40 protein-coding genes are annotated in these 44,546 nt (G+C 77.2%); 15 read left to right on the top strand and 25 right to left on the bottom strand.

Annotation, left to right across the window (positions count from 1 at the left end; genetic code table 11):
• Nucleotides 1-33: 33 nt before the first annotated feature.
• From V9U69_RS11885 to V9U69_RS11870, 4 genes are all read right to left on the bottom strand, one after another.
• On the bottom strand, nt 34-876 hold the full coding sequence (locus V9U69_RS11885; protein ID WP_337062029.1) for an HpcH/HpaI aldolase/citrate lyase family protein: 843 nt from the start codon (nt 874-876) through the stop codon (nt 34-36).
• Between the two features lie 282 nt (nt 877-1,158).
• Nucleotides 1,159-2,364: a glycosyltransferase gene (locus tag V9U69_RS11880; protein WP_337062028.1), complete on the bottom strand. Its 1,206-nt coding sequence runs from the start codon at nt 2,362-2,364 to the stop codon at nt 1,159-1,161.
• 122 nt (nt 2,365-2,486) lie between these two features.
• On the bottom strand, nt 2,487-3,623 hold the full coding sequence (locus tag V9U69_RS11875) for a Gfo/Idh/MocA family protein (protein WP_337062027.1): 1,137 nt from the start codon (nt 3,621-3,623) through the stop codon (nt 2,487-2,489).
• Nucleotides 3,620-4,579, bottom strand: a complete 960-nt coding sequence (locus V9U69_RS11870) for a PmoA family protein (RefSeq protein WP_337062026.1) — start codon at nt 4,577-4,579, stop codon at nt 3,620-3,622. The genes V9U69_RS11875 and V9U69_RS11870 overlap by 4 nt, the downstream gene beginning before the upstream one ends.
• A gap of 120 nt (nt 4,580-4,699) precedes the next feature.
• Between V9U69_RS11870 and V9U69_RS11865 the strand changes: the two genes are divergently transcribed.
• Entirely contained in the window at nt 4,700-5,899 is a 1,200-nt protein-coding gene (locus V9U69_RS11865) for a hypothetical protein (protein WP_337062025.1), read from the top strand.
• A 22-nt stretch (nt 5,900-5,921) separates the two neighbouring features.
• Here the strand turns inward: V9U69_RS11865 and V9U69_RS11860 are convergent, their stop codons facing one another.
• The 3 genes from V9U69_RS11860 to V9U69_RS11850 all read right to left on the bottom strand — a co-directional run bounded on the left by V9U69_RS11860 (nt 5,922) and on the right by V9U69_RS11850 (nt 9,954).
• The gene (locus tag V9U69_RS11860; protein ID WP_337062024.1) at nt 5,922-7,247 is read right to left on the bottom strand and encodes an alpha-amylase family glycosyl hydrolase; all 1,326 of its coding nucleotides are present in this window, start codon (nt 7,245-7,247) and stop codon (nt 5,922-5,924) included.
• Nucleotides 7,248-7,372: 125 nt separating this feature from the next.
• Nucleotides 7,373-9,412 (bottom strand): MDR family MFS transporter, encoded by a 2,040-nt coding sequence (locus tag V9U69_RS11855; RefSeq protein WP_337062023.1) that lies wholly within the window; start codon nt 9,410-9,412, stop codon nt 7,373-7,375.
• Nucleotides 9,409-9,954 (bottom strand): MarR family winged helix-turn-helix transcriptional regulator, encoded by a 546-nt coding sequence (locus V9U69_RS11850; protein ID WP_337062022.1) that lies wholly within the window; start codon nt 9,952-9,954, stop codon nt 9,409-9,411. The genes V9U69_RS11855 and V9U69_RS11850 overlap by 4 nt, the downstream gene beginning before the upstream one ends.
• Nucleotides 9,955-10,325: 371 nt before the next feature.
• Between V9U69_RS11850 and V9U69_RS11845 the strand changes: the two genes are divergently transcribed.
• Together V9U69_RS11845 and V9U69_RS11840 are read left to right on the top strand one after the other, a co-directional pair.
• Nucleotides 10,326-10,745 (top strand): ATP-binding protein, encoded by a 420-nt coding sequence (locus V9U69_RS11845; RefSeq protein WP_337062021.1) that lies wholly within the window; start codon nt 10,326-10,328, stop codon nt 10,743-10,745.
• 51 nt (nt 10,746-10,796) lie between these two features.
• The gene (locus tag V9U69_RS11840; protein WP_337062020.1) at nt 10,797-12,881 is read left to right on the top strand and encodes a bifunctional copper resistance protein CopD/cytochrome c oxidase assembly protein; all 2,085 of its coding nucleotides are present in this window, start codon (nt 10,797-10,799) and stop codon (nt 12,879-12,881) included.
• A 16-nt stretch (nt 12,882-12,897) separates the two neighbouring features.
• On the opposite strand, the gene V9U69_RS11835 is transcribed toward V9U69_RS11840, so the two are convergent.
• Nucleotides 12,898-13,296: an OsmC family protein gene (locus V9U69_RS11835; RefSeq protein WP_337062019.1), complete on the bottom strand. Its 399-nt coding sequence runs from the start codon at nt 13,294-13,296 to the stop codon at nt 12,898-12,900.
• Between the two features lie 150 nt (nt 13,297-13,446).
• Between V9U69_RS11835 and V9U69_RS11830 the strand changes: the two genes are divergently transcribed.
• Complete coding sequence (locus V9U69_RS11830) at nt 13,447-14,829, top strand: ATP-dependent 6-phosphofructokinase (RefSeq protein WP_337062018.1); 1,383 nt, start codon at nt 13,447-13,449, stop codon at nt 14,827-14,829.
• Between the two features lie 126 nt (nt 14,830-14,955).
• Complete coding sequence (locus tag V9U69_RS11825; RefSeq protein ID WP_337062017.1) at nt 14,956-17,049, top strand: calcineurin-like phosphoesterase family protein; 2,094 nt, start codon at nt 14,956-14,958, stop codon at nt 17,047-17,049.
• 149 nt (nt 17,050-17,198) lie between these two features.
• Here V9U69_RS11825 and V9U69_RS11820 read toward each other — a convergent pair whose 3' ends face one another.
• Both V9U69_RS11820 and V9U69_RS11815 read right to left on the bottom strand, forming a co-directional pair.
• The gene (locus tag V9U69_RS11820) at nt 17,199-17,786 is read right to left on the bottom strand and encodes a hypothetical protein (protein WP_337062016.1); all 588 of its coding nucleotides are present in this window, start codon (nt 17,784-17,786) and stop codon (nt 17,199-17,201) included.
• Nucleotides 17,787-17,851: 65 nt separating this feature from the next.
• Entirely contained in the window at nt 17,852-18,784 is a 933-nt protein-coding gene (locus V9U69_RS11815) for a DMT family transporter (RefSeq protein WP_337062015.1), read from the bottom strand.
• A 29-nt stretch (nt 18,785-18,813) separates the two neighbouring features.
• Between V9U69_RS11815 and V9U69_RS11810 the strand changes: the two genes are divergently transcribed.
• From V9U69_RS11810 to V9U69_RS11800, 3 genes are all read left to right on the top strand, one after another.
• Nucleotides 18,814-19,461: a TetR/AcrR family transcriptional regulator gene (locus V9U69_RS11810; RefSeq protein WP_442907743.1), complete on the top strand. Its 648-nt coding sequence runs from the start codon at nt 18,814-18,816 to the stop codon at nt 19,459-19,461.
• Nucleotides 19,458-19,739: a hypothetical protein gene (locus V9U69_RS11805; protein WP_337062013.1), complete on the top strand. Its 282-nt coding sequence runs from the start codon at nt 19,458-19,460 to the stop codon at nt 19,737-19,739. The genes V9U69_RS11810 and V9U69_RS11805 overlap by 4 nt, the downstream gene beginning before the upstream one ends.
• Nucleotides 19,740-19,837: 98 nt before the next feature.
• A complete protein-coding gene (locus V9U69_RS11800) occupies nt 19,838-21,967 on the top strand; it encodes a SpoIIE family protein phosphatase (protein ID WP_337062012.1) in 2,130 nt (709 codons plus the stop codon).
• 89 nt (nt 21,968-22,056) lie between these two features.
• On the opposite strand, the gene V9U69_RS11795 is transcribed toward V9U69_RS11800, so the two are convergent.
• Together V9U69_RS11795 and V9U69_RS11790 are read right to left on the bottom strand one after the other, a co-directional pair.
• On the bottom strand, nt 22,057-22,986 hold the full coding sequence (locus V9U69_RS11795) for a hypothetical protein (RefSeq protein WP_337062011.1): 930 nt from the start codon (nt 22,984-22,986) through the stop codon (nt 22,057-22,059).
• Nucleotides 22,979-23,473 carry a SigE family RNA polymerase sigma factor gene (locus tag V9U69_RS11790; RefSeq protein ID WP_337062010.1) on the bottom strand — a complete coding sequence of 165 codons (495 nt, stop codon included), beginning with the start codon at nt 23,471-23,473 and terminating at the stop codon, nt 22,979-22,981. Before V9U69_RS11790 ends, V9U69_RS11795 begins: the two co-directional genes overlap by 8 nt.
• Before the next feature lie 194 nt (nt 23,474-23,667).
• On the opposite strand from V9U69_RS11790, the gene V9U69_RS11785 reads away from it, so the two are divergent.
• Nucleotides 23,668-23,964, top strand: coding sequence for an antibiotic biosynthesis monooxygenase family protein (locus V9U69_RS11785; protein WP_337062009.1), 297 nt, complete (start codon nt 23,668-23,670; stop codon nt 23,962-23,964).
• 58 nt (nt 23,965-24,022) lie between these two features.
• Here V9U69_RS11785 and V9U69_RS11780 read toward each other — a convergent pair whose 3' ends face one another.
• From V9U69_RS11780 to V9U69_RS11770, 3 genes are all read right to left on the bottom strand, one after another.
• Nucleotides 24,023-25,213 carry an FAD-dependent monooxygenase gene (locus V9U69_RS11780; RefSeq protein ID WP_337062008.1) on the bottom strand — a complete coding sequence of 397 codons (1,191 nt, stop codon included), beginning with the start codon at nt 25,211-25,213 and terminating at the stop codon, nt 24,023-24,025.
• Complete coding sequence (locus V9U69_RS11775) at nt 25,210-25,782, bottom strand: TetR/AcrR family transcriptional regulator (RefSeq protein ID WP_337062007.1); 573 nt, start codon at nt 25,780-25,782, stop codon at nt 25,210-25,212. Before V9U69_RS11775 ends, V9U69_RS11780 begins: the two co-directional genes overlap by 4 nt.
• A gap of 70 nt (nt 25,783-25,852) precedes the next feature.
• Entirely contained in the window at nt 25,853-27,058 is a 1,206-nt protein-coding gene (locus V9U69_RS11770; RefSeq protein ID WP_337062006.1) for a glycosyltransferase 87 family protein, read from the bottom strand.
• A 231-nt stretch (nt 27,059-27,289) separates the two neighbouring features.
• On the opposite strand from V9U69_RS11770, the gene V9U69_RS11765 reads away from it, so the two are divergent.
• The gene (locus V9U69_RS11765) at nt 27,290-27,889 is read left to right on the top strand and encodes a hypothetical protein (protein ID WP_337062005.1); all 600 of its coding nucleotides are present in this window, start codon (nt 27,290-27,292) and stop codon (nt 27,887-27,889) included.
• A 213-nt stretch (nt 27,890-28,102) separates the two neighbouring features.
• On the top strand, nt 28,103-28,669 hold the full coding sequence (locus tag V9U69_RS11760) for a hypothetical protein (protein WP_337062004.1): 567 nt from the start codon (nt 28,103-28,105) through the stop codon (nt 28,667-28,669).
• A 30-nt stretch (nt 28,670-28,699) separates the two neighbouring features.
• Here the strand turns inward: V9U69_RS11760 and V9U69_RS11755 are convergent, their stop codons facing one another.
• The 6 genes from V9U69_RS11755 to V9U69_RS11730 all read right to left on the bottom strand — a co-directional run bounded on the left by V9U69_RS11755 (nt 28,700) and on the right by V9U69_RS11730 (nt 36,921).
• On the bottom strand, nt 28,700-29,974 hold the full coding sequence (locus V9U69_RS11755) for a vWA domain-containing protein (RefSeq protein ID WP_337062003.1): 1,275 nt from the start codon (nt 29,972-29,974) through the stop codon (nt 28,700-28,702).
• A gap of 92 nt (nt 29,975-30,066) precedes the next feature.
• Nucleotides 30,067-31,203, bottom strand: coding sequence for an AAA family ATPase (locus V9U69_RS11750; protein WP_337062002.1), 1,137 nt, complete (start codon nt 31,201-31,203; stop codon nt 30,067-30,069).
• 47 nt (nt 31,204-31,250) lie between these two features.
• The gene (locus V9U69_RS11745; RefSeq protein ID WP_337062001.1) at nt 31,251-31,895 is read right to left on the bottom strand and encodes a hypothetical protein; all 645 of its coding nucleotides are present in this window, start codon (nt 31,893-31,895) and stop codon (nt 31,251-31,253) included.
• A 52-nt stretch (nt 31,896-31,947) separates the two neighbouring features.
• Complete coding sequence (locus tag V9U69_RS11740) at nt 31,948-33,867, bottom strand: HD-GYP domain-containing protein (protein ID WP_337062000.1); 1,920 nt, start codon at nt 33,865-33,867, stop codon at nt 31,948-31,950.
• 128 nt (nt 33,868-33,995) lie between these two features.
• The gene (locus tag V9U69_RS11735; protein WP_442907744.1) at nt 33,996-35,111 is read right to left on the bottom strand and encodes a TerD family protein; all 1,116 of its coding nucleotides are present in this window, start codon (nt 35,109-35,111) and stop codon (nt 33,996-33,998) included.
• 55 nt (nt 35,112-35,166) lie between these two features.
• On the bottom strand, nt 35,167-36,921 hold the full coding sequence (locus V9U69_RS11730; protein ID WP_337061998.1) for a DNA polymerase: 1,755 nt from the start codon (nt 36,919-36,921) through the stop codon (nt 35,167-35,169).
• 127 nt (nt 36,922-37,048) lie between these two features.
• On the opposite strand from V9U69_RS11730, the gene V9U69_RS11725 reads away from it, so the two are divergent.
• From V9U69_RS11725 to V9U69_RS11715, 3 genes are all read left to right on the top strand, one after another.
• A complete protein-coding gene (locus tag V9U69_RS11725) occupies nt 37,049-38,662 on the top strand; it encodes a methyl-accepting chemotaxis protein (RefSeq protein ID WP_337061997.1) in 1,614 nt (537 codons plus the stop codon).
• Between the two features lie 143 nt (nt 38,663-38,805).
• Nucleotides 38,806-40,407: a gluconokinase gene (locus tag V9U69_RS11720; protein ID WP_337061996.1), complete on the top strand. Its 1,602-nt coding sequence runs from the start codon at nt 38,806-38,808 to the stop codon at nt 40,405-40,407.
• A 92-nt stretch (nt 40,408-40,499) separates the two neighbouring features.
• Nucleotides 40,500-40,748, top strand: coding sequence for a VOC family protein (locus V9U69_RS11715; RefSeq protein WP_337061995.1), 249 nt, complete (start codon nt 40,500-40,502; stop codon nt 40,746-40,748).
• A gap of 76 nt (nt 40,749-40,824) precedes the next feature.
• Here the strand turns inward: V9U69_RS11715 and V9U69_RS11710 are convergent, their stop codons facing one another.
• Entirely contained in the window at nt 40,825-41,352 is a 528-nt protein-coding gene (locus V9U69_RS11710; RefSeq protein ID WP_337061994.1) for an AMIN-like domain-containing (lipo)protein, read from the bottom strand.
• A gap of 119 nt (nt 41,353-41,471) precedes the next feature.
• Between V9U69_RS11710 and V9U69_RS11705 the strand changes: the two genes are divergently transcribed.
• The gene (locus V9U69_RS11705) at nt 41,472-42,101 is read left to right on the top strand and encodes an AAA family ATPase (protein WP_337061993.1); all 630 of its coding nucleotides are present in this window, start codon (nt 41,472-41,474) and stop codon (nt 42,099-42,101) included.
• A gap of 12 nt (nt 42,102-42,113) precedes the next feature.
• Here V9U69_RS11705 and V9U69_RS11700 read toward each other — a convergent pair whose 3' ends face one another.
• Genes V9U69_RS11700 through V9U69_RS11690 form a run of 3 tightly spaced genes read right to left on the bottom strand, consistent with a single transcriptional unit; the run spans nt 42,114 to nt 44,394 of the window.
• Nucleotides 42,114-43,040, bottom strand: a complete 927-nt coding sequence (locus V9U69_RS11700) for an AraC family transcriptional regulator (RefSeq protein WP_337061992.1) — start codon at nt 43,038-43,040, stop codon at nt 42,114-42,116.
• Nucleotides 43,041-43,099: 59 nt separating this feature from the next.
• Nucleotides 43,100-43,576, bottom strand: coding sequence for an anthrone oxygenase family protein (locus V9U69_RS11695; RefSeq protein WP_337061991.1), 477 nt, complete (start codon nt 43,574-43,576; stop codon nt 43,100-43,102).
• Nucleotides 43,573-44,394, bottom strand: a complete 822-nt coding sequence (locus V9U69_RS11690) for an NAD(P)H-binding protein (RefSeq protein ID WP_337061990.1) — start codon at nt 44,392-44,394, stop codon at nt 43,573-43,575. The genes V9U69_RS11695 and V9U69_RS11690 overlap by 4 nt, the downstream gene beginning before the upstream one ends.
• Between the last annotated feature and the right edge of the window lie 152 nt (nt 44,395-44,546).

Below are 44,546 nucleotides of genomic sequence, written 5' to 3'. Positions count from 1 at the left end.
GGCGGGCGGCCGTGGGCCCCCCCGCCCCGCGCGTCACAGCGGCTGGATGCCGAACGCCTCGGCGAGCTCGAGGATGCGCCGGGCGCGGCCCAGGCGCGGCAGGTCGGAACCGTCGCGGACCACGCCGCCGCTGGCCTCGAACCCCTCCACGACGTCCTGCGCCCAGGTGGCGTCGGTGGCGGTGGGGCTCATCACCTCGTTGATGACGGGCGCCTGGTCGGAGTCGAGGCACAGCTTGCCCATCATGCCCAGCGACACCGCCACCGAGGAGTTCTCCCGCAGCTCCGGCAGGCCACCACCGACGGTGGGGCCGTCCACCGGCCCGGGCAGGCCGCCGATGCGGCTGGCGACGACGAGGCGGCTGCGCGGGTACGCCATGGCCAGGTCGTCGGCGCTGGCGCCGGTGTCGCGGCGGTAGTCGCCGGAACCGAACGCGAGGCGGAACGCGCCGCGAGCGCACGCGATGGAACGGGCCTCCTCGATGCCGAGGGCGGACTCCACGAGCGCCACCACGGGCGTCTGGCCACCCAGGGCCTCGAACGTGTCGGTGACCTGCTCACCGGCCTCCGTCTTCGCCAGCACCACGCCCAGCAGGTTCGGGGTGCCGCGCAGCTGCTCGACGTCGTCGCGCCAGTGGGGGGTGGTGACGTCGTTGATGCGCACGAAGGCGCGCCCGCCGGCGCGCAGCCACGCGACGACGTCCTGGCGGGCGGCGTCCTTGCGGCTGGGGTCGACGGCGTCCTCCACGTCGAGCACCACCTGGTCGGTGCGGGAGCGGGCCGCGGCGTCGAACAGCTCCGGGCGGGCGGCGTTGACCAGCAGCCACGTGCGCGCGTACCGCGGCTCCACCACGTGGGCCGCCCTGTCGGTGCTCATGTCCGTCTCCTCACCCGGCCGGGGCCGGTTCCCGATGGCCGGCCCCACCGCCGGCGCCGGCACCGCACCGACCGTAGCGGCCGTCGCGGCACGCCAGCGCAGCCCCGGGGCGCGGGCGGGCGTGACGTCGCGCACGGTGGCGCCTCAGCCGACGAGGGCGTCGCCCGGGTCCGGGCGCCGGTGCACCGCGGAGCGCCCGTGCCGCTCGGAGTCCAGCAGAGCGACCGCGCGCCGGGGTCGGCGCTCGGCCTCGGCGCGGGTGCCGCCGGGGCGCGGGACGGGTCAGCTGCCGCGCGCCACGCGCTCGAGCACGCGCAGCGCCTCCTCGGCGCCCCGGTCGCCGCGCACGGCGCCCGCGAGGTCCCGGGCCGCGGGGGCGCGGTGCAGCGCCTGCGCCACGGCAGCGGTCAGCCGGCCGGCGTCGAGCCGGCGGGGCCGCAACGGCGCCGCCGCCACCCCGCGCCGCTGCAGCAGCGCACCCCAGAACGGCTGGTCCGCGGTGAACGGGACGACGACCGACGGCACGCCGGCCCGGGCGACCGCGTGGACGGTCCCCGCACCGCCGTGGTGCACGGCGACCTCGGCCCGCGGCAGGACGGCGTCGTGGGGGACGGAGGGGACGGCGAGGACGTCCGCGCCGCGCTCCTCCGGCGGTGGCTCCAGCCCGCCCCACCCCGTCACCAGCAGCGCCCGCAACCCGTGGGCACGGGCGGCCGCGACGACCGCGCGCGCCCGTCGCACCGGGTCGCCCGCGGCCATCGACCCGAAACCCGCGTACAGGAAGGGGCCCGCCTCGACGAACCCGCGGACCGTCGGGTCGAGCTGCGCCGCCGGGCCGGGCGAGGTCCAGGCGCCGGTCAGCGCCACGTGCGCCGGCCAGTCCACCGGCCGGGGCAGCAGGTGCGGGCTGATCGGCACGAGCGACGCGGCCGCCGGGGACGGCGCCCGCCCCGCGCCCGCGGCACCCAGCGCGGTGCACGCCTCGGACACCTCCCGGGCGAACAGCCGCGCGGCCGCGGACGCCGCGCGGTAGGTGAGCGGGTTCAGCGGCCCCAGGTCCCGGCCCGTCGTCCCCGGCATCGGGAAGGCGCGCGTGGGCGTGAGCGTCGGCACGGTCTCGACGACGACGTGCGGGACGCCGGTCGCGTCCGCGGCGCGGGGGGCGGTGAGCACCTTGGGGTGGTGCACCACCACGTCCGGGCGGTGCTCGAGCACCGCCCGCACCGCGGACGACAGCACCCGCCGCATCGCCGGCCGCACCGCGGTGCGCATCGCGCGGGCCGCGGCGATCGGGGAGACGCCCTGCTCGGCCACGAGCCGGGAGAAGTCGGCGCCGAGGCCGAACGCACCCGCGTCGGCCAGCCCGCCGACCGCCTCGTCGGGCACGCCCAGGGCCACCTCGGCGCCCGAGCGCAGGACGTGCCGCGCCAGCGCGGCGAAGGGCTCGACGTCGCCGCGGGTGCCGGCGGTGAGCAGCAGGAGCTTCACGGGTCCCTCCGGGAGCCGTCGCGGTCGGCGCCGGACGGCCGTCCGGCGCGGCCGAGGAGCTTCCCGCTGCACCACCGCTCAGCGCGAGCGGGTTCGATCGGCGCGGGAAGGGTTCGAGCCGGTCACCGCGTCCAGGGCAGCCTGAGCTCGCTGAACGTGGCGCGCTCGCGCAGCGCGGCCGCCACCGCCTCCTCCACGCCGGTCAGCCGGCGCCCCTCGTCGCCCCCGGGCAGCGCCAGGCGCTCGAAGAACCCCTCGGCCACCGGCCTCGGTGCCGGCCCGGTGACCACGGCCTCCAGCACGCGCGTGAAACCCCCCGAGTCCGCCAGCGGCGAGAGCAGCGGCGTCCCGTGCGCGCGGGCTGCCAGCAGGTCCGCGAGCAGGTCGGTGCGCTCGTGCCGGGTCACCAGCGGCGGGTGGCCCGGCACCTCCTCCACGACCGTGTCGAGCGTGTAGCACAGGGTGATCCGGCCGGCGGTGCCCTCCACCACCACGAAGGGCTCACCGCGCTCGGCGGCGCACAGCGTCACCGCCACGATCAGGTCCCGCCCGCCCGCCAGGTGGACGCGGGCCGCGGAGGTGTCGTCGGCCTCGATGTCGTGGACGTGGAACAGGTCCGTCTCCACGGCCGTGACGTCCTCGGCCCGCTGGGCGCCGGCCACGGCCAGCGCGGTGGCCACCGCGTGCGCCAGCGGGTTGGTCAGGGCCCCGTCGGCGACGACGCGCCCGTCGAGGTGGCGGTGCCCCGCCCACCGGGCGCGCTGGTAGTAGGCGCGGGTGCGGACCCAGCAGCCGGCCGCCGAGTACCCGGTGACCTCGCCGACGCGGCCGTCGGCGACGCGGCGGCGCACGTGCTCCACGGCGGCCGAGCCCAGGCTCTGGAAACCCACCTGGCACAGCCGGCCCGTGGTCTGCACGGTGTCGCTCAGCTCGGTGAACTCCGCGGCGGTCGCGGTGGGGGGCTTCTCCAGCAGCACGTCCGCACCGGCGCGCACCGCGGCCGTGGCCAGCGCGGTGTGCGTGTGGATGGGGGTGCTCAGCACGACCACGTCCGGGGCGCCCTCGTGCAGCAGTTCGCCGAGGTCGGGGTGCCGGCGCGTGCCGGCCGGCAGTTCCGGCAGGTCGTCCAGGCGCGGGTCGGCGACGGCGGCCAGCCGCAGCCGCCCCGCCGCGTGGGCGTCCAGGGCGCGCTGCAGGTGGCTGCGGCCGTGGCCGTTGACGCCGACCACGGCGACCCGCGGCAGGGGCGTGCCGCTCACGCGTCCACCCCCGTGGCCAGCAGGCCGAGCGCGGCGGCGCGCACGGTCCCCGGTGCGGGGGTGGGCCCGTCGGCGACCAGGACGCTGAGCCGGATCCGCACGGGCTCGTCGGGGGAGACCTCACGCCGTGCGTCGAACGCCAGGGCGGGGCCGAAACCCGTGTACTCCTCGGTGCGCACGAACCACGGCAGCACCTCGCCGTGCTGCACGGCCAGCAACCACGCGCCGGGCGCGCTCACGGCCAGCCACGGCGAGCGCGACCCGTGGGCGAGCGCGGTCCCGGCGCCGTCGGCGACGAGGGTTTCCGCACCCTGGAACGGGGCCCGCCAGAACCACCCGCCGTAGAACGCGCCGGGGCGCCCGTTCGTGGCGGGGCTGCCGATGGTCACCGGGTGCCGGGCGTGCAGCACGGAGGTCCAGTCCAGGCGCCAGCCGCCGGGGGCGGCGACCGCCCGCAGCCGCCGCTCCTCGCGGAACTGCTCGCCACCGGTGCGGTCGCACCAGGAGACGACCTGCCGCAGGGCGCCGGCGCCGTCGCCGTCCTGCTCGACGACCTGCTGCGCGCCGTGGTTCTCGAGCAGCGTGGAACCCCTCCCGCGCACGTGCGTGCGCCCGCCCCAGTGGCTGGTGCCGTCCACGTCGGGCACGGCGATCCCCACGCCGCGGTGGTGGCGGTGGTCGACGGGGGCGCTGTCGGTCACCGGGGTCCCGGCGAGGGTGCGCACCGGGTGCAGGTGGGGGCGGGGGGAATCCACCGGTGCCATCGCGCTGCCGTCCTCGACGGTGACGACGACCGCTCCGGCGACGGTGAGCACGGCCCGCGCGGGCGCGGCGGGCGGGGCGGGCGGGGCGAGGTCGGTGGGGGCGCCGGCCGTGACGACGCGTCCCGCGGGGCGGGACCGGGCCGGGCCGGGGACGAGGGTGCGGGACCGGGTGACGTCATCGTCGAGCGGCATGTCCAGAGCGTAGGGGAAAACGATTACCGAGGGGAGTTCCCCGTCACCGGCACCGTGGGTACGGTGCCGGGACGGGGTTCCCGCCGGGCAGCGGCGGTCGCGAGGACGAGGGGGGCCGCGGTGCGGTTCGACACCACGGCGGGGCGGGACGCCGGTGCGCCCGCGCCCGCCGCCACGGGGCGCCTGGGCGCCTTCGACGGCCTCGTCGAGCTGCTGGAGGGTTCCTGGCCCCTGTTCGGCGCCGACGAGCCCACCGGCGAGGAGGTCTCCCGGCGGCTGCGCGCCGCGGTCGGGCTGCCCGGTGACGTCCCCGAGCCGGACGTGCGGGTGGAGGGCACCTGGACCCGCGACGGGCTGGCGGGCACCGAGCTGAGCTGGGACGCCGGTTTCGGCCCCCGCACGGCCGGGCGCCTGCTGCGACCCGCCGGCGAGCGCGGGCCGCTGCCCGGCGCCCTGGCCCTGCACTGCCACGGCGGCCTGAAGCGGTTCGGCCTGGACAAGCTCGCCGACGGCGCGGACGGGCGCCCGGCGCACCCGCGGCTGCGGGCCGTGCGCGAGGAGCTGTACGACGGGCGCGCCCTCGCCGAGGACCTGGCCCGCACGGGGCGGGCGGTGCTGGTGCACGACGGCTTCGGCTGGGGCAGCCGGCGGTTGCCGGTGGAGGCGATGCCCGAGCGCAGCGAGCAGGTGGCGCAGCGGGAGCTGGCCGCGCGCCGCGCCGCCGGGGAGGACGTCGACGACGAGGCCGTCGCCTACGACGTGCACGCCGGGCCCGCCGAGGACGCCGTGGCCAAGGCGCTGGGGGTGCTGGGCACCTCCTGGGCCGGGCTGCTGGCCCGCGAGGACCTGCTGGCGGCCCGGGTGCTCGCCGCGCACCCGGGTACCGCGCCCGGCGGCGTGGCGCTGCTGGGCCTGTCCGGCGGCGGTGCGCGCGCGGCGGTGGCGGCGGCGCTGGGCGCCCCGGCCGCCGCGCTCGTCGTCGTCTGCATGACCACCGCGCTGCGGGAGGCGCTCCCGCAGCACCTGCACCGGCACGCGTGGGCGCTGATGACGCCGGGGCTGGGGCGGGTGGGGGACTGGCCGGACGTGGTCGCCGCCCGCGCCCCGCTGCCGCTGCTGGTGCAGTCCGGCCTGCGCGACCCCCTGTTCCCCGAGGCGGGGGTGCGCCGCGCGGTGCAGCGCATCGCCGCCCGCTACGCCGCCGCCGGTGCGCCGGGCGCGTTCACCGGTTCCCTGCACGAGACCGGGCACCGCTTCGACGCGGCCATGCAGCGCGAGGCGTTCGCGTGGCTGGACCGCGTGCACCCCGCGGAGGGCTGAACCGGCCCACCCGGCGGGCCGGTCAGCCGGCCAGCACCGCCCAGCCGTGCGGCGCCAGCAGCACCCGCTCCTCACCCGCCGCACCGCGCACCCGCCCGGCGCCGGCCAGGACCTCGCCCGCCCCCGGCGCGGGCACCTCCCCGCCGGTGCCGGAGACGTCCAGCGCCACCAGCAGGCGGCCGTCGCCGTGCGCGGCGCGCGAGACGTACACCAGGCGCTCGTTCTCCACGTGCACCACCTCGGTGCGCGCCTCGTGCAGCCAGCGGTGCCGGCGGCGCAGGCCGATGAGCTCCTGGTGCAGGTGGAAGGTGGGCAGCCCCAGCGGGGACAGGTCCGCCGGGGTGGGGGGCAGGGGCGGGCGCACCGCGTCGTCGCCGCCGGCGCGCTCCTCCTTCACACCCCGGAAGGCGTGCTCGTCGCCGGCGTACACGGCCGGGGTGCCGCCCACCGTCATCAGGACCACCAGCGCGTGCGCCAGGTGGCGCTCGTCGTGCAGGCGGCTGGCGATGCGCGTGACGTCGTGGTTGCCGACGAACGTGAACGGCGCGAACGTCTCCAGGAAGCCGTCGTGGCGGCCCAGCGTCCACGCCAGCTCGTGCAGGTTCGCCTCGTTCAGCGAGCTCCAGACCGCCTTCCACAGCTCGTACTGGGTGACGGAGTCCGTGCCGGAGGCCGCCACGGTGCCCGCGTAGTCGCCGTGGATGACCTCGCCGACGACGTAGGCGTCGGGGAAGCGTTCGCGCACCCGGGCCAGCACCGGCGCCCAGCGCTGCGGCGGCACCGCGTAGGCGGCGTCCAGGCGCCAGCCGTCCGCACCGCGGGCCAGCCAGTGCGTCATGACGTCCACGACGAGGTCGGCCACCTCGGGGTTCGCGTGCTCCAGGGCGACGAGGTCGCCGTGGCCCTCGAAGTCGTCGTGCTCCGGCACCGTCCCGGGCCCGGCGCCGTCGGGCCAGCGCAGCCGGAACCAGCCGGCCGTGGGCGCCGCCGGCCCCTCGCGCAGGACCCGCTGGAAGGCGGGGTGCTCGCGGCCGACGTGGTTGAAGACCCCGTCCAGGAGCAGGCGCAGCCCGCGCTCGCGGCAGGCGGCGACGAGGCGGTCGAAGTCCTCGTCCGTGCCCAGGCGGGGGTCGATCCGGAAGTGGTCGACGGTGTCGTAGCCGTGCGTGGAGGAGGCGAAGACGGGCCCGAGCAGCAGGCCGTTGGCGCCGAGGTCGCGCACGTGGTCCAGCCACGGCAGCAGCCGCAGCAGGCGCGGGCGCGGTCCCGCGTCGGGGCGGGGGAAGGCGCCCGTCGCCCCCAGCGGGTAGACGTGCCACCAGATCGCGTCCCGCACCCAGTCGGGCACCCGTGCTCCTCCCGCCGTCCTCGCGCTGCTGTCGCGCCCATGCTGGCAGCGGCGGCCCCGGCACGCGCGACGGCCCCGGAGCGGGTCGCTCCGGGGCCGTCGCGGGGGTTCGGCTCTGCGCCAGGTCAGCTCCGCGCGGGGGGCCCGGCCTGCGCGCCCAGCCGGTCGGGCCCGGGTGCCGTCGCGCCGGCGGGCCCGTCCGCCGGTGCGGGCACGACGTGCCCGGCGTGCCGGCCGCGCGGCGCGGCCGCGTCCTCCCCGAGCGCGGCCTCGATGGACGCCTCGTCCAGGCCCAGGTCGCGCAGCCGCTCCACGGCCGCGTCCAGCGCGGCCTCCCGGCGGGCCGTCTCGGCGGCCAGCTCCTCGACCGCGCGCTGGGCGGCCTTGGCCTGCTGCACCTCGGCGCGCACGCGCTCGGTCAGCTCGCCGGCGGACGCGGCGTCGGCGGGCACGCCCGTCAGCTGGGCCGGGTGGTCGCGCACCTGCGCCGGGTGGACCGCGGCGGCCGCGGCCTGCACCGGTGCGGCGGTGGCGTCGCCGGCGCCGGGAGCGCCGTGGGTGCGCCCGCCGCGCAGCGGCAGGGCGGGCAGGAAGAGGACCGTGACGAACCCGGCGACCATGACGAGGGCGGCCACCAGGTAGATCAGGCTGGTGGAGTCGGTGAACCCCACCTTGAAGGGGTGGGCCACGGCCGCCGGCAGGGTGCCCAGCACCGAGGTGTCGTCGCTGGCGCGCGCGAGGACCTGCTGCAGGCCGGCCTGGTCCAGGCCCGCCTCGCGCAGCCCCGCGGTGAACGAGGGCTCGTCCGCCGCCGCCCGGTAGGCGTCCGAGACGTTGCCGCCCAGGGTGGAGAACAGGATGGACAGGAACACCGCGGTGCCCAGGGTGCCGCCCATCTGCCGGAAGAACGTCACCGAGGAGGTGGCGACGCCGATCTCGCGGGGGCTGGCGGCGTTCTGCACGGCCAGGATGATCGGCTGCATGTTGCCGCCCAGGCCCCAGCCCATGACCAGCATGACGAGCATCGTCTGCCACACCGGGGTGTCGGCGTTGACGCGGCTGAAGAGGAACAGCGCCAGCACCATCAGGCCGGTGCCGACGACCGGCAGCGGCTTGTAGCGGCCGGTGCGGGCGATGAACTGCCCGGCGAACGCGCTGGCGGACATGATGCCGAGCACCAGCGGGAGCATCTGCAGGCCGCCGACGGTGGGCGAGGAGCCCTTGACGACCTGCAGGTACTGCGGCAGCACCGCCATCGCGCCGAACATGCCCATGCCGAGGATGAGGCTGGCGAGGCTGCCGACGACGAAGGTGCGCCCGCGGAACACGCGCAGCGGCAGCAGCGCCTCCTCGCCGTAGGCGCGCTCGACGAGCACGAACGCGACCAGGCCGGCCACCCCCAGGGCGTAGCAGAGCAGCGCCCCACCCGAGCCCCAGCCCCACTCGCGGCCCTGCTCGGCGACGACGAGCAGCGGCACCAGGCACAGCACGAGCGCGAGCGCCCCGGGCCAGTCGATGCGGTGGTGGGTGGTGCGCCGGGGCAGCTTGAGGTTGCGCACGACCACGGCGAGGGCGAGGGCGCCCAGCGGGACGTTGATCCAGAAGATCCAGCGCCAGCCGGCGAGGCCGAGGAGGGACTCCTGCCCGGCGAAGAACCCGCCGGCGACGGGGCCGAGGACGCTGGAGGTGCCGAACACGGCCATGAACCAGGCCTGGTACTTGGCGCGCTCCCGGGCCGGGACGACGTCGGCGATGATCGTCAGCGCCAGCGACATGAGGCCGCCGGCGCCCAGGCCCTGCACGGCGCGCCAGGCGGCCAGCTCGTACATCGAGGTGGAGATCCCGCACAGCGCGGAGCCGACGACGAAGATGCCGATGGCGGCGATGAAGAACGGCCGGCGGCCGTACATGTCGGAGAGCTTGCCGTACAGCGGCGTGGAGATCGTCGAGGTGATGAGGAACGCCGTGGTGGCCCACGCCTGCAGGGAGAACCCGTCGAGGTCGTCGGCGATGGTGCGGATCGACGTGGCGACGATCGTCTGGTCCAGGGCGCCGAGGAACATGCCCAGCAGCAGGCCGGACAGGATGGCCATGATCTGCCGGTGGGTCAGCGCGGGCGCCTCGGTGGGAGCGGCCGGGTCGGCCCCGGCGGTGGTGCTGCTCATGCGGTCTCCTGCTCGGGGCGGGTGGTGGCTGCGGTGGGGGCGGGGGCTGTGCCGGTGTCGTCGTCGCGGCCGCGCTCGAGGCCGTCGGCGAAGCGGGTCAGCAGCGAGACGAAGGTGCCGAGGTCGTGCTCGTCCCAGCCGGTGACGGCGCGGGCCAGCCGCTCGCGCCGGCGCTGCAGGGTGACGGCGACGACCTCGCGGCCGGGTCCGGTGACGGCCAGGCGGCAGGCGCGGCCGTCGTCGGGGTCGCGGTGGCGCTCGAGCAGGCCGCGCCGGACGAGCTCGGCGGTCTGCCGGCTGACCGTGGAGGGGTCGGTGCCGAGCCGTTCGGCGAGCGCGCCGACGCGCTGGGCGCCGTGGTGCTCGACGGTCAGGAGCACGGCGTGCACGGCGCGCTCGGCGTCGTCGTCGGCGCGGGCGTCCTGCGCCTTCAGGGCGTGCAGGGTGCGCACGGTGCGGGTGACCTCCTCGGCCAGGGCGGGCAGGAGGAGGTCGCGGCGGTCCCCGGGCGGGTGCGCGGGGGCGGGTTCGTGGTGGGGCACGGTGCTCCGGGCGGGTGCGGTCGTGGTGCGGGAGGGGCGTTCCCGTGGTGGGGTCGGTGCGGGAGGGGGCGTCGCGGGGCGCCTGACCGGTGTGTCGGGTGGTGGCGGAGGCGGCGGCGGTGTAACGGGGCGGGGCCCGGCGGCGAAGTACCCGTGGCGTCCCGGTCCGCTGAGGAATCGTTGACTGCCGCACGCAACCTATCGGGACGAATCTAGCAGCCGCTGGTGGCTACGGGGGAGCGCAGGTGCCGGACAGGATCGACGGGTGGGCGCCCGGTCGCGCTCACCTCGCGGACGGTGTCCGCGCTGCGCCGTTCGGGGGACGGTGCGCTACCGTTCCTCGTGACCCTAGGTATCGGGAGAGTCACTCTGTGTCGTTCCAGGACTGGTCCTGCGTGACCACCCTCGCCCCGGAGCCGGCCTCCTCGCGCGCCGCCCGCCACGTCGTCGCCGACTGGTGCATCGCCCAGGGCCTCATCGGCGAGGTCGTCGACACCCTGCTGCTGCTGACCGCCGAGGTCGTCACCAACGCCGTCGTGCACGGCCGCAGCGAGGTCGTCCTGCAGCTGGGCCGGCACGGCTCGCGGGTGCGCGTCGGCGTCACCGACGAGAACACCCGCCTGCCGCTGCGCCGCGAGTCCGACCCCGACGCCCTCGACGGGCGCGGCATGGCCCTCGTCGAGGCGCTCGCCGACGCCCACGGCGTCGAGGTCCAGCCCTTCGGCAAGGTCGTCTGGTTCGACGTCGCCACCCACCTGGCCCCGGTCCGCTCCGCGCGCGCCAGCGCCTGAGCGACCGCCCGCCGCGAGGAGCTGTCGGCGCGGCGACCTACCCTGGAGGACGTGGCAGACACCCGCCCGTCCGACAGCGCGACCCGTCCGCCCACCCCGCGCGGCGGCCCCCGGGCGGTGCCCGCGGTCCCCGGTGCGGCCGGTGCCGTGCTCACCGCGCTCGCCTCCCTCGGCGCCGCCTGCGCCGCGCTGCTCGTGGCGCTCGCGGCCGGCGGCGGGCTGGTCCCCTCCGTCCTCGGAGACCCCGGCGCCTTCGTGCGCTACGGACTGCCGCTGGCCCGCACCGTCCACGACCTGTCCGCGGCCCTGGCCGTCGGCGGCCTCGTCGTCGCCACCGTCGTGCTGCCGCACCCCTCGGCGGCCTGGACGCGCGCCGTGCGCGCCGCCGGCGTCGGTGCCGGCGCCTGGACGGTCTCGGCGCTGGCCGTGCTGGTGCTGACCGCCATGGACGTCCTCGGTGCCGCCCCCGGCGCCGCCGGCTTCGGCGCCCAGTTCGCCCAGTTCGCCCAGGAGATCGACCTCGGCCGCGCGCTGCTGGTCACCACCGTCCTGGCCGCCGTCGTCGCCACCGTCGCCGCGGCCGCGACCACCCCCACCGGCGCCGCCTGGGGCGCCGCGCTGGCGCTCGTCGCGCTCGTGCCCCTGTCGCTGTCCGGGCACGCCTCCGGGTCCGCCTCCCACGAGACCGCCGTCAGCTCCCTGGGCCTGCACCTGGTGGGGGTCACCGTCTGGGTGGGCGGCCTGGCCGCCGTGCTGCTCGTGGCCCCGCTCACCGGCCGCCGCCGGGCCGCGGCCGGTGAGCGGGCCGTGGACCTGCCCGTCGTCGCCGCCCGCTACTCCGCGCTGGCCCTGTGGTGCTTCGCGGCCGTCGCGCTGTCCGGGGTGGTCAACGCCTGGGTGCGCCTGGGGGGTTTCTCGGGCCTGGCCACCGCCTACGGCGCCCTCGTGCTCGCCAAGACCGCCGCCCTGGTCCTGCTCGGCGTCGTCGGCGCGTGGCACCGCCGCCGCACCCTGCCGCTGCTGAGCGGCGCCCCGCGGGCCTTCCGCCGCCTCGCCGCCGGCGAGCTCGTCCTCATGGCCGCCGCCACGGGCCTGGGCGTCGCCCTCAGCCGCAGCCCCACCCCGGTCCCCGAGACCGACCCCTCCGCCGACCCCGTCGACCTTCTGCTGGGCGAGAGCGCCCCGCCGCCGTTCACGGTCGCCCGCTGGTTCACCGAGGTCTCGCCGGACCTGCTGTGGCTGCTCGTCGGCGGCGGCGCGCTCGTCGGCTACCTGCTCGGCGTGCACCGGCTGCGCCGCCGCGGCGACCGGTGGAGCGCCGCCCGCACGACGTGGTGGGTGCTGGGCTGCCTGGCGCTGCTGTTCGTCACCAGCGGCGGCCCGGCCGCCTACGGCCGGATCTCCTTCAGCTCCCACATGCTCCAGCACATGCTGCTGACGATGGCCGTGCCGCCGCTGCTGGTGCTCGGTGCCCCCGTGACGCTGGCGCTGCGGACCCTGCCCGTGCGCCGCGACGGCTCGCGGGGCGCCCGCGAGTGGCTCCTGGAGCTGCTGCACTCGCGCTACCTGGCGCTCGTGGGGCACCCGCTGGTCGCCGCCGTCCTCTTCGCCGGCAGCATCATCGTCTTCTACTACTCGCCGCTGTTCGAGCTGGCGCTGCGCACCCACGTGGGGCACGAGCTGATGATGGTGCACTTCCTGGGCACCGGGTACCTGTTCTGCTCGGTGCTCATCGGCGTCGACCCCGGTGCGCACCGCCCGGCCCACCCGCTGCGGCTGATGCTGCTGCTGGCGACCATGGGCTTCCACGCCTTCTTCGGCGTCGCGCTCATGCAGAGCACGCAGCTGCTGGCCGGTGAGTGGTTCGCGCAGGTGGCCCCCGCCGGCACCGACCTGCTGGCCGACCAGCACCGGGGCGGGGACATCGCCTGGGGCATCGGCGAGTTCCCCACCGCCGCGCTGGTCCTCGGCGTGGCCATCGCCTGGTCCCGCTCGGACACGCGGGAGGGCCGCCGCCGCGACCGCGCCGCGGACCGCGACGGCGGCCGCGAGCTCGCCGACTACAACGCGATGCTCGCGCGCCTGGCCGAGCACGACGGGGAGCCCGGGCGGCCCGGGCACCCCGGGGAGCGCTGAGCCGCCCGGCGCCGGCTCAGGCCAGCTGCACGTCCAGCGCGGAGGCGTCCAGCGTCTTGGTGAACGGGCAGATCGACAGCGCCTGCTCCAGCACCGCCGAGGCGTCCGCGCCCGCGTCCGGCAGCGTCACGCGCAGCGCGTAGCGGGCGGTGTAGCCCGGCTCGTCGTTCGCGAGGGTGACGCGGGTCTCCACCTGCGCCCCCTCGGTGCTGCCGCCCGTGCTGGTGGCGGCGATGCGCAGCGAGTCCAGCAGGCAGCTGCCCAGGGCGGCGGCCATGAGCTGCTCGGGGTTGGTGCCCTCGCCGGGACCGTCCAGCGTCCTCGGCTCGGTGACGTCCAGGGACAGGGCCCCGTCGTCGGAGCGGGCCGAGCCCGGGGTGGCGGTGACGACGGCCGTGTACAGGTCGTTGGTCATGCTCCGACGCTAGGGGGCCGCGGCGCGGCGCGCTCGGCGATCACCGGCGGCCCGGCGCGGCACCCCGGCGCGCCGGGGCGCGCACGCCCCCGCGATGATGGGTGGGCCGGACCGCGCGGACCCCTCAGCCTGGAAGGACCAGCGACGCCCATGGACAACGCAGCCGTGCCCGACTTCACGGTCGAGACCCTCGGTCCCTGCACGGTCGACTCACCGCTCGCCCCCCGGCTGCAGGCCCGCCGCACCACGCACCACTACATCGACGAGAACGACCGGGTGCTCTTCGACGACACCCTGTCCAAGGTGGCGCGGCGCGTGGAGGGCCAGGAGGACCTCGACGGCCTGGCGGACCTGCCGAGCCTGGAGCCCACCGGCCCCCGCAAGAAGATCTTCTTCGACCCGTCGAAGACGCGGGTCGGCATCGTCACCTGCGGCGGGCTGTGCCCGGGCATCAACAACGTCATCCGCGGGCTCGTCTCGGAGCTGACGAACCACTACGGCGTGCGGCGCATCTACGGCTTCAAGAACGGCTACCAGGGCTTCGTGCCCAGCTACGGGCACGACGTGGTGGACCTGACGCCGGAGGCCGTGGAGGGCATCGACGCCGAGGGCGGCACCATCCTGGGCAGCTCGCGCGGGCAGCAGGACGCCGCCGAGGTCGTGGACTGCCTGGAGCGCATGGGCATCTCGGTGCTCTTCGTCATCGGCGGCGACGGCACCCTGCGCGGGGCGCAGAAGATCTGCGCGGAGGTCGCCGAGCGCGGGCTGAAGGTCGCCGTGGTCGGCATCCCGAAGACCATCGACAACGACATCCCGTTCATCGACCAGAGCTTCGGGTTCCAGTCCGCGTTCAGCGAGGCGACCCGCTCGATCCGCTCGGCGAAGGTCGAGGCGCGCACCGCCCCGAACGGCGTGAGCGTCGTCAAGCTCATGGGGCGCCACTCCGGCTTCATCGCCTGCTACGCGGCGCTGGCGCAGAACGACGCCGACTTCGTCCTCATCCCCGAGGTGCCGTTCGTGCTGGACGGTCCGGGGGGTTTCCTGGAGCTGCTGCGGGCCAAGGTCGCCACCCAGGGGCACGCCCTGGTGGTGGCCGCCGAGGGAGCCGGCCAGGAGCTGTTCGACGCCGACGACCAGGTCGACGCCTCCGGCAACAAGAGGCTGCAGGACGTGGGGCGGCTGCTGCGCCAGGCCATCGCGGACGACTTCGCCGCGCACGGGCTGGAGCTGAACCTGCGCTACATCGACCCCAGCTACGTCATCCGCTCCGTGCCGGCGAACCCGTACGACAGCGTGTACTGCATCCGCCTGGCGCACGCGGCCGCGCACGCGGCGATGGCCGGGCGCACGAACATGGTGGTGGGCCGCTGGCGCCGCCGGTTCGTGCACATCCCGATCCGCCTGGCGGTCTCGGCGCGCAACCAGGTCGACCCGCACGGCGACCTGTGGTGGTCGGTGCTGGAGGCCACGGGGCAGCCGTGGTCGTTCGGCGGGGCGCCGGCGGAGCGGGTCACGGTGTTCGGCGGTCAGTGACGTTCTCCTGACCTTCCGTCACGTGTCACCGGGAGGTCACAGAGTTCGCACAGGGTGGGGTGCGCCCCCGGTCGCGCCAGGAGCGCCGGGTGTCGACGAGAGCCGACGAAAGGCCACCCCACCGCCATGAGCAGCACCTCCCCCCTGCCCGGAACCCCGTCCCGCCGGCGCCGCACCCTCGCCGCCGCCGCTGTCGCGCTGGTCGGCGCCGGCGCCCTCACCGCCTCGCTGGAGACCTCCTCCTCGGCCGCCCCCGCGCAGCCCGCGCCCGCCGCCCCCGAGCGGTACGTGGGCTCCGTCGAGGTCGTCCGCGACGCCGGTGCCGCCCGGACCCTCAGCAGCGACGCTGACACCCTGCGCGGCACCGTGTTCGAGGACTCCGACCGCGACGGCCGCAGCGACGGCGAGGAGGGCGTGGCCGGCGTCACCGTCTCCAACGGCCGCGACGTCGTCCGCACCGACGAGCAGGGCCGCTACGAGCTGCCCGCGTTCGACGGCATGACCGCGTTCGTCACCCAGCCGGCCGGCTGGCAGGTCCCCGTCGACGAGGACGGCGTCGCCCAGTTCCACTACCACCACCTGCCCGCCGGTTCCCCGGAACTGCGCTTCGGCGGCCTGGCCCCCACCGGCCCGCTGCCGTCGGCGGTGAATTTCCCGATCGTTCGCGGCGACGAGCAGGCGCAGGACGCGCAGACCCGCTGCGCGATCCTCGCCGACGTGCAGACCTACAGCGGCCGCGAGCTGGGTTTCGCCCGCGACGGCCTGGTGGCCGACCTCGTGGGCCTGCAGCGCGGCGAGCAGGAGCAGCGCCTGGCCGAGTGCGGTGCGCTCATGCTCGGCGACGTCGCCGGCGACGACCTGGGCCTGTACCCGCGCATCAAGGACGTGCTCGGCGCCTCCGGCCTGCCGCTGCGGTTCGTGCCGGGCAACCACGACATCGACTTCGACTCCACCGACCCCGCGCACTCCTTCGACACCTTCAAGCGCGAGCTCGGCCCCACCACGTACTCCTACGACGTGGCCGACGTCCACTACGTCGTGATGAACAACGTGAAGTACCCCTGCGGGCCCGCGGAGAACGCGGACGGCACCCGCCCGCACTGCGCCGACCCCGAGGGCTCGCCCACCTACTCCGGCGTCCTCGGCGAGGAGCAGCTGGCCTGGCTGGAGGCGGACCTGGCCACGGTCCCGCAGGACAAGCTCGTCGTCCTGGCCACCCACATCCCGATGGTGTCCTTCGCCGACGCCACCTCGACGAAGCACCAGACCGCCGACGTGCTGAAGGTGTACGAGCTGCTCGAGGGCCGTCCCGCCCTGTCGGTGTCCGGGCACACCCACTCCACCGAGCGGATGCTCACCGGTGACAGCTACGCCGGGTGGGAAGAGGCCGTGGGCGTCACGGAACTGCCGTTCCCGCACGTCGTCGCCGGCGCCCCCAGCGGCGACTGGTACTCCGGCGACCTCGGCGTCGAGGGCCGCCCCATGGCGCTGCAGCGCGACGGCGCCCGCCCCGGGTTCCTCACGCTCGACGTCGACGGCAGCGAGTTCACCGACACCTTCCACGTCATCGGCGAGGGCGCGCAGGAGCAGATGGCGCTGTCGCTGAACTCCCCGCGCTGGCGCGACTGGTTCACGAAGCTCGTGGACTTCGCCGAGACGCGCGAGGAGGGCGAGTGGGACGCGGTGCCCCCGGTGAACGTCAACGACCTGGGTGACCCGGGCGTGGTCACCCCCGGCGACCTGGCGCAGGACACGTTCCTGACCGCGAACGTCTGGTACGGCTCCAGCGACACCGAGGTGTCCGTCTCCATCGACGGCGGTGCGCCGCAGCCGGCCACCCGCACCCAGCAGGCCGAGGGCGAGGCGCCGAACACCGGTGCCCGCTTCGCCGACCCGGCCGCCGCCACCCGCCAGCTGCAGGTGGCCCGCTTCGGCTTCGAGAGCACCTCGGGGAACGAGTACGCGCAGGGCTTCGAGCTGTACGCGGGCGCCGAGTACGGCCCGGGCCCGGCGCAGCCGGGCAACAACCTCGCCGACCGCGCCACGCACATCTGGCAGTTCCGGCTGCCGGCCGGCCTGGCCGAGGGCGTGCACACCGCCGAGGTGACCGCCACCGACGTCGCGGGCCGCGAGTACACCGACACCCACACGTTCGAGGTCCGCGCGGAACTGCCGCGCCAGGACTTCCGCGAGGACGTGTTCGAGGAGACCGAGGACTGATCCCCTCGGGAGCGCGCGGCGCCCCGCACCCCCGGAAGGGGGTGCGGGGCGCCGTCGCGTCCTCCCCCTCGGGCGGAAACCGTTGTTTCCGCCCCGGGAAGGGCGCCCCTCAGGGCGGAGACACTGGTTTCCGCGAGGAGGGGGTGGGGTCAGGAGACGGGGTTCAGGCGGGCGATGACGCCCTTGGCGGTCTGGCCGAAGCGGTACGACTGCGTCAGGTAGGCGTTGCAGAAGATGTTGCCGCCGGCGAACAGCGGCACCGCGAACTGCGCCACGCGCTGCCGGCCCTGCCACTTCGCCAGGTCCGCCGGGGTGTTCGGGGTGGGCAGGGTGGCGTCCTTGACGCTGACGGGTTCACCGCGCTGCTCCGCCGCGTCCGCCGCCTGGGCGATCTTGCGCCCGGCGAAGGCCGCGTACGCGGTGGCGACCGCACCGCCGAGGACGAGGCCGACCTTCAGGGCGCCGACGCTGCCGTAGCCCTTCTGCGCCGCGACGCGGTGCCCGCTGGCCGCGGTGAGCGTGGAGCCGGTGACCAGGACGGTGGCGATGCCGCCCCACTGCGCCGGCTGGAAGCGGCGCCACGCGGAGGCGGCGACGGCGATGCGGTCGGTGCCGGCGGTCAGCTCGCTGCCCGACTTGTTGACGCCGGCGACGCCCATGACGGACCCGCCGAACCACAGGGCCGAGGCCAGGTCGTGCACGGCCTGGGTGACGTACCGGTTGTCGCTGCTGCTCACGGGGGGACCTCCACGGTGCTCGTCGATCGGTGCTGGTACCCCTTCCCTTCCCCGTTCCGCGGGCGCTACACGCGCGGGTGCACCGCGGCCAGCCACGTGGCGGCCAGCGCCAGGGTCAGGCCCGCGACGGTCAGCACCGTCACCGGTTCGCCGAACAGCGCCGCCCCCCACGCCGTCGTCACCGGCGGCACCAGGAACATGAGGCTGTTGACGGTCGTCACCCCCACGCGCTCCAGCAGGAGCCAGTACAGGCCGTAGCCGCCGAAGGTGGGCAGCACGATCAGCCACGCGGTGGCCACCCAGAAGCGGGGCTCGGCGGGGACCGTGGCCGCGCCCCCGGCGAGCGCGAGGGCGGTGAAGACGACCGCCGAGGTGGTGCAGTGGATCGTCAGGTTCCGCAGCGGGCGCGGGGCCGAGGGGTCGCGGCGCTCGAGGAACGTCGCGGCGACGAGGCACAGCATCCCGATCGGGGGGACGGCGTACGCCCACGCGGGGGCGTCGGTGCGCGGGGAGGTCGCGTCGGCCCAGGTGACGAGCAGGACCCCGCCGAGGCCGAGGGTCAGGCCCAGCCACTGGCGCCCGGTGACGGCCGCTCCCAGCAGCGGGCCGGCGAGGGCGGCGACGACCAGCGGCTGCACCCCGTCGATGAGAGCGGTCGTGCCGGTGCTCACGCCGAGCCCGATGGCCCAGTAGACGGTCAGCAGGTAGCCGGACTGCGAGAGGGCGCCGATGCCGACCTGGCGCAGCAGCTGCGGGCGGGTGAGCCGTGCGGACGGGTCGGGGCGCCGCCGACCCGCCCGGTGCCTGAGCCCGGTGAACAGCAGCAGCCCGGCGGCCAGGGGCAGCAGCCGCCACATCAGCACCGTGCGCACGTCGGCGTCCTGCGCGCCCAGCTTGGCGCCGACGAACCCGGACGACCAGCAGGCGACGAACAGCGCGCAGAGGACGGCGAGGGCGGTCCGCCCCCTCCAGTGAGGTACACCGATCGGTATATCCATGGAGCCACGGTAACCCGATCGGTATACTCGTGCCCGTGGACACCGAGATCGACTGGACCCCGGGGGCGCGATCGGTCCTGGACGCCGCCTCCGAGCTCTTCTACGCGCGCGGTCTGCACGCCGTCGGGGTCGAGGCGATCGCCGAGCGGGCCGGGGTGACGAAGAAGACGCTCTACGACCGCTTCGGCAGCAAGGACCGGCTGGTCGTGGAGTACCTCGCCGCCCGAGACCGGCGCTGGCGCGCCCTGCTCACCGAGCGGATCGAGGCGGCCGGCCCCGGAGCCGAGGAGCGGCTGACGGCCCTGTTCGCCGCCTCGCACGAGTGGTCGCGGGCCGAGGGTTCCCGCGGGTGCGCCATGGTCAACGCCCACGCCGAGCTCGACGACCCCGCGCACCCCGCCCGCGCGCTCGTCGTGGAGCAGAAGCGGTGGATGCTCGGCCTCTTCGAGGAGATCGCCGAGCGCGCCGGGGCCCCCGCACCGCGCAGCACGGCGAAGGCGGTGGCCCTGCTGCACGAGGGCGCGCTGGTGTCCTGCGGCACGGGCGCCTTCGAGGGCGTCTTCGAGGCCGCGCAGGAGGCGGCGCTCCTCCTGGTCGGCGCCGCCCGCCCCCGGCCGCTACCGTCGTCGGACGGTCGAGACGGGGCCGGTGCGGGACGGGACGGAGGTGCGCGGTGAAGGTCGCGGCCAGCGGGACGTACGACCCCGGTGAGGGCAGCCGGCTGCCCGAGGGCGAGGTGCACGCCTGGGAACCGGGGCAGAACCAGACGGTGTGCGGGGTGCCGCTGCGCCGGGCGGGGCTGGCGCGCTTCCCGCACGTGGACTTCTCCGACACCGACCCGGTGACCGGCGGCAGCGCCGACGCCGTGCGGTGGGTGTGCCCGAAGTGCGTGGCGGCCACCACCCCGCGCCGCGAGCGCGGCCGGCGCTGGCAGCGCACGGACCCTCGGCCCTGACGGCGCCGGGGGCCGGGCCGGGCCGTGGTTCCCCCGACCCGGTGGCGTGGGGGAAACTGGGCGGGTGGGCGAGCGGCGCCCGGGATCGAGGGAACCGGGTGTCCAACCGTGTCGAAGTGCCCTCCGGGGCCGAGGGCGAGGCCCGCGACGCGGCCAGCGTCCCCAGCCCGCTGCCGCTGCCGCCGGACGTCAGGCGCGTCGCCGACGCCGACGCGCGGCGCGAGCTGCTGGAGCTGGCCATCGCCGCCGCCGGGGTCGGCACGTTCGACTGGGACCTCGTCGACGGCGTCCTGCAGTGGGACGAGCGGCTGCTGGAGCTGTTCGGCTACGCACCGGACGGTTTCGCGCGGACCATCGAGGCGTTCAACGAGCGCCTGCACCCGGAGGACCTGCCGCGCGTCAGCGCCGACCTGCGGGCGGCCGTCGAGACGTGCGGGCCGTTCTCCGCGGAGTACCGGATCGTGCTGCCCGGCGGGGACCTGCGCTGGGTCGGTGCCCGCGGCCGCGCCCTGAGCGACGAGCACGGCGTGGCGGTGCGCCTGCTCGGGGCGGCGTGGGACGTCACCGCCCACCGCGAGGCCGAGGCGCGGGTGAGCCGGGTGCTGGAGTCGATGTCCACCGCGTTCTTCTCGCTGGACACCTCCTGGCGGTTCACGTACGTCAACGCCGAGGCCGAGCGGGTGCTGGGCCGCGAGCGGCACGAGCTCCTCGGGGGGGTCGTGTGGGACCTCTTCCCCGCCGCCCCGGGCAGCGACTTCGAGGTGAACTACCGCCGCGCGATGGACAGCGGCGAGACCGTCACGTTCGACGCGCACTACCCCGAGCCGCTGAACGCCTGGTACGAGGTGCGCGCCTGGCGCACCGGCGAGGGCCTGGCGGTGTACTTCCTCGACGTCACCGAACGCCGCCGCGCCCAGCAGCAGTCCGAGCGGGCCGCGCGCCGCACGGAACTGCTCGGGCGCATCACCGCCGAGCTGACCGGCACGCTGGACAACGACGAGGCGGCCCGGCGCCTGGCGCGGCTGGTGGTGCCGGTGCTGGCGGACTGGGCGATCGTCACCCTCGTCGACGACACGCACCAGGCGGGCACCCGCCGCGGGCTGCGCGACGCCGCCGCCTGGCACCGCGACCCCGCGCTGCAGCAGGTGCTCGAGGAGTACGCGCACGCCCGCATGGGGGTGCTCACCGACGACACGGTGGTGGTGCGGGCGATGACCAGCGGCCGGCCGCAGTCCCTGCCCTCCGGCGCCACCGCCGCCGTGCAGGCGATGCTGCCGCCCGGCCCGGTGCGCGAGAAGCTGGGGCTGCTGGCCCCGGAGTCGGTGGTGGTGCTGCCGCTGACCGGGCGGGAGGGACCGGTGGGGATGCTCTCGCTGGCCAACGGCGCCGGGCGCGGCGACTTCAGCGCCGACGACCTGGTCACCGTCGAGCACGTCGGTGCCCGCGCCGGCATCGTGCTGGACAACGCGCGCCTGTACCGCCAGCAGCGCGAGCTGGCCGAGGGCCTGCAGCGGTCCCTGCTGACCGCCCTGCCCGAGCCGGAGCACCTGCAGGTGGTGGCGCGCTACCAGCCGGCGGCGCAGGCCGCGCAGGTCGGCGGGGACTGGTACGACGCGTTCCTGCAGCCCGACGGCGCCACGGTGCTCGTCATCGGGGACGTCGTCGGCCACGACACGCAGGCCGCCGCCGCCATGAGCCAGGTGCGCACCCTGGTGCGCGGGATCGCCGCGGCCGGCGGGGGAGCGCCCGCCGAGGTGCTGCGCACCGTCGACCGGGTCGTGCACACGCTGCGGGTGGACACCACCGCCACCGCCGTCGTGGCGCGCCTGGAGCACGACGGGACGCTGCCGCCGGGCGCCACGCGGGTGCGCTGGTCCAGCGCCGGCCACCCGCCGCCGATGGTCATCACCCCCGGCGGGCGGGTGCGGGCGCTGAGCGGTGAGCACGCCGACCTGCTGCTCGGGGTGCTGCCGGACGCCCCCCGCGAGGAGTTCTCGGCGGTGCTGGAGCGCGGCAGCACCGTCCTGATGTACACCGACGGCCTCGTGGAGCGGCGCGGGCAGTCCCTCGACGAGGGGCTGGACCTGCTGCGGCGCACCCTGGCCGAGCTGGCCGCGCAGGGCGGTGGGCTGGACGCGCTGTGCGACGGGCTGCTGGCCCGGATGCTGCCGGGGCAGCAGGAGGACGACGTCGCGGTCGTCGCGGTGCACCTGCACCCGCGGGACTGACCGGGGCCGGCACCCCCTCCGCACCCCGTGGCGATCACGCGGAGGTGAACGCTCAACCGCGCACGATCACCACGAGGTGAGGGGTGGGGTCAGGAACCCGCCGCGCTGAGGCCGCTGCCGCGCAGGTCGGCGACGGCGGCGGTCAGCATCCGCGCCACGTCCGCGTCGCCCTCCGGGCCGGGGTTGCTCACCGTGACGCCCACGACGAGGTCACCGACGCGGGCGGCACCGGCGGTGACGGGGATCCCGTTGGTCTCCCAGCGCGCGGCCCACGTCTCGTCGGCGCCGGGGACGTCGACGGTGCCGGGGGTGAGGTCGTCGTCGAAGCCGCAGGCGCGGGAGTCGTTCGCGACGAGGTGGGCGAACGCCTCCGGGCCGGTGCCGGGCGCCCAGCCGGTGACGACGGCCTCCACGGACGTCTGGTCCAGCCGGTTGGAGTTCTCCTCGGCCCACATCCACTGCCGGCCGGCGATCTGCGGAGGGTCGATCTGCGCGCCGCTGCACCCCTGACCGGCGACGGTGGGCAGGTTCGCGTACTGCCCGACGTCCGACAGCAGCACCTGCCCGGCGGGCAGGGCCGCGACGAGCCCGGGCAGGTCCGGGACGTCGTAGGCGACGGCGTTCGGGTCCGCGGGCGCGGACGTCGGCAGCGGGGGCGCGGGCACGGTCGGCGCGGTCGCGGGAGTTCCCGCGGGAGTTCCTGGGGGAGCAGCGGTGGGGGTGCTGGAGGGGCTCGCGGTGGGATCCGCCGGTGCGGTGGTGGGCCCCGGCTCCGTCGCGGTGGTGCTCGCCGCCGGCCGGGTGCGCACCGCGCCGTCCGGCAGCGCCTGCACGGTCAGCGGCACGGCGGCCAGCGCCGCCAGGGTCGCCACCGCCCAGGTGGCGCGGCGGCGCCGGTGCCGGCGGCGGATGCGGGTGCGGGTGCCGGCGGCCAGCGCCCGCTCGTCCACCGCACCGGTGCGCACGTCCCGCTCCAGCGCGCGGCGCAGCAGGTCCTCCACGTCGTGGTGCTCAGGCACGGTCGGTCCCCTCCTCGGCGATGAGCCGGCGCAGCGTCGCCAGGCCCCGGTGGGCGTTGCTGCGCACGGTGCCGGTCGAGCAGTCGAGCAGGTCGGCGATCTCCTCGTCCGGCATCCCCTCGTACAGGCGCAGCACGAGGGTGACGCGCTGGCGGTCCGGCAGCCGCCGCAGCAGCGCCAGGCAGCGCTGCCGCTCGGCGTGCTCGCCGGAGGCGTCGGCGACGGCGAGGTCGGGCAGGTCGGCGGGGTCGCTGACCTGCTCGCGCCGCCAGGGCCGGCGGCGCAGCGAGGTGACGGCGTTGACGACCATCCGGTTCAGGTACGCGGAGGGGTCGTCGACGGCCTCGATGCGCGACCACTTCAGCACGCACGTGGCCAGGACGTCCTGCACGACGTCCTCGGCCTGGTGGGGGTCGCGCAGCAGGGCGCGCGCCAGGCGCACCAGCTGCGGGCCCTTCCACGCCACCAGGGACTCCAGGTCCCACACCCCCGCTCCCCGGCCGGCGGTGGGGTCCCCTCCGTCCCCACCGCGACCGGCGCGGTCCCCCGGCCGCTGGTGCCGCGCTGGTGCCGCGCGGGTGCTGTCGTCGGAGGGAGCCACACCCGGACGACGCGGCTCGCGGCCGTGGCGTTGCACCGGTCGCCGGACTTCCCCGGCCGGGCGTCTGGGAGGGTTCCCCCGTGGTCCTGGAACACGCGCTGCTGGACGTCCGCCCCGGTGAGGAGGACGCCTTCGAGGAGGCGTTCGCCCGCGCGAAGGGCGTCATCGCCGCGTCGGGCGGCTTCCGCGGGCTGCGCCTGTCGCGCTGCGCCGAACGCCCCGGCACGTACCTGCTGCTCGTGGAGTGGGACACCCTCGAGGACCACACCGAGGGCTTCCGCGGCTCGGCGCCGTACCGGGAGTGGAAGGCGCTGCTGCACCGCTTCTACGACCCGTTCCCCGTGGTGGAGCACTTCACCGAGGTCGCCCGGGCCTGAGCGGCGCCGGTGCGACGGGGCAGGCGGGTGCGCCGCCCCGCCGCGGGTGCTGCGGCGCTCAGGGCACGGACCGCCCGGCCCGCAGGTCCGCCACGAGGGACGACGGCCCGCCGGTCAGGGAGCTCGCCACCAGGCGGTCGACCAGCGGCAGCCGCAGCAGGGTGAGGGCCACCCGGCGCAGGAGCACGTCGCGCCGGGTGGCGGGCACGAACCAGCGCGCGCTGCGGTGCGCGGCCTCCTGGCGGTCGAGCACCAGGGGGCGCAGCGCCGCCTCGTACGCGGCGAGGGCCCCCTCGGCGGTGGGGCGGCGGCGCAGCTGCTCGGCGAGCAGGTACGCGCCGGCCACGGCGAGCGAGGCGCCCTGGCCGGCCAGCAGGGACACCGCGTGGGCGGCGTCGCCCACCAGCACCACCCGGCCCCGGGTCCACCCCGGGGCGACGACCTGGGCCACCTCGTCGTGGTGGACCTGCTCGGGCGGCGGGCAGGCGGCCAGGGCGCGCGGCACCACCCAGCCGAGGGAGGCGTGCTCGCGGCGCACGGCGGCGCGGGCGTCGGCGGGCGGCGCCGTCTCGCGGGTGCGGTGCAGGGCGAGCACCGCGACCCGGCCGTCGCGCAGCCCGTACAGGCCGACGGTGCGCTGCGCGGTGTCCGTCAGGCACACCCGCGCGCCCACGGCCTCGCGCAGCACCGGGTCCTGCACGGTGAACGTCGCCACGCGGAACGGCAGGGGGCGCACGTACCGCTCGGCGGGCCCGAACACCAGGGACCGCACGGTGGAGCGCACGCCGTCGCACCCGGCGAGCAGGTCGGCCTCGATCCGCTCACCGCCGGAGAGGGTGACCGCGACGCCGCCGGGACGGTCCTCCACGGCGGTGACGGTGGTGCCGAAGCGGACGTCGACGCCCGCGGGCAGGTCCTCGCGCAGCACCCGTTCCAGGTCGGGGCGGGCGAGGCTGACGAGGCGGCCGCCGGCGGCCGCGGCCGCCCGCGCGACGCTCAGCCGGGCGCGGGGGCGGCCCGAGGCGTCCACGAGGTCGACCTCCTCGAACGAGTACCCGGCGGCCAGGAGGCGGGGCAGCACCCCCATCGCCTCGGCGGCGTCGTATCCGGGGCCGAAGAAGTCCAGCACGTACCCGCCGGTGCGGGGCCCGGGTGCGCGTTCCAGCAGCACGACGTCCGCACCGGCGCGGGTCAGCCGCCCGGCGAGGGTCAGCCCCGCCACGCCGGCGCCGCAGACGACCACTCTCACCGCGCACCCCCGGGCCCGAGGAGCCTGCGCACCGCGGCGGTCAGCTCGCCGGCGCCCGGGCCGGGGGTGAGGGCGCGGTGCAGCAGCAGGCCGTCGACCGCGGCGACCAGCACCGCGGCGGTCGCGTCCGCCTCGGGCGCGGCGTGCGCGGTGAGGCGGGCGGCGACCAGGCCGCGCAGGTCCACGACCACGTCGCCCAGGGCCCGGCGCAGCTCCTCGTCCCGGGTGGCCGCCAGGTAGGCCTCGAGGAGCAGCACGGACACCGGGTCGGTGCCGTCGTGGGCGTCGAGGACGCCCAGCAGCGCGGCGGCGACGTCGTCGGCGTGGCGCGTCCCGGCGAGCGCGCGCCCGACCTGGTCGGCCACCGAGCGCGCCGCGTCCACGGCCGCCTCGGCGCGCAGCTCCTGCACGGAGGGGAAGTGGTAGTGCACCAGGCCGGGGGCGACCCCGGCCCGTTCCGCGAGCGCCCGGGTGCTCACCGCCGCCCAGCCCCGCTCGGCGACGAGGTGCGCCGCAGCGTCCAGCAGGCGGCGGCGCACCTGCCTGCCCCGTTCCACCGACGTCACCACGGCGCCTCCCCTGGTCGTTCGCCCAGGGCGACCGTACTGGGCGGGCGACCAGGGAGTCCAGAGGTGGCGGTCAGGCGGGTTCGGCTCGGTGGCGCCCGCCACCGAGGTCCCCGCCCCGGCCGAGCGACGGGGACCGACGGGGGCCGAGGGCTTCCGCGCACAGCACCAGCAGGACGACCAGCAGCGCGGTCCCCGCCTGGAACCCGTAACCGAACGGTTCCCGGACCGGGGCCAGGCGGGGGACGAGGAGGACGGCGAGGGGCACCGAGCACCACAGGACGGTGCGGCGGTGCCGGGACGCCGTCGCGCCGTCGACGGCGCTCACGAACAGCGGGACGAGGAGCACCGCGTAGTGGTCCCACGCCAGCGGGGCCCCCACGACGCTCGTGAGCACCAGGAGCGTCCCCGCCTGGACGGTCCGCTGCGCTCCCACGTCGCGACGCGACCACCGGGCGGCGACCGCGGCGGCGCCGAGCAGCAGCACGAGGGCCCGGGCCAGGAGGATCCACCCGGGGCCGACGTCACCGTTGCGCAGGACGCCGGCGACCGACACCTCCATCCACGGGCTGACCGGCTCGGGCGAGCCGTGCGCCAGCCGCTCCAGCACGACCGGGACCAGGCCGGAACCGCCCGGCGCGACGGCGAGCCCGACGGCGGAGGTGACCGCGGGGACGCCCACCGCCCAGGCCGCGGCCCGCCACGAGCGGGCGAGCACGGCGAGGACGACCAGGGCCAGGAGGATCGGCTTGACCGCGAGGGTGAGGCCCAGCAGCACCCCGAAGCGCCGCCACCGCCCGTCGGCCGCCCACCGGTACAGGAACGGCAGCGCCGCCACCGCGCAGAACTCGGTGTTGGCGCTGACCGTGAGGGCGCCGCCGGCCGGGCTGACCAGCACGACGAGCAGCGTCAGCGGCACGAGCCACGGCGGCGCACCGGGCGCCAGGAGCCTGGCGGAACCCCAGCACGCGACGACCACGGCGGTCACGCAGGCGAGCGACGCCACGACCGCCGCGGCCGGCGACGGGAGGAGCGCGACCGGGAGCGCCAGCAGGGCGGAACCGGGCGGGTACAGGTACAACGGGTCCGCGTAGGGGTCCTGGCCGGCGAGCACGCTGCGGGCGGCGGCGTGGACGACGAGGAAGTCGAAGGCGTTCACGGCACCCTGCCACGCGCGCAGGAGGAGGCAGACGGACGTGGCGGACCACAGCGCCGCGACGCCGGCGCGGTGCTGCGCCAGTTCCGCCACCACCGCCAGCGCGCGCTGGACGACCGGCACCGGCACCTCCTCCGGGCCGCCGCCGAACCGGTCCCTCCGACCGGCTCCCGCGGGCACGACCCCTGCAGGACATCGTCCGCGGGCGGCTCCCGCCCCATCGGCCGACCGGGTGAGCGGCGTCCGCCCCGGTGAGGAGGGCGCCTTCGAGGAGGCGGTCGCCCGGGCCTGAGCGGCGCCGGTGCGACGGGGCAGGCGGGTGCGCCGCCCCGCCGCTGGTGCGATGCTCGCCGGGTGCGCAGGTGGGACCCCGTCCAGGACCAGGGGACGCGGCACCAGCGGCGGGTCGCCGCCGCCGGCGCCCCCGAGCCCGCGACCGCGCACGTGCCCGGCTTCGAGCACTACCCCCGCTTCTACGCCAAGCGCCGCCGCGGCCGCGTCCTCGACGTGGACACCTCCTTCGACGCGCTGGTGCGCTCCGCCCGCGGCGGGTGGGCGGCCGGCACGACGGTGACGGCCACGCACCGCGCCCCCGACGGGCACCCCGTCGTGCTCGACGCGGGCGACGCCGCCACCACCGGTGCCGCGTGCGGTTCCAGCCGCTGGGTGCCGCAGGTCCCCGGCGGCCCCGTCGCCGAGGTGGTCGCCGCGCTGCGCACCCTGCGGGCCCTGGGCGCCGCTCCCGGCCCCGGCGTGCAGGAGGACCTGGTGGCCGGTTCGGCGGCCGAGCGCTCCCAGCGGGCCTGGCTGGACGGCGACGTGCGCGCCGGGGTGGACGGCTTCCGCGTCGAGTGCGCGCGGCCCGCCGGGCACGAGGGGCCGTGCGAGGCCCGCTCGCGGCTGGGGGACCTGGTGTGGCGGTGGGACCGCCGCGAGCAGACCGTCCACGACTGACCCGCCGCCGGCCCGCTGCGGGTGCCCCCGCACGCCCACCCGGCCCGGCCACCACGAGCACCGTGGTGGTGGTGCTGCGGTGTCGCCCGCGACTGCACTGTGACGGGCATCACACCATCGATCGGTGGGCGAGTGCCGCGGACGGAGCACCGACCGGCGTCTACCGGGTGAGCGTGCCCACTCGGGTGCGACCGGACCGATGGAGGACCTGCCGTGAACACCGCCTCTCACTCCGTGCGCCTGGCCCTGGTGTCCGGTGCCGCCCTCCTGGTGGCGGGGTCCGTGGGGATCGCCGTCGCCGCCGGCCACGGTGCAGACCAGCCGGTGGGGGATGCGCGCACCGTGCCGGTAGCGCACGCACCGGCTGATCCGGCACCCGTGCCCGTGGAGGGTGGGGAGGGGTACGAGGGGCCCGGGACGGATCGCGTGCCCGTGCCCGTGGAGGGTGGGGAGGGGTACGAGGGACCCGGGACGGAGCGCGTGCCCGCACCCGCACCGGTGGAGGGTGGGGAGGGGTACGAGGGACCCGGGACGGACCGCGTGCCCGCACCCGTGGAGCGCACGGTGACGCCGGCGGACTGGCAGGTCGTCGTGCCCACCGCGTCGGTGCACGCGGTACCCGGTGACGTCACGTCCGTGACCGGTTCGATCAGCGACCCCACCGCGCACGTCGCGGGCACCGGCCGGGTCGCGACCGTGGGCGTGACGGACTGGGTCGAGGTGAAGGTGCCCGGCGCCACCACCGGGTGGGTGGTCGCCACGGCCCTGGCCCGCCTGTGAGCGGTCGACGCGCCGAACGCTCCCGCGACCTCACCGCTGCCGCGGTTCCTCGGGCTCCACGACGACCGTGCGCATCCACGCCGGCACGCCCTCGCGCGCACCGTCCAGCAGCAGCACCAGGTGCACCGCACCCGGGTTCTCCCGCGGCGGCACCTGCGGCCACGGGGTGTCGCCGTCGGTGGCGGTGATGACGAGGTCCACCGCCGGGCGCAGCGCGGCGGCCGCGGCGATGCCGACACGCACGTCGGTGCCGCCGCCACCGGTCAGCTGAACGTCCTGCACCCGCCGCACCCGCTGCGCCCGCCCGGCGGCCGCGTCGCAGGCGATCACCTGCACGCCGCTGCCGCGGCAGCGGCGCACCACCGCCTCCGTCTCCGCCTGCACGCGCGCCAGCATGTCCGCGCTCACCGACGCCGACGTGTCCACCACCACCGCCACCCGCGGCGGTCGCGGCTGGCGCATCGCCGGCAGCACCACCCCCGGTGCCGCGGCCGCGCGCCGCGACGGCCGCGCGTACGTGTAGTCGCGCACCCCGGCCACGTGCGCGCTGACCCGGCGCGTCACGCTCAGCAGTTCCCGGCGCCAGTCGACCACCGGTGTCAGCGTGCGCTCCGCCCACCGCCGCCACCCCGCCGGAACCGACCCGCGCGTGCGGGCGTGCTCGAGGACCTCGCGCGCCGTCCGCTGCCGGATGAGTTCCGCGCGACCGGCGTCCACGCTGCCGTCGTCCTCGCCCGCGGCGTCGCGGCCGCGCTCGTCCGCCTCCCACGGCCGGCGCCCACCACCCGCACCGGAACCGCAGTCGTCGAACCCCGACGTGAACTCCGCCGCGAACACCGCGGGGGAGCGGCGCGGGCCCGCCGCGGTGGGGCCGGCGACGAGCAGCCGGTAGATCTGCTCCGCCGTCATCCCGGCCGCGGCGCCGGGGACCCGCTCGGGGTACCACGCCTTCGCCGGGGGCAGGCGTATCCCCGCCGCCCGCAGGTCCTCGTTGATGGTGCAGTCGCCGGCCCGGTTGAACAGCGGCAGGCGCTCACCGGGTTCGGCGAGGGCGGCGAACCGCTCGTGGTGCGAGCGCAGGGGGTGGCCGACCTCGTGCAGCCACACGCCGACGACCTCGGCGACGTCCAGGCCGAGGACGAACGCGGGGTTGTAGTACATCCGCCAGCGGGTGTCGATGCCGGCGGCGGGGACCGCGGTGGTGGGCACCGCCTTCACCGCGTACAGGGCGTCGGCGAGGTACGGCATCAGCTCGCCGGCGCGGGCGCGACCGGCGGCCAGGCGCAGCGCCGCGCGCTCCTCCACCGTCCCGCCCGCGCCACCGGGTTCCGGGTTCCGGGGGCTCGGGTTCCGGGGGTTCGGGTTCCGGGGGTTCGGGGTCCTCCCGTCGCGCGGGTTCACGCGTCGCGGGTGAGCAGGCCGAGCTCGGTCAGGATCGGGCCGAGGGAGGCGATGGTGGCCGGTTCGGGCATCGCCCCGGCCGGGCGGCCCTGCGCCCACCGGCGGCCGTGGGAGAACGCGATGTCCGCGCTGCCGGCGTCGGCGATGCGGGCGAGCACCCGGCCGCACGCCTGCCACCGCTCGACGGTGGTGTCCGCCGCGGTGGCCGCCCACACGGACGACGCCACCGCGTACGTCTTGTCGGTGCGCTGCGGGTCCACGGTCCAGGAACCAGGGTCGCGCAGCAGGTCCTCCGGGTCGGGCAGGTCCATCTCGCGCACGTACGCGAGGAACGTGCCGGCCGCGGCGACGCCCACCGCCCCGGACACCAGGAGCGTCACCACCGTGCTGTTCGCGCCTGCCGCCTGCGCGTACGCGTGCAGGCGCGCCGCCGTCTCCCACGAGCGGGGGGTCGGGAACGCGCGGCCCGCCTCCTCCGAGGACGACGGCATCCGCGTGACCAGTTCCGGCCGCGATCCCAGGAACACGCCCACGAGCGTCGTGGTCCGCTCCAGCAGGGCCGCGACCTCCGCCTCGTCGACGTCGGGGACGGTCACGGCCGGCCAGCCGCTGCTGAAACCCTCCCGCACGGTCGCGGCGTCCAGGCTCCACGTCAGGTGCAGGAACCGGTTTGCCACCGGCGGGGCGAGGTCCCAGCCGTCCGCGGCGACGTCCGGGGGGTTCGCGGCGGCGACGGTGCGCACCTGCGGCGGCAGGCGCAGGTCGCCGACGACGCCCTCCAGGATGGGGCGCAGCAGCGCCGCCTGCGTCGCCGGCGGCGCGGTGGAGACCTCGTCGTAGAACTGGATGCCGGCCCGGCCGTCCCGCTCGACGGCGTCGCGCAGCCGCACCGCCCACGACGGCGGCGCCAGCGAGGCGGTGCCGGTGGCGGTGTCCACCACGGGCAGCCCCGCGAAGTCGCTGGGTTCGCGGATGGAGGCGATGACCGTCTCCAGGTGCGCGCCCATGCCGTCGGCGAGCTCGCGCACCACCGACGACTTCCCCTGCCCCGGTGGCCCCCACAGGACCACCGGGACGTTCGCGAGCAGGGCGATGCCCAGCGCGGCGCAGGTGTCGGTGTGCTGCTGGCTCATGCGGTGCGTCTCCGGGGTCTGCGGCGGGGTCCTCGGCCCACTGTTCCTCAGCCCACCGCGCCCCGCAGGGCGGCGAGGAACGCGAGGCGGTCGAGGGTGAGGGTGCCCGCCGCGTGCGCGGCGGCGACGTCCCCGGCGCTCAGCCCGGCGGCGGCCGCGGCCAGCACCAGGCGCAGGTCGAGGTCACCGCCGGGCGGGTGCGCGGCGAGGAACCCGCGCAGGTCCTCGTGCAGCACGGCGAACGCCAGCACCTCGTGCGGGTCCAGCTCGACGCGGTGCCCGCGCAGCACCCGGTGCGCGCGCAGCCCGGCCGCCGGGTCGCTCAGCGCCACGTCGGTCCCGTCCAGGCGGGTCAGGCGCACGGTGGTGCCGACCGCCGCGATCTCCACCCGGTGCCCCAGGCGGGGCAGCAGCAGGTACCGGTGCAGGGTGAGGGCGACGGCGGGCCAGTCGAAGGGCGGCTGCTCCGCCGCGGGGGCCGGGGCGGTGGGCGGGCGGCTGTGCGTGAGCGTCGGGCGCGCCTGCGGCCCCCGCGGCCGCTGCGCGCGCCACAGGCGCCAGACCGCCTCCGGTGCCCCGCCGTGCGGGGGCGGGCGCAGCGGCGGGTCCGCGACCAGGTCGAGGGCGTCGAGGACCACGCGCACCGGCGCCGGCCCCGGGCGGGGGCGTCGGTGTCGGCGTCGGGCGGGCACCTCCCGAGCGTAGGCACGGGCCCCGGTGGGTGCGTCCCGGGCGGTTCGCCCATCAGCGGGTGGTGCCCCGCCGTGCCTCGGGCGGTGCGGTGGGTGGGGTGGACGGTGACGCGCCTCCCCGGCCGGGCACGGCGGTGGGGGTGGGCACGGCGGTGGGGGTGGGCACGGCGGTGGGTCTGCCGCTGCCGGAGGGGACGGCGGTGGGCGTGGGGCGGTCGGTGGGCCTGCCGCCGGGGCCGGTGGTCGGCGTGGTGGTCGGCGTGGTGGTCGGCGTGGGGGAGCCGGTGGGCGTCGGTGTGGTGGTGGGCGTCGGTGCGCCGGTGGGTGTGCCGGTGGGTGCGGTGGTCGGGGTGGGCGTGCTGGTCGGCGTCGGCGTGGGCGTGACGGGCGGGGGCGTGGCGGGCGGGGGCGTGGCGGGCGGGGGCGTGGCGGTGGGTGTGCCGGTGGGCGCGGTGGTCGGTGTGGCGCTGGGCGTCCGCGCCGCGGCCGAGGTGGGTGTCGAGCTGGGTGCTGCGGGGGGTGTCGCGGTCGTCCCGGCGGTCGTGCGGGAGGTGGGTGCCGGCGTGCGCGCCGGGTTCCGCGCCGTGCTGGGCCGGCGCACCAGCGGGCTCGGTGCGGTGGAGGTGGCAGCGGTCCCGGGGGTCTCGGGAGCGGGTGCCGCACCGTCGGCGCCGGCCGCCCCGGTGGGTGCGGGTGCGGCGGTGGGCAGCGCTTCCGGGGCCGGTGCCTCGGTAGCGCCGGTGGAGCCGGAGCCGGAGCCGGAGCCAGTGGCGGTGGCGGTGGGGGAGACGCGCGGTGGGACCGCGGGGCCGGCCACGTCCACGGGTCGCGCGGCCACCGCCACCTCCGCGGGGGCGGCCACCGCCTGCGTGGCGACGAGGCCGGCGCTCACCCCGACCCCGGCGGAGAGCACGGCCGCGAGCACCTGACCGCCGGCCGTCTGCGCCACGGACGCGGCGGTGGAGAGGGCCTGCGCGGGTGTGGCCCCCACGCCGGGCAGGGCGGCCAGCAGGGTCGCCGGGCCGGCGACCAGGCGCAGCCGGCCGAGGCCGACCGCGAGGAACGCGCGGACCACGTCCGGGTCGAACTGGCTGCCGGCGCAGCGGGTGATCTCCGCCCGGGCCTGCTCGGCCGGCATGGGCTTCTTGTACGAGCGGGCGGAGGTGATCACGTCGTAGGTGTCGGCCACGGCGATCACGCGCGCCGCCAGGGACACCTCCTCACCGGCCAGACCCCGCGGGTACCCGCCGCCGTCCCACCGCTCGTGGTGCTGCTCCACGCCGTCCAGCCACGGCCCCAGCCAGGAGCGCAGCGGCTGGACCAGCCGCCCGCCGTGGCACGGGTGCTCCTGCAGGACGGCCCACTCCTCGTCCGTGGGCCGGCCGCTCTTGTTGATGACCTCGGCGGGGACGTGGACCTTGCCCACGTCGTGCAGCAGGGCGGCCCAGCTGAGCCGGTCGACGTCCTCGCGGGGCAGGCCCAGCTCGCGGCCGATGAGCGCCGCGTACGCCTGCACCCGCTCGCCGTGCGCCCGGGTCCGGGCGTCGTGCGCCGCGAGGGTGCTCACGAGCGCCAGCAGCAGCTCGGCGGAACCCCGGCCCCCCTGCGCGTCCCCGCGTTCCAGCGCCGCCGGCGACCAGGTGCGGCGGGCGACCGCGAAGCGGCTGGGGACCCGGTCCGGCAGGGCCAGGCTCAACCGGAGCAGGGCGGAGAGGGGCACCAGCCGGCGCAGCCAGCGGGAGCAGGCGATCAGCGCGCCGGAGGACACGCCCACGACGAGCAGGAGCCACACCGTCCCGGGCAGGCCGAGCCGATCGGCGGGCAGCCAGCGGGCGGCGACGGCACCGACCCCCAGGGCGAACAGCAGCGGCCCGATCGAGGCGGTCGCCCGCACGAGGGCGGCCAGGACCGGCCGGGGGCGCCAGGTCGTCGCCCCCGCACCCTCGTAGTTCTGCGTCGGTCCCGTGCCCATCGACCGGGGATCGGCACGCCCGCCGGGTGGTTGAGCGCCCGACGACCCGGTTCACCCGCCCGGGCTGCGCGCTTCCCCCGGACGGGCCAGCGCCCCGGCGCCGGCCGCCCGTGGCCGCTCGCAGCGCCCTACCCGAACAGCGCTTCCCGCGCCGGGTCCACCAGCTTGCGCACGGTGCGCCCGGAGCGGAACTCGCCCAGCGCCCGCATCGACCACGCGGCCCCGTCGCGCACCACCGCCGCCATGAGCACGGCCGTGGTGTCCTGCGTGTCGCTGAGCTCGTAGCGCACGAGTTCCGCGCCACCGGCGTCCAGCAGGCGGCAGAACGCGCGGCTCACCTGCGTGAACCGCTGCCCGCCGAAGGAGTTGATGGTGAACACCAGCGCGTGCACGTCGGCGGGCAGGTCGCCCAGGCGCACCCGGATCTGCTCGTCGTCGCCCTCCCCGGCGCCGGTGAGGTTGTCGCCGCTGTGGGTGATCGCGCCGCGGAACGCCTCCTTGGCCATGAACCACACCGTGGCGAGGTCCTTGCCGCGGGCGTCGAACGCGATGCAGGAGGCGTCCAGGTCGATGCTGCGCCCGCGCGCGGCCGGGTCCCAGCCCAGGCCCAGGGTGACGGCGCTCAGCGGGGGAGCGCCCGTCTTCACCAGCGACACCGTCTGGTTCTTCACCAGCGACACGCGGCCCTTGTCGAGGTTCAGGGGCGCTCGCTCCGGAACCTCGGCCGGTGCCGGTGCTGCGGGGGCGGGTTCGTCGTCGACGGTGATGCCGAAGTCGGTGGCCAGCCCCGCCAGGCCGCTGTCGTAGCCCTGCCCCACCGCGCGCAGCTTCCACCCGGCCCCGCGCCGGTACAGCTCCCCGGCCACGAACGCGGTCTCCGGCCCCGCCTGCGGCACGTCGAACCGGGCCAGTTCCGCGCCGTCCGCCGCCAGCACCCGCAGGTGCAGGCCGGGCACCTGCCCGAACGTGCCGCCGTCCGCGGACGCCGCCAGCACCACCCGCTCCACCTGCGCCTCCACGGCCGGCAGGTCCACCTCCACGGCGCCGTCACCGGCGTACCGCACCGCGCCGGAGGCGTGAGCGGGCTGGTTGTAGAACACGAAGTCGTCGTCGGAGCGCACCTTGCCCGCGGACGTCAGCAGCAGCGCGCTGGTGTCCACGTCCGGCACGCCCGGACCCGCGTCCCAGGCCAGGACGGCCCGCACGGGCGCGGTGGGCAGTTCGGTGTTGGACCCCTTGGTCAGCTGCGTCGCCACGCCACCACCCTGCCCGCCGCGGCGCCCCGGGCGCCAGCGCGCCCTACTTCGCGTCCGACCACCGGCGCACCACCGCCACGTCCGCGGCGAAGCGCACGTCGCCGCCCGCCCACCGCCGCGCCGTCGCCGCCAGCGCCGAGCGCAGCAGGTCCGCCGCCGCGCCCGCGTCCGCCTCCGGCACGTGCAGCAGCAGCTCGTCGTGCAGGCACAGCACGATCCGGCCCGCACCGCCGGCACCGGCCAGACCCGCCCGCACCGACGCCGCCCACGCCTTGAACAGCTCCGCCGCGGTGCCCTGCACGACGGCGTTGCGGGCGAAGCGCCCGCGCACCGCCCGCGCCTCCTCCGGCAGGTCCGCGTCCCCCACCCGCACCGGGCGAGCGCCCCACGTCGCCACGTCCCGCCCCGCGCGCCCCGCCTCCTCGGCGGCGCGCAGGAACGCCAGCGCCGCCGGGTACGCGCGCTCCATGCGCCGCAGCGCCTCCCCGGCCGCACCGGACGTCTGCCCGTACATCGCCGCCAGCACCGCGACCTTCGCGGTGGCGCGGTCCGCGCCCAGGGCGGCGGCCACCGGTGCGTACAGGTCGTCGTCGCGGGCGGCGGCCGCCAGCCCCGCGTCGCCGGACAGCACCGCCAGCACCCGCGGCTCCACCTGCCCCAGGTCCGCGCGCACGAGCACGTGCCCGGGCTCGGCCGCCACCGCCGGGCGCAGCTCGGCGGGCAGGTTGTGCAGCCCCGCCTGCGCGGTCATCCGCCCGCCCCCGCCGTCGGACGCCGACCACGCCCCCCGCAACCGCCCGTCGGCGCCGACGTGCTGGTCCAGCCAGGCGTAGCCGTACGTGGTGGCCAGCCGCTCCGCGCGGCGCCAGCGCAGCAGCGCCTCCACCACCGGGTGCGAGCCGCGCAACCGCTCCAGCCGCCACGCGCGCGTGTCCGGCACGTCGAACCCGAGCCGGTGCAGCGCGGCGAGCACCTGCGCGGGGTTGCGCAGGTCCACCGGCCCCAGCAGCTCGCGCACCGGGGCGTCCCGGGCGGCGCGCGCGGCCGCCTCCGCCGCGGGGCCGTCCGGGCGCGGGCCGACCTCCGCGGCCACCACCGCCTCCGCCGCGGCCCGGTCCAGCGGCAGGCCCGTCGCCTCCAGCTCCACCGCCAGCAGCGCCGCCGCCGACTCGCTCCACCCCGTCTGCACCGCCAGCGGCGGGGGAGCCGGGCGCGGGCGCGGGTCCGGCCGGGCAGCCAGGGCCCGCTGCTGCCCGGCGGCGGTGTGCAGCGCCAGCACCGCCCAGCGCGCCGCGCGCTCCAGCCGCTCCGCCGGCTCCGCGTCCGGCCCGAACGCGCGGCCCTCCACCCAGCCGGCCACCAGCTGACCGTCCTCGCCGACCGGGCCGCCGCCCCCGGCGACCGCGCCGTCCAGGTCCAGCAGGCCCGTGCCGTGCGCGGCCTCGCGGTGCCGGGCGGCCGGCGGCGGTTCCGGCAGCTCGTGCGCCGCCGCCCACGCCGCGCCCGCGTCGTCGCGCGCACCGCCCACCAGCAGCCGGTGCACCGCGGCCACGTCGTGGCAGCGCGCCAGGTGCACCCCCGCCGCGACCAGCGGTGCGGCCGCGGCCGCCGCCGACCACCACGTCCAGCGCGGCCCCAGGGCACGCTCCACCCGGCGCACCAGGTCGGCCGGGTCGCCGGGCAGCGGCAGCGGCCCGCCCGCCGCGGCCAGCCCCACACCCAGGCCGGGCAGCACCACCAGCCCCAGCGGGTCGCCGGGGCGCGCCCCGGCGCGGTGCAGGGCGCCCTCGAGGTCCACGGCGCCATCCTGCCCGGCGACCCGGACAGTCGCCGTCGTGCTCCCCGCGACCGCTCCAGGAGCACCGCGGACGTGCCGATGCAAGGGCCTGACGGCCCGCCCGGGCCGGCCACGGGAGGACTCCGCCATGATGCCGTCGACCCTGCTGCGCCGCGTGCGCGTGGGCACCCGCCTGGCACTGGCCTTCGGCCTCGTGCTCGCGCTGCTGCTCGCCACCGGCACCGCCGCGATGCTGGGCATCGCCGAGCAGTCCCGCTCGGTGCAGCACCAGCGCGACATCACCGACCTGGTCCGCTACGCGGAGCAGCAGCGCTTCTACGCCGCCGACGTCAGCGGCTGGCAGGCCGCGTACGCCTGGGACACCTACCGCCTCGGCCTGCCCGGTGCCGTGGACCCCACCTCGGACAACCGCGCCGGTTTCCTCGCCGACGAGGAGAAGCTGCGCCAGGCGCTCGCCGCCGCCCCCACCGACCTCATGGACGCCACCGAGCGCGAGCTGGAGACCACCATCGGCGACCTGTGGGACGCCTACTTCGCCTCGGACGAGCGCGCCGTCGCCCTCTACGCGGCCGGTGACCTGGCGGGCGCCGAGCGGGTGATCGTCGAGGAGAGCTGGGTCGCCTACGCCGACATCCTCACCGCCACGCAGGAGTTCGCCGCCTCGGTGGACGCCCGCGCCGCCGCGGCCGCCGCCGAGGCCGACGCCGCCGCCGAGCACAGCCGGGCCCTCGTGCTGGCCACCCTCGCCGTCGCCGCCGCGCTGACCGTGCTCCTGCAGGTCGCGCTGACCCGCAGCCTCGTCGGCCCGCTGCGCCGCACCGTCTCCGACCTGCGCCGCGTCGCCGACGGCGACCTGACCGTCGTGCCCGTCGTCGACGGCGGCGACGAGGTCCGCGAGATGGCGCAGGCCGTGGAGGCCGCCGTGACCGCCACCCGCCGCACCGTCGCCGACGTCGCCGCCGGCGCCTGCCAGGTCGCCGGGATGGCCGACGACCTCGCGGGCCGGGCGCAGGAGCTCTCCAGCGCCAACGAGCGCACCGCCGGCGACACCGACCGCGCCGCGCGCTCCGCCGACGCCGTCTCCGCCGACGTGTCCACCATCGCCGCCGGCGCGGAGGAGCTCGGCGCCGCCATCAACGAGATCTCCTCCGGCATGGCGCGGTCCGCGTCCGTGGCCCGGGAGGCCGTCGAGGCGGCCGAGGCCACCCGCGCCACCGTCGCCGAGCTGGGTGAGGCCACCCGCGCCATCGCCAGCGTCGTCGGCACCATCACCGCCATCGCCGAGCAGACGAACCTGCTGGCCCTGAACGCCACCATCGAGGCCGCCCGCGCCGGCGAGATGGGCAAGGGCTTCGCCGTCGTCGCCGGGGAGGTGAAGGAGCTGGCCCAGCAGACCGCCGGCGCCACCGAGGACATCACCCGCAAGGTCGCCGCCATCGAGCGCGGCAGCACCGAGGCCGCGAGCACCATCGGTCGCATCGCCGAGGTCATCGCCCGCATCGACGACCACCAGGCGACCATCTCCGCCGCCGTGGAGGAGCAGACCGCCACCACCGGCGAGCTGGCCCGCACCGTCTCGGGCGCCTCGCAGGGCACCCGGGAGATCGCCGGCGTCCTCACCGGCGTCGCCTCCGCCAGCGCCACCGACCGCGCCAGCCTGGAGCAGGTGCGCGCCTCCGTGGAGGCGCTGCGGGAGACGTCCGCCCGGCTGCGCGAGTCCGTGGGCGCCTTCCGCGTCTGACGCGGAGGCCCCCGGGGAGGTTCCCGGGGGTCCCCTCGCGTCCCCGCGCGCGGCGGGCATCATGGGGGCGCCGTGCCCGTGCGCGGCGCCCCGGCCCGCTCCGGGCGGCCGGGTCCCCCCACGACCGGAGGACCGACGGACCGATGCCCGAGCAGAACACCCCCGTCGTCCTCGGCGTCGACCTGGGCACCACGTCCACCAAGGTCGTCGCCTTCGACGCCGCCGGCCGCGAGCGCGCCTCCGCCGGCGCCGGGTACTCCCTGCGCGAACCCGCCCCCGGGCACGTCGAGCTCGGCGCCGAGGACGTGCTGCGCGCGGCCGTGGGCGCCACCCGGGACGCCGCCGCCCGCGCGAGCGCCGCCGGCTGCACCGTCGCCGGGATCTCCTTCAGCTCCGCCATGCACTCCCTCGTCGGCCTGGGGGCCCGCGACGAGCTGCTCACGCAGGTCATCACCTGGGCCGACACCCGCGCCACCGAGGAGGCCGAGGAGCTGCGGCCCACCGACCTCGGCCGCGCCCTGCACCGCGCCACCGGCACCCCCGTGCACCCCATGTCGCCGCTGGTGAAGCTCGTGCACCTGCAGCGCCACCAGCCCGCCCTGTTCGCCGCCGTGCGCACCTGGGTGCAGGTGAAGGACCTGCTGGTGCGGCGCTGGACGGGGCAGTGGGTCACCGACCGCTCCACCGCCTCGGCCACCGGGCTGGTGGACCTGGCCACCGGCGACTGGTCCGCCGACGCGCTGCGCGTGGCGGGCGTCAGCCCCGTGCAGCTGCCGCCCGTGGTCCCGGTGACGGCGCTGGCGGGCACCCTCACCGCGTCCGCCGCGCAGGAGCTGGGCCTGCCCGCCCGCACGCCCGTGTTCGCCGGCGGCGCCGACGGCCCGCTGGCGAACCTCGGCGTCGGCGCCGTCGTGCCCGGCACCGCGGCGCTGTCCATCGGCACCTCCGGTGCGCTGCGGGTGGCCGCCCGCGCCCCGCGCGTGGACGCGGCCGGGCGCACGTTCTGCTACTCCCTCACCGACGACCTGTGGGTGGTCGGCGGCGCCACCACCAACGGCGGGGTGGTGCTGCGCTGGCTGGCGGAGACCCTCGCCCCGGACCTGTCGTTCGTGGCGGGGGAGCTCGGTGAGGCGCCCGAGGAGTCCCTGATCGACCTGGCCGCCGGGGTGCCCGCGGGCGCGGAGGGACTGCTGATGCTGCCGCACCTGCTCAGCGAGCGGGCACCGCAGTGGAGCGCCCTGACCAGCGGCGTGCTCGTCGGCCTGCAGCGCCGCCACGGGCGCGGGCACGTCGTGCGCGCCGCGCTGGAGGGGGTGTGCCAGCAGCTCGCCCTCGTCGCCGACTCCGTGGAGGACGCCGGCTCGGAGATCACCGAGATCCGCGCCACGGGGGGTTTCGCGCGCAGCCGGGTGTGGCGTCAGCTGCTGGCCGACGTCCTGGGCCGGCCGCTGTCGTTCGCCGCGGGCGGGCAGGAGGGTTCCAGCTTCGGCGCCGCCCTCGTCGGCCACCACGCGCTGGGGAACCTCGACATGGTCGAGGCCGCCCGCCGCGAGGTGCGCATCGGTGACGTCGTGGAACCCGGCGCCGACGCCGCGGTCCACGCCCGGCTGCGCCCGGTGTTCGCGTCGCTGACGGACGCGCTGGGGCCGACGTTCCGGGCGCTGCGGGAGTTCACGGCGGAACCGGCCGGGCAGGACGCCGAGCCGGCCGGGCCGGTGGGTGAGCCGGAGCTCGAGCAGGACTGAGCGCGGGCACCGGCGGCTCGGGCGGTGAGTTCCCGCGCCGCCGGCGGTCCACTCCTCGACAGCCACGCCCAGCGCGACGACGAGGAGCCACCATGCCCACCACCCTGCCCTGCCTGTGGTTCGACCGCGACGGCCTGGCCGCCGCGCAGCACTACGCGTCCCTCTTCCCGAACTCGTCCGTCACCTCGGTCTCACCCGGTCCGGACGGGTCCCCGCTCGTGGTCGAGTTCTCCCTCGACGGCCGCGAGCACCTGATCCTCAACGGCGGACCCGGGTACGCGCTCAGCCCCGCGTTCTCGATCCAGGTGCTGTGCGACGGCCAGGCCGAGGTGGACCGGTGAGGCCGCGGCGGACGGCGCCGCGCGCTGACCCCGGGTGGGCCGGGCGGCGGCCCCCCGAGGTCGCCGCCCGGTCACCTCACCAGCGGTTCGCGACGTCCACCACGAGCCGCGACCCGGAACCCGGCCCGTCCAGGGTGAACACCCGGAACGGCAACCGCGCCCGCACCCCCAGCCCGAACGTCGTCTGCCCCTCGAACGAGCCCGCCCACGCCAGGTCCCGGAACGTGCCGAACCCGCTCACGTCAGGCAGCCCGCCGTCGGCCAGGTGCAGCCCGTCCGGCACCGCGACGGGTTCCACGACGACCACCTCCAGGCGGGCCCCGCCCGCCACGGGCACCACCTCGCCCGAACCGTCGTGGTGCACCTCGTCGACGTAGCGCACGAAGTACCCGTCGCCGTCGCCGCGCAGGTCCACCACCAGCCGGTCGAAGCACGGGTGGGAACCCGCTCGCACGTCCACGACCTCCGCGTTGCGCACCGACGGCGCGCTCTCCGGCAGGGAACCCCACACGTACCCGCAGCTCGCCACCGCCGACGCCGGTGGGGCCACGCCCACCAGGGCCGCACCCAGGAGCAGGGACGCCAGTGCCGCTGACCGCTTCATCGCGGCCTCCTCCCGGCGGGGGCGGCACCCTGCCGCCCGGCCACCACCCCCATCGTCCTCCCGCGCACCGCGTACGTCGAGAGCACGCGGGGAAGGGGTGCCCGCGTAGCGTGCGGGACGTGCTGGTGTGGATCAACGGCCCGTTCGGCGGCGGCAAGACGCAGACCGCGCACGAACTGCACCGGCGGCTGCCCGGCAGCGTCGTGTGCGACCCCGAGCACGTCGGCATCGGCCTGCACCGCACCCTGCCCGCCTCGCTGCGCGGGGACTACCAGGACCTGCCCACCTGGCGCCGCGGCGTCGCGGAGGTCCTGGACCTGGCCGCCTCGCGCTGGGACGGCGTCGTCCTGGTGCCCATGACGGTCGTGGAACCGGAGTTCCTCGACCAGACCGTCGGGGAACTGCGCCGCCGCGGCCACGACGTGCGGCACGTCGCGCTGCTGGCGAGCGCCACCACGGTGCGGCGGCGGCTGCGCGAACGCTCCCTCGGGCGAGCCCTCGCCGCCGCCACCGCCCGGTCGGGGTGCGCGCCGGGGGAGTCGTTCGCGCTGGCCCGGGTGGAGCACTGCCTGGACCGGCTGCGGGGTGCGGAGTTCGCCGAGCACGTGACGACCGACGACCTGGGCGTCGCGCAGGTCGCCGAGCGCGTCGCCGGCGTGTGCGGGGTGGACCTGCTGCCTCGCAGCGGCCCTGTGCGCGGTGCCGTGCAGCGGCGCTGGACCGCGTTGCGGCACGTCCGGTTGCGCTGAAGCGTCCACCGCTCAGCGCAGCCGGTAGTCCTGCGGGCTGATCCCGTAGCGGCGTTTGAACGCCGCGCTGAAGCTGAACGGCGAGCCGTACCCCACGCGCCGGGAGATCGCCGCGACGGTCAGCTCGGGGTCGGCCAGCAGGTCCGCCCCCAGCGCCAGGCGCCAGTCCGCCAGGTACGTCATCGGAGGCGTCCCGACCCGCTGCGTGAACCGGCGGGCCAGGGCGGAGCGCGACACCCCCGCCCGGCGGGCGAGGGTCTCCAGCGTCCAGGGGGCCTGCGGTTCCGCGTGCAGGGCCTGCACGGCGCCGTGCACGACGGGATCGGGCGCGGAGGCCGCCAGGGCACCGGGTGCGCCGGGTGCGCCGGGCCCCGAGGCCGACCACCGCCGCAGGGTGGTGAGCAGCAGCAGGTCCAGCACCCGGTCCAGGACGACCGCCTGCCCGCCGGCGTCGCGCTCCACCTCCCGCGCCAGCAGCGGCAGCAGCACCGGGTCGGGGTCCGGGACGACCGCGTGCGGCGGCAGCGTCCCGGTGAGCAGGCGGCCCACCTCACCGCGGCTGCGGAACGTGCCCACCACCATGACGTCCCGGCCCGCCGGGTCGTTGCCCCACGTGCGCACCCCCGAGCGCCAGCCGTGCGACAGGTCGCGCCCGTCCGCGCCCGCGCAGGACTGCCCGGCGCCGATGACGGCGCCCGGCGGCGCGTCGGGTGAGCTCGCCAGGGTGTACGGCTCGCCGTCGCGGGCCAGCACCACGTCCCCGGCCGCCACCGGGACCGCGCCGGACGAGCTCACCAGCCACGCCGAGCCGGCCAGCAGCGCCACCACCGTCAGCGGCGCCTCGTCGAGCACCCGCACCGACCAGGGCGGTCGCATCACCACGCGCAGCACGAAGGCGTCGCGGGCGCGCGGGCCGTCGAACCACCCCGGTGAGTCCACGGCGCCGACGCTAGGGCACCCGGCCCCGGGTGGAGCCGGGTGCCGCCCCGCCGTGCGCGTCAGGCCGCGACGAGCCCGGCGCCGAGGCCGGTCACGGCCCCGGTCGCCAGCACCGCCCGCACCGCGTTCCAGCGGCGCCACGGGCGCTCGAAACCCGTGCGCGCCGGGCAGGGCCCGTCCGCGGCGGCGTCCAGGGCGTCGTTCAGCGGCAGGTTGCGGGTCACCGTGACGGCCAGCGCCCCCGCGTGCAGGGCCAGCGCCGCGGCGGCGGCGCCCGCCGCGCCCGCCCGGCCGGCGGCGAGCGCGGCCGGCACCGCGCCCGCCGTCAGCACCGGGCCGCCGGCGAACGAGAGGGCGAACAGCGGGTTGCGGATCGCCGCGTTGATCGACGTCACCGCTGCCACGAACGTGCCGTCCGCCGTGCGCCCGAGCCCGGGCAGCACCGAGCAGGAGAAGGCGTAGTACAGGCCCGCCAGCCAGGCGGAGGTGACGAGCGCCGCCAGCAGGAGGAACTGGTGCACCACGGGTCGTGTCACCCGACCGGGGTGGCGGGCAGGGGAGCCCACACCCCGCTGGCCGCCGCGTCGCGGGCGTAGGCGGAGAAGTCCTTCGGCGCCCGCCCCAGCACCCGTTCCACCCCGTCCGTCACCGAGGCGTTGCGCCCGTCCAGGATGAGCGCGAACAGGTCCGCGAAGTCGGCCGGCAGGCCCTCGCGCTGGAGTTCCGCGGCGTACTCGGCGCGGGTGACGGGCTCGTAGGCGATGTTCCGGCCCGTGGCGTCGGACAGTTCCCGCGCCACCTCGGTGAAGCTCAGCAGGCGCGGGCCGGACAGCTCGTGCACCTGGCCGGCGTGACCGGGGCGGGTCAGCGCGGCGGTCGCCACGTCCGCGATGTCGTCGGCGTCCACGAAGGGTTCGACGGCGTCCCCGGCGGGGATCGACAGCACCCCGGCGCGCACCGGCCCCAGGAAGAAGCTCTCGGAGAAGTTCTGGTCGAACCAGTTGCAGCGCACCACGGTCCACTCCAGGCCGGAGCGCTGCACGGCCTGCTCGCTGGCGACCGCACCCTCCTCGCCGCGGCCGGACAGCAGCACGACGCGGCGCACGCCCGCCGCGCGGGCGGTGCCGCAGAACTCCTCGATCAGTTCCGGCACGCCCGGGAACGCGAGGTCGGGGTGGTAGGTGACGTAGGCGGCCTGCGCACCGGCCAGCGCGGGCGCCCAGGTGGAGGCGTCCTCCCAGTCGAACCGCGGGGTCGTCGAGCGCGCCGCGACGCGGACGTCCTCGCCCTGCGCGCGCAGCCGGTCGGCGACGCGCCGGCCGGTCTTGCCGGTCCCTCCGATGACGACGAACATCTCTGCTCCTCCTGGTGCGGCCCGCGCCGCGGTGGGTTCCGGCCCCGCTGCGGGGCCGCGCCCAGTCCACCGCCGCGGCCCCGCCGGCGACCATGCGCGCGCGCCGCGCCCCCATGCGCGTGCGTCCCACCCACCTGGTCCCCACCCCGACC

Source organism: Kineococcus sp. G2 (assembly GCF_037154035.1).
Classification (GTDB): Bacteria; Actinomycetota; Actinomycetes; order Actinomycetales; family Kineococcaceae; genus Kineococcus.
This window is presented reverse-complemented; position numbering and strand designations above follow the sequence as displayed.

Excerpts from the sequence above, each read along its gene's own strand:
- V9U69_RS11885 (WP_337062029.1), bottom strand. The coding sequence starts at position 876 with ATGAGCACCGACAGGGCGGCCCACGTGGTGGAGCCGCGGTACGCGCGC.
- V9U69_RS11870 (WP_337062026.1), bottom strand. The coding sequence starts at position 4,579 with ATGCCGCTCGACGATGACGTCACCCGGTCCCGCACCCTCGTCCCCGGC.
- V9U69_RS11855 (WP_337062023.1), bottom strand. The coding sequence starts at position 9,412 with ATGAGCAGCACCACCGCCGGGGCCGACCCGGCCGCTCCCACCGAGGCG.
- V9U69_RS11835 (WP_337062019.1), bottom strand. The coding sequence starts at position 13,296 with ATGACCAACGACCTGTACACGGCCGTCGTCACCGCCACCCCGGGCTCG.
- V9U69_RS11830 (WP_337062018.1), top strand. The coding sequence starts at position 13,447 with ATGGACAACGCAGCCGTGCCCGACTTCACGGTCGAGACCCTCGGTCCC.
- V9U69_RS11825 (WP_337062017.1), top strand. The coding sequence starts at position 14,956 with ATGAGCAGCACCTCCCCCCTGCCCGGAACCCCGTCCCGCCGGCGCCGC.
- V9U69_RS11815 (WP_337062015.1), bottom strand. The coding sequence starts at position 18,784 with ATGGATATACCGATCGGTGTACCTCACTGGAGGGGGCGGACCGCCCTC.
- V9U69_RS11750 (WP_337062002.1), bottom strand. The coding sequence starts at position 31,203 with ATGAGCCAGCAGCACACCGACACCTGCGCCGCGCTGGGCATCGCCCTG.
- V9U69_RS11740 (WP_337062000.1), bottom strand. The coding sequence starts at position 33,867 with ATGGGCACGGGACCGACGCAGAACTACGAGGGTGCGGGGGCGACGACC.
- V9U69_RS11725 (WP_337061997.1), top strand. The coding sequence starts at position 37,049 with ATGATGCCGTCGACCCTGCTGCGCCGCGTGCGCGTGGGCACCCGCCTG.
- V9U69_RS11720 (WP_337061996.1), top strand. The coding sequence starts at position 38,806 with ATGCCCGAGCAGAACACCCCCGTCGTCCTCGGCGTCGACCTGGGCACC.
- V9U69_RS11715 (WP_337061995.1), top strand. The coding sequence starts at position 40,500 with ATGCCCACCACCCTGCCCTGCCTGTGGTTCGACCGCGACGGCCTGGCC.
- V9U69_RS11710 (WP_337061994.1), bottom strand. The coding sequence starts at position 41,352 with ATGAAGCGGTCAGCGGCACTGGCGTCCCTGCTCCTGGGTGCGGCCCTG.
- V9U69_RS11690 (WP_337061990.1), bottom strand. The coding sequence starts at position 44,394 with ATGTTCGTCGTCATCGGAGGGACCGGCAAGACCGGCCGGCGCGTCGCC.